This window comes from Mesorhizobium sp. P2_F5, assembly GCF_056403715.1.
The window spans coordinates 55,912-112,120 of sequence record NZ_JBFUEY010000020.1; the positions used below are offsets into that span (position 1 = coordinate 55,912).

A 56,209-nucleotide genomic window follows, 5' to 3' on the forward strand; every position below is an offset into this window, starting at 1 on the left:
CGTGATCCGGCGTTCGATCCATTCAACGCCATGGCGCAAGATCTCGACCATCACCAGATAGACAAGAGCGACCCAGATATAGGACTGGATGTCGAACGAATTGGCAAAGGCAAGCTTGGCCTGGCCCATCAAATCGTAAACGGTGATGATGGCGACGATGGCCGAAGCCTTGACCATCAGGATCAACTCGTTGCCATAGGGACGTAAGGCGACGATCAACGCCTGCGGCAGGATGATCTTTCGCAGCGTCTGCAATTTGTGGAGGCCGAGCGAGGCGGCGCCCTCCCACTGGCCTCTTGGCACGCTTTCGATGGCGCCGCGCAGGATCTCGGCCTGATAGGCGGCGGTGTTGAGTGCGAAGGCAAACACACCGCAATTGAAAGCGTCTTTGAAAAAATCCCAGAGGCCAACCGTTTGAAGCTCAGCCCTGAACGATCCCAGTCCGTAGTAGACCAGATAGGTCTGGACCAGCAGCGGCGTGCCGCGGAAGAAGTAGACATAGCAATAGGCGAGGCCGGACAGGAGCCGGTTGCTGGACATGCGCCCATAAGCGACCGGCACGGACAGGATCGCTCCGAGCACCATCGATATGCAGACCAGCAACAGCGTGGTTTGAAGGCCCTTCAGATAGGCCGGGGCATATTTGGCGAAGAAGTCGGCGTTCCAGGCAAAGATCAGATAAGCGACGATGCCGAGGCCGAACAGGATCCAGAAACCGACCATCGCATAGCCGATGACGCGGCTGCGCGGCCAGCCGCGCGCCCGTGGTGGCGGCCGTTCGACCAAGGTGGCGGTGACGCTCATCGTTGTGCCTCTCGCCGGCCGAGCGAGCGCAGGATCGCGCTGGTGGCAAAGGATGAAACGACGGCCAGACCAAGGAAGACCATGGCCGCGACACCATAAAACAGGAAAGCGTGCTTGGTAACGCGGGCAGCAGTGTAGGCATTGCGCAGTGTCTCGGCGAGGCCGACGACCGACACGAGCGACGTATCCTTGAGCAGGCTAAGCCAGCAGTTCTCTAGTCCGGGAAACGCAATGCGAAGGAGTTGTGGCAAGATCACCTTGCGCATGGTCAGCCAGTTCGACAGGCCGATGGCATAGCCGCCCTCATACTGACCTTTCGGAATGGCGCGAAAGGCCGAAAGAAACACCTCGCTGGCATAGGATGAAAAGATCAGCGACAGCACAATCATGCCGGCGACGAAGCTGTTGACGTCGATGGTCGCGTCGGGTCGGAAATATCGCACGAGATGCTGCAGCAGGATCGGTACGCCGAAGAAAAACAGGAACAGCGTCACCAGCTCCGGCAAGCCACGGAAAACCGTGGTGTAGATGTTGGCAGCCAGCCGCAGAGAAGGTTCTTCGGACTGCTTGGCCCAGGCGACGAAGAAGCCGATCGTCAGGCCGATGGGCAGTGTCGCCAGCGCAAGCGCGATGGTGACCAGTGCGCCATAGGCAATATCGTCAATCCAGCCATCGGGTCCCCAAGTGAGAAGTATCCATATGTTCTGGCTGGGCATTGACGGGTCTTGTCTCCACTTCTGTCAGCGATGGACCAAGGCGGCAGGAGGAATTTCCCCTGCTGCCGCCTTGTTTCAGACGATCAGGACTCGGCGCCGAAGACGTCGAACTTGAAGTATTTGTCGTTGATTTCCTTGTACTTTCCGTTGGCGCGGATGGCGTCGATGGCGCTGTTCAACTTGTTGACCAGATCCGTCTCGCCCTTGCGCACGGCGATGCCGGCGCCCGGTCCAAAGATTTCGACTGGCTGCGGCGAGGGCTGGCCGAGAATCTTGCAGCAGGCGCCATCAGGCGAATCCAGGAACTGCTGCAACACGACGATATCGTCCTCGATCGCGTCGAGACGGCCATTGGCCAGATCGGCCTGCTCTTCGGGGCTGCTCGGATAGCCCTTGACCGTGCTGTCCGTATAGGTCTTCGAGGCATAGTTGAAATGCGTCGTCGTGGTTGCGACGCCGATGGTCTTGCCGGCCAGGTCTTCCTTGGTCACGCCCTTAAGGGTTGAATCTTTTGGCACCGCCAGCGCCGAGGGGGTGTTGTAGTATTTATGCGAGAAGTCGACCTTTTCCTGACGCTCCGGCGTGATCGACATCGAGGCGACGATGGCGTCGAACTTGCCGGCCTGCAGCGCCGGGATGATGCCGTCCCAATCCTGGGCGACGAAGGTGCACTTGACCTTCATCTCGTCGCAGAGCGCCTTGGCGATGTCGATGTCGAAGCCGACGAGCTGGCCGTCGGAGGTCAAATTGTTGAATGGGGGGTAGGCGCCTTCGGTGCCGATTCTCAGGGTCGTTTCCTGAGCCTGGGCGACGCCGAGCGTCAGCAGCGCAGCCGATGCGGCGAGCGCGATACGCAGTGCAATACGCATGATAGTCCTCTCTTTATGGCTCCCGGCCGTCGTTCCGAAACGGCTCTGTGGGGCGGTGCTTTTGACCGCCCGCTGGCGCGATACTCCCACTGTTTTCGGGAGAAAAGCAACTGTAAAACCGTTGCTTGCGGGATTTGCGGGTCCAGCCGATGCTGACGCCGGGTTAGACAATGCAACCGCTGAAGAGAGCGGCTGAACCGGGCTCGGGCAGGGGCCTCAAGGTTTGAGGCCAGTGGCGCGCTCGATGAAGTCGGCTATCCCTCCGGCATCGTCGAGATCGAACACGGGCAGGCTTTCGCCGCTGACCGCGAAGTCGGCGGCAATCGCCACGATATGCCCGTCATTTGCCGACAGCGGTGACCGGTCCTTGGCCTCCAGCCGCCGGGTCTCGATCTTTTTGTGCGCCTCGCGCTTGTAGCCTTCGACCAGCACGATGTCGCATGGCGCCAGCCGCGACAGGATCGTCTCCAGCGTCGGCTCGTCCTCACCGCGCAATTCGTGCATCAGCGCCCAACGTGTGCCCGACACCACAGCGACTTCGGTGGCGCCCGCCTGGCGGTGGCGAAAGGAGTCGGCGCCCGGCTTGTCGATATCGAACTCATGATGGGCATGTTTTACCGTCGACACCGTCCAGCCGCGCCGCACCAATTCGGTGACCAGCTTCTCGGTCAGTGTGGTCTTGCCGGAATTCTTCCAGCCGGTGATGCCGAAGATGTTCATAGCCCGATGCTCTGCAACAGACGCTCGGCCACCGCAAGGTCGTCTGGGGTATTGATGTTGAAGAACGGGTCGATTTGAGCGCCGTCGGCGGCCAGCAACGAAAACTCCACCTCGACACAATCATGGCGCTCTATGAAGGCCGAGACGCGCCTGTTGTCCTCGTCGACCAGGAAATGGCGCAAGGCCTGACGCAGCCCGAGCGGCCACAGCGCGAAGGTCGGGTGCCGCCTGCCGCTGGAACTGGCAACCGCGATCGAGCCCGGCCGACCGGCTGCGGCTGCGGCCAGCCTCGCGACTAGATCGGCCGGCAGAAATGGCGTGTCGCCGGCGGCCGTCACCAATGCCTTGCAGGCGGTGTTTGCTGCCGCCCATTCGAGGCCGGTGAGGATCCCGGCCAGCGGTCCGGCATAGCCTTCCACCGTATCGGCGAGAACTGGAAGTTCGGTCGCCGCAAAGCGTGCAGGATCGCCATTGGCGCTCAGCACCAGCGATCCGACCTGCGGTGCCAGGCGGGCAACGACATGGTCGAGAAGCGGACGGCCGTCAAGGGCGAGCAAGGTCTTGTCACCGCCGCCCATGCGCCGTGACAAGCCTCCGGCCAGGATGATCCCTGCAATGTCTGGTCTCATGGCTGAACTATATGCCGTCCGGCGCCATGTCGGGTCCAGCGCTTTCGGCGGCGGGTTTTTGCCGGCCGACCACCCGTTCACGGTAGAGCGCGTAGAGGCCGGAACCGATGATGATGGCGGAGCCGACGATCATCGGCAGGTCTGGTACATCGCCGAAGATGGTGAGGCCAAGCAGCATCGACCACAACAGCGCGGTGTAGCGGAACGGCGCGATGAAGGAGATGTCGCCGGCCCGCATCGCCATGATGATGAACTGGTAGCCGATCAATACCAGCACCGCTGCCAGGGCCAGCAGCGCCGTGCCTTTGCCCGACATCGGCGTCCAGCCGCCCATCGGCGACAGCAGCACGGCGCCGACAATGGTCATGGCGATTGCGGTCGCCGTCGACACCAGCAAGGTCGGGATAGCCTGCGGGATGCGCTTGGTGGCGAGGTCGCGCACCGCGCAGCAGGCGACGCTGACGAGTGCGTATAGCGAATAGACGCTGAACCCTTCAAAGCCTGGCCGTACGATGATCAGCACGCCGCCGAAGCCGACGGCGATCGCCAGCCAGCGCCGCCAGCCGACACCTTCGCCAAACACGAGAGCCGCGCCCATCGTCACCGCCAGCGGCAGCGCCTGCAGCACCGCCGAGACATTAGCGATCGGCAAATGCGCAAGCGCAACGAGGAAGGCCACGGTGGCGCCGGCCTCGCCGACCACGCGGAGCGCCACCAGCGGCTGCAGCATCGAGGCTGGGCGAGCCAGCGCGCCTTGCTGCCAGGCAAGCAGGCCGACGAGCAGCGACGCAAAGGCGCCGCGCACCAGCATGACCTGCGCCATGTTCATCGATTCCGACGAGAACTTGGTGATGGCGTCGTTGAGGGTGAAGCCGATCATGGCCACCATCATGAACAGCGCACCGCGAATGTTTGGGGAAAGAGGCAAGGGCGTTACCGGTTTTGCAACAGAGCAATTCCAGGAAAAGTGTGAAACGGTTTTCCGTCCGGAATTGCGTGAAAACAAAGAAATAGAGCGGTTCGACGTTTCGGTGAAACGGTGAACCGCTCAAGCCTGTAGCAGCCGGCGGCAAGACAGCAACGTCAAAGAAATAGGCCACGGATTTTCACCCGTGGCCTGCAAAATCTGTCAGAGGGCCAATCCGATGACCGGTGGCCTCATTTCGGCGTCAGCACTTCGGTGCCGCTGCCGTTCTTGCCGGCGATCGTCCACAGACCGTGCAGCGAGCCGTCATCCTCCACCTTGTAGACGACGAGGCCGATTTCCTTGCCCATGACATAGCCGGCGGAGAAGGCATTGTCGTTGCGCATGCAGATGCCATCCGAAGACGACCCGCCCGTCTCCCAGTGGATGGTGCAGGTGGTTTCGCTGGTCAGCGTGATGGTGGCCTCGCCGCCATATTTCGAGCCGTCGAAATTGGTGCCGGCGACGGTGTAGGTACCGCCGATCGACTGTGCTGCCGCCGGCGCGGCGGCAAGGCCAAGCATTGCAAGCGAAAGTAGGAGTGTGCGCATGTCGTATTCCCCCAAATCGAGCGACGAGCCGCTATGTCTAGGAATCTAGGCCCGAACGCGCTTGCGGTAAATCCGCCAGCCGTTTGCGCATAAGACTTTTTCTGGGTTGTGTCCGAAAATGCTCAAGGGCCTTTGAGGCTGCCGGCGATGGCGCCGACAAGCGGATCATATTTCGCTTTCACGGCCGGCGGATAGTCGATCCAGACGGTGCGGATGACGCCGTCCTTGCCGAACAGGCGCCGCTCGTAAAAGATCTTGCCATCCTTCATGCCCGACAGCACCGCCCAGTTCTTGCCGGTCTTGCTGTAGCTGATTTCGTAGCCCGCCTCCTTGCTGGCCTTCTCATCAGTGACAAAGCTTTTGGGGGTGTCGTCACTGACGTTGAAGATGCCGGAGCAGATCAGGCTGGCGCCGTCGGCGCTGAGCCATTGCTGACCATCGCCATTGTCCGGCTCAGGCTGGCGGTCGGTGAAGACCTCGTCAGGAAAGGTGCAGACGGTGCCGAAGCGCGCATTGGTGTAGGTGAACGGCGCGGCGACAGCGCTGCCTGCCGCGATCAATACTACGGCCGCCAAACCAGGAAAAAGACGCTTCATTCGATGCCTCCAGCCAACAATGGGAGACACTTCTTGCACCAAATCGCGGAGAAAATCAGCCGCCAGTGACGCTCATATGCCTAGACACCGAGGGACGGCTGGTGCGGCGGTCGATGATGAAATCATGCCCCTTCGGCTTGCGGCCGATCGCTTCATCGATTGCGGCCGAGACCAGTTCGTTGCCTTCGGACGCACGCAGCGGCGCGCGCAGGTCGGCGGCATCCTCCTGGCCCAGGCACATATAGAGCGTGCCGGTGCAGGTCAGCCGCACGCGGTTGCAGCTTTCGCAGAAATTATGCGTCATCGGCGTGATGAAGCCGAGCCGGCCGCCGGTTTCGGCGACATGGACATAGCGGGCCGGGCCGCCAGTCTTGTAGGGGATGTCGCTCAGCGTGAACTGGCGCTCGAGCGAAGCGCGCAGCAGCGACAGCGGCAGATACTGATCGGTGCGATCGGCGTCGATCTCGCCCATCGGCATGGTTTCGATGACGGTGAGATCCATGCCGCGGCCATGTGCCCAGCGCATCATCTCGGGCAGTTCGGCGTCGTTGAAATCTCGCAGCGCTACCGCATTGAGCTTGACCTTCAGCCCCGCCGCCAGCGCGGCGTCGATGCCTTGCATGACCTTGCTGAGATGGCCCCAGCGGGTGATGGCGTGGAACTTGTCGGCGTCCAGCGTGTCCAGCGAGACGTTGATGCGCTTGACGCCGCAATCGGCGAGCTCGGCGGCAAAGCGCGACAGCTGCGAGCCGTTGGTGGTCAGCGTCAACTCTTCCAGCGCGCCGCTCTTCAGATGCCGCGACAGCTGGCGCACCAGGTGCATGATGTTCTTGCGCACCAGCGGCTCGCCGCCGGTGAGGCGCAGTTTGCGCACGCCCTTTTCGATGAAGACGGTGCAGAGCCGGTCGAGTTCCTCGAGCGACAGCAGATCCTTCTTGGGCAGGAACGCCATGTCCTCGGCCATGCAATAGGTGCAGCGGAAATCGCAGCGGTCGGTGACCGACACGCGCAAGTAGCTGATCGTGCGACCGAAGGGATCGATCATGTCCATGCGTCAAGCGTTTCCAATGGCTGCGAGTGGCGCCGTTATATACAGCTATGTGATACGAACCAACCCACCATTCAAGATAGCCGCTCTTGATCTTTGGTAACATTCCCTGGCCGACATCCGATGTCGGCAGGGTTCAAATGGCCTTTTCGGGCTGCGCGAAGCAGCGTAGGGAAGGGCGGATTGAAGCAGGATCAACGACAATGACGGCGCCGAAGGAACTCAGGGTCTCGAAGGACAGAAAACTGCTGTCCGTTACCTTTCCCGATCATAGCCCGTTCGAACTGCCGGCCGAACTGCTGCGCGTCGCGTCGCCCTCGGCCGAAGTGCAGGGCCATTCACCGGATCAGCGGGTGACCGTGCCCGGCAAGCGCAACGTCGCTATCCTCAAGATCGAACCGGTCGGCAATTATGCCGTGCGCATCACCTTCGACGATTTCCACGACACCGGTATATTCACCTGGAACTATCTGCACACGCTCGGCCACGAAAAGGACGAGCGCTGGAATGCCTATCTCGCGGAACTCCAGGAGAAGGGGCTGAGCCGCGACCGCTAGCGCGCCAGTGTCGTCAAACCGTCATTGATTGGGAGTAGCGCCGGCAAAGGTTCGGAGACGGAAAAATGTCTGAGATCACATCGGTTGAACAACTCGAAGCGCTGTACGGTCTGCCCGGCGAAGCGTCGACGGTCAAGGAACTCGACCATGTCATCCCCGAATATGCCGCCTTCATCGAAGCCTCACCCTTTGTCGCCTTGGCAACGAGCGGGCCGGAGGGGCTCGACTGTTCTCCGCGCGGCGATCTCGCCGGTTTCGTGCGCATCCATGATCCGAAGACGCTGATGATGCCGGACCGGCGCGGCAACAACCGCGCCGATTCGCTCAAAAACATCATCCGGGATCCGCGCGTCGGGCTGCTGTTTCTGGTGCCGGGCTCGGGCACCACGCTGCGCGTCAACGGCCGTGCCCGCATCACCACCGATGCCGCGCTTTGCGCCTCCTTCGCCGTCGAAGGCAAGCCGGCGCGCTCGGTCACCGTGGTCGATGTCGATTCGGTCTATTTCCAGTGCGCCCGCGCCATCGTCCGTTCGGAGCTGTGGAACCCGGCAAAGCACGTCGATCCGAAATCGCTGCCGACACCGGGAAAAATCCTGGAAGTCACCAGCCGCAAGAACATCGACGGCGAGACCTACGACAAGGAATGGCCGGAGCGGGCGAAAAAGTCGATGTGGTGAGCGGCTGCCGGGGCGCTATTGCCCCAACTTGACGAACAGCACCGTCCCCAGTTTGTCACCCACTTGCGCGATGCCAATTGAACCGACCTCGATCAAGGGGCAATCAGCGGGTATGAACGGGACCGCCACCCCGAAGAAGGTAGCGGTCCTTGTTCTCATGGCCGCGACAATCGGGGATAGCTTTGGTCAATGGCGCCCTTCCTGCGGGCGACACGGCATAGCTGCTCATACATGATCGTCGCCGCGTTAAGCGCGGTGATCCCGGCCACGTCGTAGGGAGGGGATACCTCGACGACATCGCAGCCGACGATATCAAGGTCGCCGAGGCAGCGCAGGACGCGCAGCAGCTTGAGCGGCGTTAGGCCGCCGCCGACAGGTGTTCCCGTTCCCGGCGCATAGGCGGGATCAAGGCAGTCTATATCCACTGTCAGATAGCAGGGGCCTTCACCCACAACCTGCCGAATGGTCGCCGCAATGCCCTCGGGAGTGGCGTCGTCGCAGGACACGTTGTCGAGGATGGCAATGCCCATTGGATCATCGACCCATGTGCGGATGCCGACCTGCATCGACCTCGCAGGGTCGATGATGCCCGTCTCCACCGCTGTGCGGAACATCGTGCCATGGTCCATGGCCAACTCGCCGGGAGCCACTTTGGGGTCCTGCCAAGTGTCGGGGTGCGCATCAAACTGAATCAAGGCCAGCTTTCCATGACGCTCAGCCGTCGCCTTCAGCAACGGAAAGGAGATGAAATGGTCCCCACCAAGGCCGAACAGGGTTGCCCCGGTGGCAATCACCTCTGCCGCTGCGGCTTCGATGGTTCCGGGGATTGACCGAGAGTCGCCGTAATGGAGATAGACGTCTCCAACATCGACGGCTTTCACATATTGAAGAGGGTCGAAACCACCGGGATAGCTCGGCAGTTCGGCAAGCTGCCCCGAGGCGCTACGTATAGCGCCCGGCCCCAATCTCGCTCCCGGCCGGTTGGACGTGGCCAGATCGAACGGAACGCCAAGAATGGCAACGTCAGCGCCTTCGGCACTTCCTGCATGGGGAATTCGAAGAAATGTTCGCGCCGTCGTGAAAGTCTGCTCAGACGCAATGATCGATGATGATGTGATACCGGACAAAGGACACCTCTCGCGGGTGTCGTCCGGCCGACACCGATGATGAGTGCCAGATTGGCAGCCTCCGTTTCTCGGCGGTGGAGAAATGGTAGAGAACAGGCTGCCTGTCAACTCAGCTTTGCCTGGTCGTCAATTCTGATCGGTCAACTCGGAGGAGGGAAACCCAATGGCCGCGAAGAAGCTGGGCCTAATGTCCCAACGTCTCCTACCCACCCTTTGCTTGCCTGCGCAATATCTAGCGTAATCCTGTGCGGCGTCAGGGCCGCACAGAGGCACAACGTTGCCAAGCAAAGCCGTGGAAAAATTGCGCAGGTAGGTCGCAACCTCAGACGATACGCAAGAGCATGATCTTGCCGGGACCATGCTCTGGCTCTGCTCAGGTATCCTTCAGCACGTCGTAGATCTTGCGCATCTGTTCGCCGATCATGTCGCACTGTTCCGGTGTCGACTGGCTCATCGCCTTTTCGATCAGCGCCATATGCACCTTCAGCGCCTTCATCAAAAGGTCCGTGCCGGCCTCGGTAAGCGTCAGCCGCAGCACGCGTTTGTCCTTCTCGTCGCCTTCGCGGCGGAGCAGCCCGCGCACCTCGAGCTGTGGCAACAGCATCGTGATGTTGGAGCGGCCGACCAGCAGTTTGCGGGCGAGATCGTGCTGCGACATGCCGGGATGGCGATAGAGGTTCATCAGCACGTCGAGCTGCGCCGGCTTGAGGTCCAGCGGCGCCAGCTTCACCGCCAGCGCGCGCTCTAGCACATGGCAGGCGCGCGCCACCGCGACCCAGTTGCGAAAGCGCGGGTTGTCCCAGGGCAGCTCTTGTTTAATGTTCATGTTTGAACTATTATGTTCATGCTTGAACGGAATGGATGGATCGCCAATATGGCATCATTTGGACTGAAGGTCATCCGGGGCGTGTTCGGCGCCGCCGAGCATGTAGCGCCACGCCTGAGCGGTCGCGCCGCGTTCGAACTGTTCTGCCGCACGCCTAGCGTCAAGGCGCTCAGCGACGGCGAGCGCCGCGCGGTCGACCGTGCCGCCGGCTTCATGGCCGAGGCGCGCCACCACCGGCTGAAGACCAAGACCGGCTGCGTCATGGTGCACGAATTCCGGCCGGAGCCGGGCAGGGCGTCCGCCGGCACGGTACTGGTCATCCATGGCTGGCGCTCGCGCACCGAATATATGCGCGCGCTGATCGAAGGCTTTCGCAATGCCGGCTACCGGGTCGCCTCGCTCGACCTGCCGGGCCACGGCCAGTCGCTGGGGCGTCATCTCAACATGGTCAATGCGGTCGAGGCGGCCAAAGTGGCCAGCGAGTGGTTCGGACCGTTCAAGGCGATCGTCGGCCATTCCTTCGGCGGCGCCGTTGCCGCCAATGCCATTGCCGGGTCTATCAAGGGTATCCAGCCGGTGGCGGCCGAACAGCTGGTGCTGATCGCCGCACCCAGCTCCTTGCCGGCAATCTTCGCCGACTTCAGTCGCATGCTCAATGTCGGCCCACGTTCGCAGGTCTCCATGGCTGATCAGGTGAAAAGACTGTCGGGCCGGCCGCTCAACGAATTCACTGGCGACCGCCAACTGGCCGAGGCGCCGGTGCCGACGCTGGTCATTCACGCGCCCGATGACCGCGAGGTTCCTGCCGACCATGCCAGGCGCTACGCCGGTGCCGGCAGCCATGTGCGGCTGCACTGGGCCGATGGGCTCGGCCATCGCCGCATCCTCGCCGACAAGGGCGTCGTCGAACGAGCCGTGACTTTTGTCGGAAGTGAGCGCGAACCGATCCTGCATTGATCGCGATACTGGCGAAGTGAGCTAGCCCTTCTTCTTGCCGCCAGGCTCGACCGGCAGTCCGGCCGCCTTCCAGGCGGTGTAGCCGCCAAGGATGTGCTTGACCGGCGACAGCCCCATATCCTGCGCTGTCTTGGTGGCCAGCGCGGAGCGCCAGCCGCCGGCGCAGAAGAAGACAAAGCTCTTGCCCGAGGCGAAGAACGGCTTGTGGTAGGGGCTTTCGGGATCGATCCAGAATTCCAGCATGCCGCGGGTGACATGTTTGGCGCCGGGGATCTGGCCGTCCCGTTCCACTTCGCGAGGGTCGCGCAGGTCGACGAAGATTGTACCCTCGTCGTCGAGCAGCCCTGCCGCTTCCTCCGGCGAGACCACCTCGATCTCGGCATTGGCCTCGTCGAGCAACTCGTGATACCCTTTTTTCACGAACAATCCCTCCCGGCCGCGCGGTTTCGCCGCCGACCCGATTTCCAGCACAACATCAGCACTTTGTCACGCCGTTCCGGAAAGCCCCTGCCACGCCGCCATTGCCCCGGCGACGGTCGCCAGAAGTGCTGCGCGCGAGGCGCCGTCGCGGGCCTGGATCGACATGCCGTGCTGGACCGTCGCATAGAAGGTCGCTGCCGCGTCACTGTCGAAGCTAGTCGGTAATTCGCCTTCCGCCACACCGCGTTCCAGCCGTCTCAGCAAGGCTGTGTGGTTTTCGGCGCGGCGGCGGCGCAAATCATCGCAGATCGCGCCGCTGCTTGAATCCTGGTGCAACGCGCCAAGCGCGATGAGACAGCCCCGCGGACGGTCGTTCTGCGAATAGGCTTTTGCCGTCTGGCGCAGGAAATTCTCGATCGCCTGGCATGCCGTCGGCGCCTCGTCCAAGGCGGTCCAGATCTCGGTGCCTTCGTTGCGGGTATAATAATCGGTCGCTTCGAGGAACAGCGCCTCCTTGCTGCCGAAGGCGGCGTAGAGGCTGGGCGAACTGATCGCCATCGCCGCGGTCAGGTCGGTGATCGAGGTGCCTTCATAGCCCTTGGCCCAAAACAGCTCCATCGCCTGCCGCAAGGCGGCGGTTCGATCGAAGGTGCGGGGACGGCCTCTTTCCGGCATGGTGCTCTTTTCTGTGTTGATCGATACATAATTCAGTTGACCGCGCCGGGCAAGGCTGCCAGATATTTATATATCGATCGTTACATAAAAGGAGAATGACATGTCATCGAACGGATTGAACGGCAAAGCAGCGCTCGTCACCGGCGGCAGCCGCGGCATAGGTGCTGCGATTGCCAAGCGGCTTGCGGCCGATGGCGCCGATGTCGCCATCACCTATGTCAACAGCGAGGCGCCGGCGCGCGCGGTCGTTGCCGAGATCATTGCTGCGGGCGGTCGCGCCATCGCCATCCAGGCCGACAATCGCGACGCGGCCGCCATCGAAGGCTCGGTCACCGAGGCCGTGAACGCCTTCGGCCGGCTCGACATCCTCGTCAATAGCGCCGGCATCTGGCGCGCCGCGCCGATCGAGGACCTGTCGCTGGCCGATTTCGATGAGACCATGGAGGTCAATATCAGGGCGCCATTCGTCGCCTCGAAGGCGGCAGCCGCTCACATGGGCGAGGGCGGCCGCATCATTTCGATCGGCAGCAATCTGGCGGAGCGCGTCACCGACACCAGCCTCAGCGCTTATTCGACCAGCAAGGCGGCCCTGGTCGGCCTGACCAAGGCGCTGGCGCGCGACCTCGGTTCACGCGGCATCACCGCCAATGTCGTTCACCCAGGTTCGACCGACACCGATATGAACCCGGCCGGCGGCCCGCACGCCGAACACCAGCGGCAGAAGATGGCGACGCCTCGCTTCGGCAAGGCCGACGAGATCGCCGGCATGGTTGCCTGGCTGGCCGGTCCGGAAGGGCGATTCGTCACCGGTGCGGCGCTGACAATCGACGGTGGCGCCAACGCCTGAAGCAACAGCCCGCTTTGATGATCTGGGGGCGGCGGCGACGCCGCTCCTGGTGTCACGGTGTTGTGAAACCGTTCTGCAACAGGCCCGTCGAAATTTATGGAAGCTTAACGAAATCCGTATGAATCAGTATAGTAGCGCCTTACATCCGCCACGCGGTTGGCACGATCGTCTAGCGGCGCGGAACGGGAGCCGGCTTGCAGCCGGAGCGGGTGATCCATGAAATTCCTAGGAAATAAAGCCACTGTGATGCCGCTTGCGGTTGTGGCAACGCTGGCCTTCGGTGTACCGCAGGCAGGCGCGCAGGGGCTGTTCGATATGCTGTTCGGCGGCGGCGTCAGGCACAATCCGCAGGGCGAGTTCCCGCCGCCGCCAAAGCGCAAGCCGAAGCCCGCCGTATCGGGCGGTGGCACCAAAATCAGCAGCCCGAGCTACTACACCTACAAGGCCGACCGGCTGGTGCGAGTCGATTTCACGGCATTGGTGGCAGCATCCCCTCAGGTGGCAACTGCCGAAGACGCCGCCTTTGTGCCGTCGGCGACAAGCACCGCCTTCCGCGAAGCGGTTGCAGGCCTCAGCGACTACGAACTCTATGCCGAGCCCGACATTGCCAAGGCGCTGATTGCCTATTACTCGGCCAATCCGGACTTCATCTGGGTGAACGAACGCAACCCCAATGCCCGTGCCCAGGATGCGGTGCGGGTGCTTGGCGAAGCGGCAAGCTATGGCCTCGCACCAGCCGACTACTCGGTCGAGGTGCCGGCAGCCAACGCATCGGCGGTCGATGCCGACGCGCATCTGAAGGAACTCGTGCGCTTCGAGATGGCGCTGTCGGCGCGCGTGCTGCGCTATGCCCATGATGCCCAGAGCGGCCGCGTCGATCCCAACCGCATCACCGGCTACTATGAATTCCCGCCGAAGCCGGTCGACATGGAAGGCGTGCTGAAGACGCTGGCCCACACCCAGCAAGTGCGCACCTATCTCGAATCGCGGCATCCGCAGAACGCCGAATATCAGGCGCTGCGCGTCGAGCTGGAATCGCTGCAGGCCAGCGCCGAAAACGAAATCGTCGTCGATCCCAAGCTGTTGCTGAAGCCCGGCGAGACCAGCGCCGAACTGCCGAAATTGCTGACGCTGATTTCGCGCAATCTCGATGACGAGATGGGCGGCGCCTATGGCGAAATCCTGGCCCGGCTCGGTACCAGCGACGTCTATGTTCCCGAGCTGGTTCCGATCATCAAGGCCGTGCAGGTCAAGGCCGGCATGAAGGGCGATGGCGTCATCGGCCCGCGCACCGTCGCCTCGCTCGCCGGCGCGTCCAAGGCCGACAGGCTGCAGAAAGTGCAGGTAGCACTGGAAGAGCTGCGCTGGATGCCGTCCGATCTCGGCAGCCCGCGCGTCTTCATTAACCAGCCCGCCTTCACCGCCAGCTATATCGACAATGGTGAGGAGAAGCTGAAGACCCGCGTCGTCATCGGCCGGACCACCAACCAGACCGCCTTCTTCTTCAAGGAGATCAAGCAGGTCGATTTCCATCCCTATTGGGGCGTGCCGCAGTCGATCATCGTCAATGAGATGCTGCCCAGGCTGCGCGGCGATCCCGGCTATCTCGACCGTGCCGGCTACGAGGTGACCGATTCGCGCGGCAGGCGGGTTCCTTCATCCGCGGTCAATTGGGGCGCCTACGGCGCCAACATTCCCTACAGCGTGCGCCAGCAGCCGAGCGAAGCCAATGCGCTCGGTGAGTTGAAGATCCTGTTCCCCAACAAGCACGCCATCTACATGCACGACACGCCGCAAAAATCGTTCTTCCAGCGCGATATGCGCGCGCTGAGTCACGGCTGTATTCGCCTGCAGGATCCGCGCGGCATGGCGGCGGCGGTGCTCGGCACCTCGGTCGACGACATCGCCGAAAAGCTGAAGCACGGCCATGCGACCGAAGACGTGACACGCAAGATTCCCGTCTACGTCGCGTACTTCACCGCTTGGCCGGACCTGTCCGGCAACGTCGAATATTTCAACGACATCTACGACCGCGACACGCGGCTGATGCAGGCGCTGGACGCGACCGAGGCGGTGCGTTCGCCGTCGAGCTGATCCCACAATGGTTCCTCGCTCATCGAAACGAGGAACCATTCTTATCTCTTTGGTTTCTTTATATTTTAGACGGTCGCGTGTTTCGTGCGATCAGCGTTGGATGAGCGGACGCCGGAAGCCGGCGTCGCGGCCGGCGATCAACCAATAGACCAGGCCCGCGACCAGGCCGGCGGCGGCGATGATGCCGATATCGGCCCAGCGTTGCGTGTCTTCTTCCGCGCCCGGCCAGATCAGGAAAAAGCCGGCCGCGGCGGCGGCAGCACCAAACAGCATGTGGACGAGGAAATTGCGCAGCGCGAAGAACTCGGCGATCAGCGCGAAGATCAGCGTCTGCAGGCCGGTCAGTATGATCGTTAGGAAATAGACGAACATGCCAAGCGGCGGCCACAAAAGCACCACCAGCGGTGTCATTCCCATGGCGCCGAAATAGTCCGGAGCGTTCGGCAAAGCGGCCAGCGCGCAGTAGATCACCACCACTGCGATCAACCCGACCAGAACTGAAACGAAGAAGCCGGCAAGCATCATCAGGATGCGCTTCAAAACGTGCTTTACCATCGCCAATGCACCCCCGTGCCCTGCAACTGTCGCGCGTACTCAGCCATCAAAGGCGTATTGGCGCAAGAGTGCACCCGGCAACGCTTTGCGCTCTTCAGGCGCCGCCGCACATATGTTGCGAATCGGGCAGCACCCATGTGCCCTTTATCGTGAGGTCGACGCCGTAATAGACACGGCCGCGTTCATCGCCCTCCGGGCAATCCCGCGGGATCGATATCAGGCACATCGCGACGGGGTCGCCGACTTTCGAGCTGGCAAGGCCGGGCTCCCGGTCATAGGAGACCCCAGCGCCGCCATTGCTGAACCGCGCCAGACTGCCGGCTTCCGGGCTTGCGGTTTCCAGTGGGTCGTCGCCGAGCCGCGTCGTCAGCGCCGCGATGTGGGTAAAGGCGCATTGCCCGATCGACGAGGGCAGGGGCTGGTCAGCACCGTTGGGATGGCGCGTGGCGATGTCGAGCGCCTTCTTGCCGATCAGCGCGACATTGTAGTCCTGCACCCAGGACGGCGCATTGCCGTAGGTCTGCAGGGCGTTGTTCTGGGCGCTGACGATGCAGGCGGCATCCTGCCCGCAGGCGTTCCTGTCGGCAATCAGCACGCGGGCGATCTTGCGCTTGTCGCCGCCAAAGGCGGGTTCGAAGCCGACAAAAGCCTTGGCCGCCAGTGCATCGATGGCGGATAGTTGCGGATCGGCGCAGATCGCCTTTTCCACCGGCAGGCTGGCTTTGCGGCAGTCGAAGGAAGGTTCGTCGGCACGCGCCGCGTTACCGCAGACCATCGCGCAAGCCAAGGCAATGGCGAGCACGAGCCCGTTGGAAACCCGGCTGGAAGAAAGCATGACCGCCCCCACTTGGCGCACCAGTTTGCCCATCATTCTAGGCAGAAAGTCCGCCGTAAGGAATTGCCGAGGGGGCAGCAGCGTTATTTCGGTTCGGCAGTCACCGGATCGAAGGTGATTTCGACCTTCGCCTTGTCGGCCGTGTAATAGGTGACGGTGTAACCGTCCTTGTCCCAGTCGACCTCCTTCACATAGCGAAAGCCGTCACGCTGCTCGACCTTGGCGATGATTGCCGACAGTTTCTGGGCGTTCGTCGGCGGCAGCGGCCTGTCATCGGCGGCAAAGGCCGTTGAGCCGGCTAGAAGAACAGCAACCCCGGTCGACAAAACAAGTTTTCGCATGATCACCCTCATTTCACGTTGGCATGAACCGCACGTGAAACTCGCTGGAAGGCCAGTTTGTTCCGCCAAGGTTAGCGTCGGGCAGGTTCCGCAAAGCTTTAGATTGGAACGACCATACCCGTGATATTGGCGCTAACCGCTGGCTAACCATGTGCGTTACCACGACCTGCGCCTGGCAGATCGATGGTGGTAGAGCTTTCGCCAAGACCCTGCTAAAGTTCTCGTCCTGGCGGGGTGGCATGGCGCGCCAAACCCGCCGGGATTTCTTCTCTCAGTGCGCGGCGGAATGTTTCAGGAACGGGTCGTCGCCTGTGCTGGACCAGAACCAGAAGGGACCGGGGCTCGAACATGGCTGTACGGAACTACACCCGTCAGCTGGCGACAATCATTTCTATCGATGCCGTCGGGTTTTCACGGCTGATGGGCATCGACGATGAGTCTGCTGTCGCGGCATTTGAGGAGCGGCGCGACATCATCGCCGACAGCTGTGGCACGTTTGGTGGCCGCACGTTTGGCGACGCCGGCGACAGCATCATGGCCGAATTCGGCAACCCGATCGAGGCCCTGCGCGCCGCCTTCGATTTCCAGGGCCGCATCGTCGCCCTCAACGCATCGGCTTCCGACGATATGCGTATGCCGTTTCGCGCCGGCATCAACACAGGCGACGTCATCGTGCGTGGCGGCCGCCTCTACGGCGACGACGTCAACATCGCCGCCCGCATCCAGGAGTTTGCGCCGGGCGACGGTCTCGCCGTTTCGGAGACGACCTGGCACCACGTGAAGGACAAGACGGCGGCCGAATTCACCGATCTCGGCGAATTCATGCTGAAGAACATTGCCCTGCCGGTGCGCGTCCTGATCGCCGGCCGCGGCAGTAACGGATCCTCGCCGGCGGCATCGTTCGCAGCCATCCCCCAGGCCAATGCCCAGCAGAAGCTTTCGTCCAAGGGGCCGCCGGCGATCGCCGTGCTGCCCTTCCATGGCGATGGCGGCGAGCACGACATCGGCTATATGGCTGATGGCATCGCCGAGGACATTATCTACGGTCTTTCCAACACCAAATGGCTTTCGGTCATCGCCAAGGGCTCCAGCTTCCAGTTTCGCGACGATACGCTGGGCACGCGGGTGATCGGCAACGCGCTCGGCGCGCGCTACATCGTCAGCGGCACGCTGATGCGCAATGGCAACCAGATCCGCCTCAACACCTCGCTGGCGGACGCGTCCAACGGACGACAGGTCTGGTCGCAGCGCTTCGATCGCGAGCTGGTCGATATCTTCAACCTGCGCGACCAGATCGGCGCCGAGATCGTTTCGATCCTCGACAAGGAGGTCGATCGGGCGGAACAGGCGCGCACCTTCCAGGTGCCCTGGGAAAGCCTGGAGACCTGGCAGCTGGTGCGGCGCGGACGCTGGCACATGAACCGGCGCACCCGCGGCGACACTGAAACCGCGCTGGAATTCTTCCAGAAGGCCTACCGCGAGGATGCCAATTCAAGCGCTGTGCTCAACGAAATGGCGTGGTGGTATTTCTGGCGTGCATGGCTGCGTTTCGGCGACAGCGACGATTTGAACAAGGTCGAGCAATTCGCCCGCAAGGCGCTGCTGATGGACAGCCTGGATGCGCGCCCGCACGCCCATCTCGGCGCCGTCGATATCATGCGCGGCGAACCGCGATCGGCGGTCGACCATCTCGAGGAAGCGATCCACATCAATCCAAGCTTTGCCTTCGCGCGCTCGGCCATGGGCAGCGCCCAGTTGCTGCTCGGCAATGCCGCGTCAGCGATACCGTTCTTTCTCGACACTGAGCGATTGAGCCCGTTCGACCTCTACCGCTTCCACAATCTGGGGGAATTGACGGCGGCCTACAGTTTCGTCGAGGACTGGCCGGGGGCGATCGCCGCCGCCGACCGCTCGCTCAACCTGTCTCCCGGATATTTCTATGCCAGGTTCCTGAAAATCGGCGCGCTGATGCGAAGCGGCCGGCCGGAACAGGCGCGACGCGAGATGGCGATTTTCGCCACAAGGCATCCCGATTTTTCCGAACAGCGTGTGCGCTGGATACCCTTCACCGACAAGGCCGCGAACGAATTCCTTGTCGCCAATTTCCAACTGGCCAAATGAGCATGGCGCCCAATGCTGGCCGAACACCTGACAACTGTGAAAAAATTCACATACGTGCAACCGATGCAAACCTAGGCGTTGACAGGCCGGCATCGCAATAACGTGGACAGCCGGGGGGCTTGAACGCGCATGACCGAACTGAAGTATTTTGACGCCATTCGCGCGGCCCAGAAAAACCAGCGCCCGCTGTCGGAAATGCCGCCCTTCGATCTCGGCCGGATCCGCAAGACAGGGCTGATTGCGCGCATCGTCGGGTCTCTGTTCGAAGATCCGCGCTGGGCGCTTTCCTTGTTGCGGCGCTTCCGCCCGACCGGAAAACTATTCGGCGTTCTCCTGGTCACCAAGAACGCCGATGTCCGCGACATATTGGAGCGCGGCGACGAATTCCAGACCCCTTACGGCCCGGAAATGACCGAAATGGCTCGGGGTTCCAACTTCATCCTCGGCATGCAGGACGGCGCCGACTACCGGCGCATGAAATCGTCGGTGCTCAGCGCCTTCCCGCCGGCCGAGGTCGAGGCCGCCGTCAGGCCGATCGCGGCGCGTCACTCGCAAGAGATAATGATGCACGCCAGCCCCGGCTTCGATGCGATCTCCAGATTGATGAAGACCGTCCCGGTGCACATCTGCCGTGACTATTTCGGCGTCGAGATCGACGATGAATCCGAATTCGCCGACTGGGCGATCGCGTTGAGTGCGCTGTTCTTTTCCGACCCGGGGGCGAGCCCTGTCATGCGTGAGCTCGCGGTGGTGGCGGGCGACCGTATCCTCAAAGTCATCGACCGCTCCATCCAGTCAGTTAGGGACCAGGGCTTGAAGACCGAGCAACCGCTGGCGAGGCTGGTTGCCCAGATGGATCAGGGTCGCCTGTCGCGGGACGACCTCAACTCGATCATGCTGGGCATGATCGCCGGCTTTGTCCCGACCAACGTGTTGGCCGGCGGCAATTGCCTCGATGTGATCCTGTCGCGGCCCGATGCACGGCAGGCTATCGACGCAGCACTTGCAGAAAACGACACCGGTAAGCTCGACCGGGCCGTCCTCGAAGCCATGCGCTTCAAGCCTATCTGGGTCGGCCCCTGGCGCTACACCGCCCGCGACGCGATCATCGGCAAGGGCACGCGGCGCGAGCGCCTGGTGAAAGCCGGCACCGTGGTCATGCCGGCCACCTTGTCGGCGATGTTCGACGCGGACGCCGTGCAGAACCCGGACCAGTTCGATACATCGCGCCCGCATCGCGATTACATGGTCTTCGGCCACGGTATCCATCAGTGCATCGGCGCCGAGATCGCCAGGATCCAGATCGGCGAAAGCCTGCGCGCTCTGTTCCAGAAGCAGGGCCTGCGCCGCCTGCCCGGCAAAGCCGGGCGGATGACGCGCATCGGCGCATATCCGGAAACCCTCAAGGTCGATTTCGAACCGGCCGCACTCTGCCGCACGGTCACGCAGTCGATGGTGACCGTGGTCTGTCCGGTCACTCGATCCGGATCGCTGGACGCTGTCCGCGACAAGGTTGCCGGCCTTGGCAACCCGGCCAACGAAGAGGTCCGCACCGCGCTCGACATTGTCGGCACCATCCATTTCACCAGCCTGGCCGTTGTCGGCACTGGCGAGATCAAAGCTGATTCCGGTCAGGAAAAAGGAGCTCTGGTTCTCGAGATTTCCGGCGACGGCAGTATCGATGACGTCATCAATGCCGTGACGCACGCCATCGGGCACCGGCTGCGGCCGATCTTCAAGGACGTCTGCGACCTGCGTGATGGCGGCGCCTTGAACGACTTCCTGCGCAAGCACAATGTCGACATATCGCCGTCCTTCGGCAGCAATGCCGGACTGGTGTTTTCCGGAACTCCGGGGCACTCGGTCCAGCGTATCAAAGCCGAGCAGCAGCTTTTCGAAGCCGTGCGCGACATCGTGGAGCGGCCACGCAAGGGCACCGGCAACGCTCCCGCCGTGCTCGCTGAAGCTCGCCAGCATCTTCAGTCATTGGGGACGTTTGCCTGGGCGTTCGAGCCGGCCGAAAGCCTGCTGGAAAAGCCGCCGGGCCATTGGGGCCGTGCCCTGATGACGACCTTGCTGGTACCGCCGGTCTTCGTCACGGTGGCGATCATCTGGGCTGCTTGCTGGTACATGACCTACAGTGTGGTGTTCGGCAGATCTATCGACATCAGTTCCCAGGAAATCTCCTTCACCGCCATAGCCGTAGCAATCACTTCACTTCTGTTGTCGGGACTTGGAGTGTTGGTGGCAGCGGCGCTGCTGGTGTTTTGGTGCTTGCTGGCGCTGCGACGCCGCGAGGACCGGGATCAGCCGGAAAGCACATCGATCAGCATATCTGAATTGAACGCGATACTCGTCAAGGAGGACCACGCGGCGCAGAACCATCTGACCGCGATTTCGACGATGAAGGCTGGCATCTTGCGGCGGCTGGCGCTCAGGTTTTCCTTCTACCTGATCTCGATAGCTGCCCAGAAGGTGTTCAAGCCAGGCCTCCTCAACACCATCAACACCATCCATTTTGCCCGCTGGATACTGCTGCCCGGCTCCAACCGATTGATGTTCTTCTCCAACTACGGTGGCAGCTGGGAAAGCTATCTTGAGGACTTTATCGCCAAGGCATCCGCTGGCCTGACCGGAGTGTGGAGCAACACCGTGGGCTATCCACGTACACGATGGCTGTTCCTTGACGGCGCGCGCGACGGCGATCGCTTCAAGCGCTGGGCGCGGCGCCAGCAGGTGCCGACACTGTTCTGGTACTCCGCCTATCCCCAAATCAACACAACGCGCATCCGGATCAATTCCCGGGTCAGGCGCGGCATTGCTTCCGCCGTCGGCAACGAGGCGCGCGACTGGCTGAGCTTGTTCGGTTCGCTACGACGCCCGGCGAGCGAAACAACCACCGTTCAAAAAACCACCTCGCTGCTGGCCAATATCAGCTCTGCCTTTCCGGCACCTCTCGAGCAGCAGCTGGAATCCGGCGAGATTCAGTCCATCTTCTTCGGCCCGCTCGGCCCTCTCGGTTATTCGCATATGCTTGCGATCCGCGTGCCGGACAAGTTGCCGGCGCCCAAGCGCAGAGCCTGGCTCGATTTCGTTGTCGAGCAGACGAGTTTCGGCGAAGGCAGGCCCGCCGGGCGAGCCATGATAGTAGCATTTGGTCCCGGTGGCCTGCGGCAGCTTGGGCTCGACGAGAGCGTAGGGGACGATCCACTGGAAACATTTCCGATCGCCTTTCGCCATGGCATGGGCAATCCCGAGCGTGGGCGCATACTGGACGACCGAGGCCGCGACGGCCCGGACGAATGGGAGTGGGGGTCGTTGGAGAACCCCGTGGACCTGGTCATCGTCTGCTATGCTGAAGACCCGGGAAGGTTGAAGACCGAGATTGCCACCGTCAAACGAAAGACGACCGGTGCAGGCATGAAGGTCGTCGCCGAACTGCCGCTCGCCGTAAATCGGGGTCCGACCGACACGAATACGAAATCGCCTGACGGGGCAAAGCGTGACGATAGGTCGGAACGTGGGCCTGCCTACGAGCATTTCGGTTTCGCGGACGGGATTTCGCAGCCGATTGTCCGGGGCACGACCCGCGCCAGCAGGGGCGCCGCGCCCATGCATCTGGTCGCGCCCGGCGAGTTCCTGTTCGGTTATCGTGACGAGCATGGGTTCTATCCAGCCTCGCCCTCGGTAAGCGCATCACACGATCGTACCGGGATCCTTTCGCAGGTGCGCCGTAGCCGGCTGATTCCGGGCCTGCCGCCACCGCCGCGCGATTTCGGCCGCAACGGCTCATTCCTCGTTATTCGCCAGTTCGAGCAGCATGTCGACGTCTTCAACGACTACTGCAAAAAGGCTGTAGCCTTGGTTGCGAGCCAACTCGGCAACCAAGCCATCACGCAAGATTGGATTGCCGCCAAGATGCTCGGCCGCTGGCAGAACGGTAGCTCGCTGGTGCGCAACCCCGATCATCCTGGACGCGTCATCGACAACAGCTTCGCCACTGGCGCCGAGGATCCGCAAGGCCATCGCTGCCCGCTTGGTGCCCACATACGCCGTTCCAACCCACGCGATTCACTGGGCGAGGACCGCGATACGCAGATCAATATCGGCAAGCGCCATCGTATCCTGCGGGTCGGCCGCACCTATGAGAAGCAGGACGGCAAGAATGGCAAGGTCGAAAAGGGACTGCTCTTCATGTGCCTTAACGCCGACATCGAGCGCCAGTACGAATTCATCCAGCAGACCTGGGTTTCGTCGGCCACGTTCCAAGGCCTCGTCGCTGAGAAGGACCCGACGATTGGTTCGCGCGACGGCGATGGCAGGTTCACCATTCCGTCATGGGAAAAGGTCACGACGCTCCGTGACATGCCGCAATTCGTCACCACCAAGGGGGGCGGGTATTTCTTCATGCCCAGCCGCTCGGCGTTGCGCTATCTGATTTCGCGGCTCTGATTCGGCGTCAGTCGTCGTCTTGCGACTCGGCGATATGACGCAATGCGCCAGCGTCGGTGATGCGCAGGCCGCCGCGCTTGATGGCGATGAACGAGCGGGCGCGCCAGTCGTTGAGCGTCTTGTTGACGGACTCACGCGTGGCGCCGAGGAATTCTCCGAGCTCCGATTGCGAGATCGGGATCCAGCCGGCGGCGTCGGCCATCACCTCGGCCAGGAAGACCAGGCGCTTGGCGAGCCTGGCCTCGATGCCGAAGAAGGCCTGGTCACCGAGCTCGCCGCTCACCCAGCGCAGCCTGGCGCACAGAAGTTCGATCATCGCGCGTGCCAATGGCGGATTTTTTTCAATGCGATCAAAGAGTTGTGTCCTGCTGACCGACACCAGCTCGCAAGCGGTCAGGCAGATGGCGGTGGCGGTGCGGGGCCGTCCGTCAAGCGCGCCGATCTCACCGACCAGGCTGCGCGAAAGCTCGATATTGGCCACCAGCTTCTGGCCGCCGGGCGAATAGATCGAGATCTCCACCGTGCCGCTCATCACCCCGTAAATGCGGTCGGCGGCATCTTCCTGAACGAACAGATGCTGGCCGGCAGTGCAGCGCTCGACCTTGCAGCCGCTGAACAGAATATCGAACAGCTTTGGATCGATGCGTGCCAGGCGCGGCAGATCGTTTCTGTCGTTCGCGCCGCCAAAAGCCATGTTGAACTTCCCAATTGCCGCAATCAGCAAAGTTTACGGCAAGAGTGCACCGCATCAAAGCCCGGTGTTCATCCCTTTGCCATTACGCCTTCTAAAGGCGTGGAGCAGTGGTTGCGCCCAGTGCTGACTTGCGCCCGGCGGAAAGCCGTCTGCACGCGCGGCGGGAGGAGCCGGGCGTGCAGACCGCAACTGATAAAAATGGTTAGGTGATCAAAATTTTCGCAAACCGAGCGGATACGCAATGCTCATTTCCGCCCGCTGCAATAGGTCGGCGCAAACGGCATCACCGTCTGTGATCGAGATCACATACGGCGGCGCTAAAATAATGCGACCGTGACACATCGCGCGAGCGACCGCGGGCGAAGAGACATGCCAACGTCACGCCCTGGTCATATTCGACGCGCGTTGATTTGTTTCCTTGCGTGCCAGCCACAATTGCGCCAGTCTAAAATGGGGCAATACAGTTCTTTACTTTAACAGAACCTTTGGGGGAGGGGCGACCATGCCGGTCAGCAGAGAGCAGCGAATCCGTCAATATCTTGATCTCGTCACTGGCGGCGAGGGGACTGAATCGGTCCTCGCCAACATGGAGACGATGGCCGGTGACGCCCTGGAGTCCCTTGCGCCCACGGACGGCGGCAAGACGGAGGCTGCGTTTGAATCAGCGCGCACCGGCGCGGAAAATCTGGCGCGAGGGGCTGAAGTCACGCCAGAGCAGCTTTCCGATCTGGAAGCCATTATCATCCCTGAGTTGCGGCCGGTCTACGACATCAAGGACGGCAGCTTCACTACATTGACCTTCGATGGTCGGCCCACGCCCGGCCATTCGTTGTGGACCAAGCTCACCAGTGACGCCGCGTTGAAGCAGCGGATCGAATCGGCCCTACCGGCGATCGGGCGCATCGAACTGCTGTGGAACACCAACATCCCCTATGGCGGTACCGGCTTCGTTGTCGGCCGCAACCTGTTGATGACCAACCGCCATGTCGCGCAGATCTTTGCCGAAGGGCTCGGCGACCGCAATGTGCAGTTCATCAACGGCCGTGCCGCCGGCATCGACTTCAAGCGCGATGCGGCAGCCGGACATGTCTTCAACATCCTCAAGGTCCGGATGATCCATCCCTATTGGGACATGGCGATCCTCGAGGTCGAGGGCCTGCCGGGCAGTATCACGCCACTGCCGCTCGCCGTCGCCGACGCACGCGAATTGCGGCAGCAGGAGGTCGTCGCCATAGGCTATCCGGCATTCGACAATCGTAATCCGGACGATGTCCAGACCGACCTTTTGCGCAACCGCTTCCAGATCAAGCGCCTGCAGCCGGGCATGCTGCAAGGCGGCTCCGAGACCGAGAGTTTCGGCAAGATCGTCAGTGCGGCGACACATGATTGCTCGACGCTGGGCGGCAACTCCGGCACGGCTCTGCTCAATCTCGCCACCGGCGAGGTTGTTGGGCTGCATTTCGCCGGCCGCTATCTCGAGCGCAACTATGCCGTACCCACCGGCGTGCTGGCCAGGGACCAGCGCGTTGTCGATCTCGACCTCAACTTCGCCGGCGCTACCGGTGGGTCCAACGATTGGGGCGCGTGGTGGAACAAGGCGGACAGCGCGTCGCCGGCCGAAGGCGTGAACCTCGTCGAAGTCGGCGGCGTCAAGAAAATTCCGGGCGTCATCACCCAGGCACCGCCACCCACCGGCGGAGGCGTCGTCGTTTCGCCCGGCGGCAGCGTCACCTTCGAAGTGCCGTTGCGCATCACCGTCTCGCTGGGCTCCGCTCCTGCCCATGAAGCGGTCACGGAATCGGTCGAGCTCGAAGCGGCCAAACCGACGCCCCCCGGCGGCGCATTCGTTCCCAAATCGGTCGCCGACTATGCCGGCTATGAGGGCTATGACGAAAAATTCTTGTCTGGCGGCACCAAGCTCGCGCCCGTCGTGGTGCCGATGCCGGATGCCACCGACCCGTCCGTGCTGGCGCCGCTCAAGGCCGGCGGCACAAGGCTCGACTACCAGAACTTCTCGCTCAAGATGCACGCCAAGCGGCGGCTGGCCCTGTTCACCGCCTCCAACGTCACCGAAGAGAGCAATCTGCGCGAGCCGGAAAAGGGCCGCAACTATTCGCGCGGCGGCCTGTTCAGCGAGCGCTGGTTCCCGGATCTGCGGCTCGACGACAAGTACCAGATCCCCGACGTCTTCTACACCCAGGATCAGGGCGCTTTCGACAAGGGCCATATCGTCAGGCGCGATGACGTTGCATGGGGCAAAACCTTCGAGCTCCTGCTCAAGGGCAATGTCTGCTCCTTCCATGTCACCAACTGCTCACCCCAGGTCGAAGGCTATAATCGCTCCGACAGCGGCGAGAAGAACTGGGGCGATCTCGAGAACCATGTTCTCTCCGAGGCGGCGAGCGAACGGCTTTGCGTCTTCGCCGGCCCAATTCTCGCCGATGACGACCGCACATTCGCCGGCAAGGGTCCCAAGGGCAGCAGTCTTCGCGCACTCGTGCCGCGCCGCTTTTGGAAAGTGGTGGTGGCCCGCGTCAATGACGGCCTCGCCAGCTATGGTTTCGTGCTCGAACAGGACCTCACCGACACGGAACTGGAGTTCACGGTCTCCGAGGAATTCATCGGCGCCATGTATCCGCTCTCCGAAATCTCCGAAATGACCGGCGTCAGCTTCGACAGATCGATTATCGAGGCCGATCAATATGACACGGTGCGCGGCACGGAGATTGCCATGCGGGCCGGGTCACGGAAGCGAAAGAAGAAGAGCTAGACGGCGCCCACAACGGCTGCGCCGCGCAACGGGCTGGCAAATACCCGCCCTGCACTATGCCTTGCAGTTGGAGGGAACCCCGTGCCCGTGATCGAATGGCAACAATCCGAGCTGACAAACCTTAACCGGATTCTGTCTAATCTCTACCCGATGATCGGCGACGGTATGCGTGTCGCCAAAAGTATCGGTCTGTCGGCGCCGCAAATCACCTTTGACGGCAAGGCAATCAACAACTGGTTCTCGATCATCGAGCGCGCAAGGCAGGAAACCAAGGTCGACGATCTCATCGCCCTGGCGCTGGACGAAAATCCCGGCGATCAGGCACTCCTCCAGGCAAAGCAGCATGCTCCGCCCCCGCCAGTCGAGGGTCCCGCCACTGCTAATTGGGGCGGCGTGACGGCGCCAGCACAGCTTGAAAAAATCCTCGGTAACAAGAGCACGCTGGTGCCGATCAGCTATCTCGAGCTCGGTCTTGTCAGGGCAAAATCGGTGGTGCGCATCAAGCGTGCGGATGGCAGTTCCGGCACAGGGTTCATGACCACCGGCGGGATCCTGATCACCAACAACCATGTGTTGCCCGACGACGCTTCATTGGCGGGTACGGTGGTCCAGTTCAATTATCAGCGCACCGTTGCCGGGCTCGACGCGCCGCTCGACCAGTTCGACATAGACACTACCGTGCCTCTTCGTACCTCCAAGGACAATGATTGGTCGGCTGTCCGCATCAAGGGTGATGCCTCCAAATGGGGCGAGTTGGAATTGAAACCCATGGCCGTGAAGGTCGGCGATCACGTCAACATCATCCAGCACCCGGGCGGCGCGCAAAAGCAGATTTCATTCGTCGCCAATGTCGTGACCTTCGTCGGCGGTGGCCGCGTCCAGTATCTGACCGACACGCTGCCAGGTTCGTCAGGCTCGCCGGTCTTCGACACTGGCTGGAACCTGATCGCGCTTCACCACAGCGGAGGCTGGCTCACCGAGCCCAACGCGGCCACCAAAAGCACGTATTATCGCAACGAGGGCATCGCGATCGACACCATCATTCAGGGCCTCGCGGCCAAGCCTGTATAGAAAACCCGTGGGCCGACGGGCATAGCCGGCTTGCACCGCGGTGCGCATGCGTTTGAGATGTATGAATTCGTTCGGACCTAGCGGATTTTAGGACCACGCTGAAAGCCAAAGGAGTGCTACCGATCCGTGCCTATTTCGACCTCAGGCTTCAACTGGCTGATCTCTACCCATTGCCTCCTGACTGGTTGAAGGTAACCAAACAGGCCGGCATCATCGCTGGCGCAGTCAACCTGCAGGGCGCGGCGCTTACCGTCTGGTTCAACATCCTTGATTATGCGTTGACCAATAAGCTGTCGCAGTCACTCATGAATATCGTCGTGGCGGAAAATCCGCAGTGCGCGGTTTCGTTTGCGGCGTACCTTGAGGAACTCGCCAAGGGCGAGAAACCGACGTCTGAACTGCCTGGCCTGACGACCGACGACCGCGTCAACACCGCGCTTGCGGGGTTCAATGCCGTCACCCAGCAACCCAGGGATGTTCAGGCAGCACTCGCCGCCGGCGACGGGCTCACTACGGTCACCAACCAGATCGATATCCTCAAGACCTACAAGAATTTGCATGACGGCTTGCAGAGCTTCCAATACGGCATCGTCAGCTTCCAGGCCCTTCTGATCGCCGCTCGCGACATGGGCGTAGACCTGGAGCAGGCCCGCGTCCTGCTGCGCTTCCTCAAAGCTCTGAAGGATTTCTGTCTTAAGATCGGCCCGATTATCGAAGATTTGCCGGCAGGTCCGGCGTTTCGCGATATCGAGCAGGCCTGGCTCGACGACCTTGTCTCAGCGGCAGAGAAATTGCAGGTCGCTATCAATGGCAAGTCGCCTGACGCCTACGACGCCCTGTTCAACGTGCGCACCGTACTGCGCGTCGTTCCCTCGCGGCTCAACCAGCAGATTTTCGTAACGGCAAAGAAGCTGCCCTTTGGGCTTCTGGCAACCGGTCTCGACACCATAGCCGGCAAACTTCCTTCCGAAGAGCCGTCCATGCCTTTGATCAAGGCAGCACATGACGCGATTATGGTGCTCTCTTCGACCATCTATGCGCGCGTGGTCGAGCACAAGCTCTGGCAGGAGGTCGATAGCAAGCTGGCCGACCTCACCGATATGATTGAGCCGATGGAAGGTGGCGGCGCGGCCGACAAATCTCTTCCGTTCCAGTTCTCGCCGGTGTGGCGAAATCTGGAAATGAAGGTCAAGGTTCTCACCGATCTCGACCCCACCGGCAAATGGCGAACCAACGTCGCCGACTACTCCAGCAACGTCAACGACCAGCTGTCGCGTGAAGCCGTCGACACCGCCTTCATTCTTGCCTTCGAAGCCTATCGGGACGAGGCTCAGCAGCGCTTCGTCCAGGTCGATCTGGCGCTGAAAGCGGAATGTGCCTCGATCGTCCGCGTCAGTATGCCTTTGCACAGGATCATTGAGGACCTAGGGCCATGATCGATGAAACAGCGACTAGCGCCGAACCCCTGACGTCGGCTGAAACAGATTTCGTCTCGTTGAGCGACATCCGGATCGCGCATCTCGAGCTGATGCGGATCGCCAGCAGCAGTGAGGCCGCTGATCCATCCATGAAGCGCAGCGACCGGCCAGGCACTGAGCCAGCAGACGTTAATGCCGACAATACGGTTCCGGATGCGCAAACCATCCGCGACTTCCTGGCCAGGGCACGGCGCGCGGGCAGCACCATTGAGCGGGAATCCGACCGCCGCGCGGCGCAGCGCATCCTCGACTACTGGTCTGCTGAACTGGTTACGCGGCCCGGTATCACCTCCGTCGATGTCAGCCCGGCGCGTCTCGCGGCCTTCGCAGGCGGCCTCGAAACAGCCGAGTCAGTCGCCGTTGCAGCCGGGGAGGAGGCGGCGTCGCGTGAAATCACCGATCTCGGAGCGGTCGCTATTGCCGTTCCTGAATCGGCCACCGTCACAACCAAAGATGGTTCCGAATCCGGCGACGGCTTCGCATCCGACGACGAACTGAGTTCGGACGAGCTGACCGAACGCTTTCGCATCCGCGTGGCCGCCCAGGCGCGGCAATGGAAGAACACCGGCTATCCGGGCTATCTCCTGCGCGGCGAAGCGCTGAAGGAGGCGGCGGAGCTTCCGCAGGGGCCTGACATTGCCGAGTTCGTAGAGGCGAGCGCCAAGGCGGAGACCGACAGCCAGAGGCAGCGCGATCGCAGCAAGAACGTATTGATCGCGCTGTTTGCCATCCTGGCGGCAATCCTCGGGGCAACGACCTATTTCGCCGTCCTCCAGAGTAAGGAAGCCGTCCTCCAGAGTAATGAAGCTGATCGTGCACGCGAGCAGGCCTTGCAGAAGGCGGACGAGATCAGGGGGCTCAACGATGATCTTAGCGCTGCCCTCAAAGAGGCAACGAGCGCACGCGACCAAGCCGTGCAAGCCCGCGACGCTGCCCTGGACAACGCGAAGGACGCTGCCAAAAGGCTAGCCGAGCAGCAGGCCACGCAGGTCACTTTGCGATCCGCGATCCTGGTTGTGGTCGAACAGCTCAAGCTCGGCAACACATCCCTGGATACGTTGACGCCCGATTTACGACAGGGGGTGCTCGTCGAATTGGCCGATCAGGTCAAGAGCGGCCAGGTCACGCTCAGCCAGTTGCCGGAGGCGCTGCGGAGCGCGCTTACGCCGCTCCTAGGCATAGATACCGACAAGCTGCAGCCCAGCGATGTTGCGGGATACAAGATCGATTTTCTTACCGATGCCACGATTCGCTTGCCCAGGCTGACCGGCGATCTGGCCAACGACGCCAGTGCAAAACCGCTCGACTACATCAACTACTCGCTCGTCATGGGTCGAACTCACCGCATGGCTATCTATTCGGCCGTCAACCTTGATCGATCGCAAAGGATGACCCTGCAGGTCACCGGCGGCGGATTGAGGTATGACAATCGGCTCCTGCACGATTTGCAGCCGGATCGTGCCTGGTACCTCAGGCCGGACCGGCGCTGGCTGCCAGCTCGATTGGCAAACGCCAGCGACATCGCCTGGGGCCCCGAATTCGCGGTCGATCCGGCAACGGCGGCGCTCAGACTGGCTCAGTATACTTATGTCCTGCCCAACACGATGCCGCAGTCCAGCACGTTTTACGAAACAAGGTGGGCGCCACTCGAAAACTGGGTGCGCACGCAGCACAACCCGCTGGCTAACAAGGTAACAATCTTCAGCGGCACCATCTTCAAGCCCACCAGCCATCCGATTGATGGCGTGCCGGTCCCCAATGCCTATTGGAAACTTGCCGTCTCTTCGGTGCCCGCTGCCGTGAAGGGAGAGGCGAGGGAGCCGGAATTCGTCGTCGATGGGTTCCTCATTCCAGGCGACGCTGCCGGCGCGTTTAACGTTGAGCAGTATCGGCTTCCGGTCGCCGAGCTTGAAAAACAAACAGGCCTCAATTTTGATCCTCTCATCGAATGGACGGATTCGCTGAAGAACCCCGGCCCGAATGGAACCGCGGCCGACGAACTGGCGGCGCGCGTCAAGCTGCTCGACGGCGCAAACGATGCGCTGCGTGCTGATCTGATTGCCGTCCTCGACAATCCAAACCTTCCGGTGTCCGAACGGCGCAAGATCGTGGCGGCTCTTGTCGAGATGGCCGGCCTCCAAAGCATGACCAAGCTTACATCGGCGGGGCGCAGCAACGTGCTCGAGACGCTTCTCGGTGTTCCGCCTGACCTGTGGAGCCGCCCGGACTGGCTGCCTGTGTTCGCCGGCGCCCGCCGAGCGATTGCCGATCTCGGATTGTCAGCAGCCGAGGGCCAGGCGATCATCGGCGACCAGGATCGCGACGCGGTCAACAAATTGAAGGACCGGCTGCATATCCAGCAGAGCCCGCAGACGGTTTACGTCCAGTTCGCCGGCATGACGCGCGAGGACGCTCAGGCGCTCTCCGCCAAAATGCGCGCCTTGGGCTGGGGCATACCGAAGCCCGGTGAAGAACGGGTCGCCGCCGCCGCCGGCAAGAACGAGGTGCGCTACAATCCGGATGTCGACGCCGACCGCCGCGCCGCCGAACTTCTGGCCGCCGACCTCACTGCTGCCGGCCAGAAAGTGACCGCCCAGGCAGTACCGGTTATCGGCGCCAACACACTGGAGATCTGGATCAGCATATAGGCATGGCCGAAGCCCGGGCTGCCTGATACTTCCTGCGCCAAATCGCTTCGCCAGAGTAAGCTGCACACGCGGCGGCTATTAGCGCTCGCAAGGCAGCATCATTCCTATTAGTCATCTATCCCCTAATCGCCTTGGTCGGCGAAGGCCTCGGCATCTGGCCTGTACTCCACCGGCCTTACGCCGGTCGGCAGTAGAGCAATAACCGACATCTGGTCACTCCACGGCACATCAGTGGGAGCGAGCTGATCGGGCGTACGCGCTTCAAACATTGACACAAACTCTTCATCGCTAACGTCGACGTTCGGGTCGACTACGCGATCGAAGACAAGCCAAACACCCGTGACAATTTTCATACTGTAATAGGGCGAGACGTGGGGAGATTGACGGATATAGTAGTGACGGATGAACGGATCGGCCTCCGCATCCTTTCGCAAAAAGAAGGCACCTTTCGAGCCTGGAATCGTTCGCCGCAACTGAAAACCAAACTGCTTTTCAATGACTGTTGCGAGGCTACTAAGTGCCGCCAGGGCATCGTCTCTCAAGGTAGCAACCGTTGAAGCGCGAAAATGTAGTGAACGGTTTCGCAACTCTTTAAGCTGTTCGAATGTCGTCTTGATATCAGGAGCTTGGAATACTTCCCATGCGCTTAAGGTCTCGATAACTTTCGGCCAGTCGTCGATAGACTGACGAGTGTGCGATTTTCGGTCGAATGGCGATTGTGAAAAATTGTGTCGCAGATCCAGAAGTAGATGATTGAGCATCCGTTCACCAAGCGCACAGGCAGCCATCAGAGCTGGATAATACAGGCCATGAATAAAGGCATATCGAGCCTGACGGAATAAATCATTATGGTGAGAAACAATCGAAAACGGCGACGATCCGAGATCCTTAAAGTTCTTTAGCTTCTGCTCGAAACCACGTTCCCCTAACTCGTCCTTCAAGTTCGCTATTAACTTTTCCTGATTTTGAGCATGCAGTTCTTTGACCTGCGTCTCCCAATGTTCTTCCGTTTCAGCCAGCATATGGGCACGCGTGTCGAATTGTAGTGGATACACAAGATATCGTTTCATTTGGCGGCCCGGGCGCGAGACAGCGGAGTTAGTTGATATAGACGGGTCGGAGTAAAAACGCATCATCCGATCACGGAACAGTCAGCCTCTAGCTGTAGACGGGTTCGGGTAGCGCCTAGCGCAGCTTCTTCCCGTGGGGGACACCGCCGCTCAATGGCTCGCGGGCTAAGACGGCGATGCTGCGGACGAGGTTTTTGGGGCACGCAGACGCCCCGGCGGAAGCCGATAGTTGTGCGAAAGGGAAAACGATGACTGCTAAGTGCTTGAAAAGATGGTGGGCGATGCAGGGATTGAACCTGCGACCCCACCCGTGTGAAGGGTGTGCTCTCCCGCTGAGCTAATCGCCCGCTCGTTGCCCGAAGGCCAAGCGAGCCGCGATATAAGGGAGGCAGGGTTGTGAAGTCAAGGCGATGTGCCTGCCTTCCATGCCTGAAATAGGCGAGGGCAGGCGCTGCCGCGCAACCGGCCGTTTCGCTCAGCCGCTTGCTGCTGCAATCAGCCGTTCCGCCAGGTCGAGCGTCAGCGCGTCGAAATGCGAAATGACGGCCGATGGCTCGAATTCTCTGACATGGCGGTCTGTATAGCCGAAATCGACGGCGACCACCGGAATGCCGGCGGCCTTGGCGGTGTCGATATCGGTCTGCGAATCGCCGACCATCAGCGCATGGTGCGGGTCGCCGCCGGCCAGCTTGATCGTTTCGACCAGATGGCGCGGATCGGGCTTGCGGAAAGCGAACGTGTCCTGGCCGGCGATCGCGGCGAAATGCTTTGTCAGGCCGAGCGCCTCGATCAGCGCCACCGAATTCGCCTCATATTTGTTGGTGCAGATGGCGAGCAGATAGCCCGCCTTCTCGAAGCGGGCGATCGCTTCGACCGCGCCGGGGTAGGGGCGCGACTTGCCGGGAATGTTGAGCGTGTAGTGGTCAAGGAACAGTTTTAGCAGCCGGTCATGCTCCTCGACGCCAAGCGATTTCTGCTGCGCCGTGTGCGCGCGTTCGATCATCACCCTGCCGCCCTGGCCGACAAAGCGCCGGAAGCCGGCCTCGTCGATAGCGGCGAGCTTGCTGGCGGCGAGGCTGTGGTTGAGGCTGTCGAGCAGGTCCGGCGCCGTGTCGACCAGCGTTCCGTCGAGGTCGAACACGATGATCGGTCTGGTCATGATCTGTCCTGTGGCTGATGCATTGCAGGCAGGCGATAGCGGCTGCGCTTCTTTCAGGCAAGCAGGAGGAACGCCAAAGTCTTTGACCCGGCGGGCAAAAGTGCTAGGAGCGCGCAGTCAAGAAAACTCCCCGGGGCGAGCATGGATGCGAGGCAGTTGAAGGTCGAGGCCGCGCGGGCAGCGCTTGCCCATGTCAGCGATGGCATGCGGCTCGGCATCGGCACCGGCACGACGGCCGACGAGTTCGTGCGGCTGCTGGCCGAGAAGGTCGCCACGGGCCTGACCGTCATCGGGGTGCCGACGTCGGAGCGCACCGCAGCCCTTTGCCGCGAACTCGGCGTGCCGCTGTCGACGCTGGAGGAAACGCCCGAGCTCGATCTCACCATCGACGGCGCCGACGAGATCGACCCGGCGCTGACGTTGATCAAGGGCGGCGGCGGCGCATTGCTGCGCGAGAAGATCGTTGCGGCGGCATCGCAGCGCATGATCGTCATTGCCGACCGGTCGAAGATGGTCGAGACGCTTGGCCAGTTTCCACTGCCGATCGAAGTCAATCAATTCGGTCTGCGCGCCACCGAAATCGCGGTTGGAGCAGCGGCCAAAAGTCTCGGCCTTTCCGGCCCGGTTACATTGAGGATGACGGGGAGCCAGCCTTTTGTTACAGACGGCGGCCATTTTATCCTCGATGCATCTTTTGGCCGCATTCCGGATACAAGAGCGCTTTCGAATGCTCTCCATGCCATTCCCGGCGTGGTCGAGCATGGTCTTTTCATCGGGCTGGCGTCAGCGGCCATCATCGCCGGCGGCGACGGCATCCAAACCGTCCATGCCGCCCGAAAACCAGGGAGTTCTACCGATCATGATGTTGCATAACCGGGTTCGCCAATTCTCCGCCATCGTGGCGGCTTCGGCTGTCTTGGCGTTTTCCGCGCCGGCGTTTGCGCAGGATGTCACCGAATCGCATCTGAAGGCGGCGCGCGCCSCCGTCGCCGCCATCCACGCGACCGACCCGTTCGACAACATCCTGCCGCAGGCAGCTGCCGCGCTCGAGCAGCAGCTTATCCAGAAGAATCCCGACATGCAGGAGCTGATCGGCAAGACCGTCAGCGAGAAGGCTCTGGCGCTGGCCGCGCGCCGTGCCGACCTGGAGAAGGAAGCGGCACTCGCCTATGCCAAGGTGTTCTCCGAAAAGGACCTCAACGACATCGCCGCCTTCTACAATTCCGAGGCCGGCAAGAAGCTGCTCGACAGCGGCCCAGCGGTGACGCGCGATTTGGTCAAGGCAGCCGACATCTGGCAGAACGGCCTGGCGCGCGATCTCGCCCAGCAGGTTGGCGAGACGCTGGCAGCCGCAGCGAAGGCCGCTGCTCCGGCCGCACCCGCGCCAGATAACGCAACTGCCCCCGCCGACGGCGCGGCACCTGCCGATGGTGATGCGCCGGCAGACGACACGCAGCCGGAAGCACCGAAGAATTAAAACGTCTCTATTCGCCGCCGGCCCTTGTGCCGCTGGACCAAGAAAGCCCGGTGCAAACCGGGCTTTTCTTTTGGCCTCATGCAGCCTACCTGTCTCAAACATTTCTGAGGCAAGGAGCGGTGGCATGGCCGGTTACGACTACGATCTCTTCGTCATCGGCGGCGGCTCCGGTGGAGTGAGAGCGGCGCGCGTGGCGGCAGCGCTCGGCAAACGCGTCGGCATCGCCGAGGAATACCGCTATGGTGGCACCTGCGTCATCCGTGGCTGCGTGCCAAAAAAGCTCTACGTCTATGCCTCGCAATTTCCCGAGCATTTCGCCGATGCCGCCGGCTATGGCTGGACGGTGCCGGAGGCGAGCTTCGACTGGCCGACGCTGGTCGCCAACAAGGATCGCGAGATCGCCCGGCTGGAAGCGATTTACGAAAAGAACGTCAAAGGCGCCGGCGGCGAGACGTTCCACTCGCGCGCCATGCTGGTCGACCCGCATGTCGTGCATCTCTTAGGCGACGACCGCACCGTCACCGCCGACCAGATCCTGATCGCCACCGGCGGACGGCCGGCGCCGCATCCCGCGCTCCCCGGCCATGAGCATTGCATCTTTTCCAACGAGGTCTTCGACCTCAAGCGACTGCCGAAGGCGATCATGATCGAGGGCGGCGGCTACATCGCCGTCGAATTCGCCAACATCTTCCATGGCTTGGGCGTCGACACCACGCTGGTCTACCGCGGCAAGGAAATCCTGTCGCGCTTCGACATGGATCTGCGGCGCATGCTGCACGAAACCATGGAAAAGAAGGGGATCAAGATCCTCTGCCATGCCGTGTCGGAATGGGTCCGCAAGCGGCCGGACGGCAGGCTGGACGCGCTGGTCACCGGCGGCAAGGTGTTGACGGTCGATCAGGTCATGCTCGCCATCGGCCGCATCCCAAACACCGAGAATATGGGCCTGGAAGGCGTCGGTATCGAGCTCGGCAAGACCGGCGCCATCGTTGTCGATGAGTATTCCCGCACCAACATCGACAACATCTGGGCGATCGGCGACGTCACCAACCGTGTGCAGTTGACGCCGGTGGCGATCCACGAGGCGATGTGCTTCATCGAGACCGCCTTCAAGGGAAATCCGACCGCGCCCGACCACGACACCATCCCGACCGCCGTCTTCTCACAGCCGGAGATCGGCACCGTCGGCCTGTCCGAAGACGATGCCATCAAGCGCTACTCCGACATCGAGATCTACCGCGCCACCTTCCGGCCGATGCGGCATACGCTGTCCGGCCGCGACGAAAAGATGCTGACCAAGCTGGTGGTCGATGGCGCCACGCGAAAAGTGCTTGGCGCGCACATTCTTGGACCGGACGCCGGCGAGATGGCGCAGCTTCTCGGCATTCCGCTGAAGGCAGGCGTCACCAAGGACGAATTCGACCGCACCATGGCCGTCCACCCGACGGCGGCGGAAGAACTGGTCACCATGTACAAGCCGACCTACCGCGTGAAGGACGGCGTGCGGGTCGATTGACGCATGCCGGAACAGCGCTCCACCGCGGCAAGGTTTCTTGCCGCGGTGGAAACAGGGCTACGCTGCTACAGCAGCGTGCCGCGCAGGATGACCAGCGCCACCGAGAAATAGATCACCAGGCCGGTGACATCGACCAGCGTGGCGACGAAGGGTGCTGAGGCACTCGCCGGATCGAAGCCGATCCGTTTCAGCGCGAAGGGCAGCATCGATCCCGACAGCGAACCGAAGGTGACGATGCCAACGAGTGCCGCGCCCACCGTCGTAGCGATCAGCGGCCAATGCGGCCCATAGTCGTAGAAGCCCATATATTGCCAGAGCGCGATGCGGCAGATGCCGACCACGCCAAGCATGGCGCCGAGCACGAGGCCGGTAGGCAGTTCGCGCAGCGCCACCCGCCACCAATCGCGAAGACCGATCTCACGCAATGCCAGCGCGCGAATGACGAGGGAGGTTGCCTGCGATCCGGAATTGCCGCCCGAGCTCATGATCAGCGGGATGAACAAGGTGAGCACGATCGCCTTTTCCAGTTCACCCTCATAGCTTTGCATGGCGTTGGCCGTCAGCATCTCTGAGATGAACAGCGCGCATAGCCAGCCGCCACGCTTCTTGATCATGGCGAGAAAACTCATCTTCATGTAGGGCTCGTCCAGCGCCTCCATGCCGCCGAAACGGTGCACGTCCTCGGTCGTCTCCTCGATCATGGTGTCGATGATGTCGTCGATGGTGACGATGCCGAGGATCTTGCCGTGGTCGACGACGGGAACCGCGAGCAGATCGTACTTGGAGATCGTCTGCGCCAGGGTCTCGCGATCGGTGAGCGGCGTCACCGTCACCGGCGCGCGGTCCGGCGCCACCGACAGGATCGGATCGTCCGGCTCGCCGGTAATCAGCCGGCGCAGGCCGGTCGAGCGCACCAGCACATGCGTGTCCGGATCGACGATGTAGATGGCGTAGACGGTCTCGCGCGTCCGCTCGACCTTGCGGATGTAATCCAGCGTGCGGCCGACGGTCCAATCGGAAGGCACGCTGACGAACTCGGTCGTCATGATCGAGGCGGCACTGCCTTCAGGATAGCCCAGAATGGAAAGCAGCGTTGCCCGCAGCGGCGGCGCCAGACCGCCGAGCAGCTCGGAACGCGCCGGCTCGTCCAGCTCGCGCAAGATATCGGCGGCACGGTCGACCGACATGGCGGTCAGCAGTTTGCATGCCTTGGTGCGCGGCAACGCCTCGGCGAGTTCGGAGGCGCCGTCGAGTTCGGGCTGGTCGAAGATCTCGACCAGCCGCTCGAACGGCACTTCGCAAAGCAGCTCGATCGCGGTCTCGCGAGGTTCCCGGTTCAGGGCCTCGACGACATCGGCGACATGATCATTGGCAAGGATACGGGCGATTGCGACGGCATCGTCGCCCGCTACGACGGGGGAAAATTCGTTCATGGCTCACTCCTTGCCGTCCGGCAGGACGTGAACCGTTCAGGTCACGTCTAGGCGGACGGCGGTTGCGTTCGACTACTGTCGCCAGGCATGGCGCGGTGACCTTTCTGCTCGCGGGTTAGCGCATAATCCTTTCCGAAAATCGGTTTCGATTTTCGGAAAGGATTATGCGCGAGTCAATCGCAGGAACGGCGCAAAACAGCCGGGAACGGGCCCAATCGCGAGACTGTGATCGACCGCCGCCGTTGCCGCACTGTTGCGGCCCGGCAAGAGCTTGGTGTGATTGCTATTTCTGCTTCAGCCGGCGCGAAAAACGCATCCATTTGTCTTCGACCGGTCGCGGCTGCGTAAGGATCGTGGTGAGCTCGCGCGGCAGGTTCGGAACAAGCGGCTTCTTGGTGGCGACACCGTCGGCGATCGCGACCACGCTGTGGTAGAATTCCTCGCCCGAGAGCGAACGTGGCGCCACGGCCTCGTGCATGATGCTGATCACCGTGACGTCGGGACAATTGTCCTTGATCGCCTGGTGGAAAGCGATCTTGCCATCCGGATCGAGCGCGCCGGTCGCTTCGTCGAGGAACAGCAGCCCAGGCTGCTGCAGCACGATGCGGGCCACCACCAGCTTCTGCTTCTGGCCGCCGGAAAGCATCTGATCCCAGATCTTTCCCTCGCGGCTTTCGTCGGCCATGTGTTCGATGAAGTCGCCAAGGCCGGCCTTGTGCAGGGCAGACGCCACCTGCGCATCGCCAAAGTCCTGCTCGGAGCCGGGCAGGCATACCAGCTGCTTCAGCGACACCTGCTGCAACTTGACCTCCTGGGCGGCATAGAAACTCTTCACACCGTCGGGGAAGACGATGGTGCCGCGGCCATAGGGCCACAGGCCATTGATCGCCTTGATCAGTGAAGTCTTGCCGCAGCCGGACTCTCCTTTGAGGAATGTCCACTCGCCGCGCCGGAAGCGTAGATTGGCCGCGCTCAGGAACGGCGTGGCATCTTCGCCCTGATGCGCCAGTTCGAGCTTCTGGATGGTGAGGCCAAAGACCGGGTTCTGGCTGGCGTAATGGAAGTCGGACTGACCGGACTGGCTGTAGAATTCTTGCGGCTGCTGGACATTCTCGATGGCGTTCGCCAATTCGGTGACGCGCTGGCTGTTGGCTCTGAGCGTTGCGATATCGGGCATCACGTGGATGAGCCAGGAACACTGGCCGATCAGCTGATTGATCATCTCGGCGCCGGTCACATAGCCTTTGAGGTCAAGCTTGTTGTGAATAAAGGAGACCAGACCGGGTGCATAAGCGATGATGCGATAGCCTAGGAAATTGTGGACCGCTTCGAAGGCGTTGTAACCGACGGTGACGACGATCAACCGCGCCCAGGTCCGGTCGATGTCGCCGTAGAGCCGGTTGTGCATGGTCTTTTGAACATCTTCCGCACGCGAGGCTGCGACATGAAAACTGCGGCGCAGAAAGGTCGTCAACTCGCTACGATAGCTGCCCTCGGCCTGCTGCAGCCGCACATTCAGTCGTTCCATGGCTTTTCCAAGCCTCACCGCGATCCACGTGTTGATCGGCACGTAGGTGGCGACCGCCAGCAAGGCCAGAACCGAGCTGCCATAGCTGCCGAGGAACTCCAGCCCTTTGACCTCCACCGAGGTTTGAAGCAGGTTCTCGCCGACAAAATAGAGCGAGGTGGCGACGCCGAGCAGGCCCATGGCAAGGCCGATCGCTCCGCCCGTCATGCCTTTGATCGATTCCTGGATACGCTGGTCGATATTGTCCGGCGCGGCGGCTCCGCTGTCTGCCGAACCATGCTGGGCGTGGAAATGGGTATGGTTGCCGTCGAGCAGCGCTTCGTTGAACTGGCCGTTCAGCCAACCACGCCACTTGCGGTGCAAGGTCGCCGATACAAGGCTTCTTGTGCCTGCGATGACGGCATCCTTGAGCACAAAGAGGACGATGACGAGCACCCCGCTGGTCAGCGTCGTCCTGAGCGGCGAAGTGTTGGCGGCGTCATGGTAGAAATTGATCGAGTAGGTCAGTTCTCCGATCATCAGAGCCAACCAGACCCCGGCTTTGCTGAGCAGCGTCGTGAGAACAGCGATGACGATGGTGAGGGTCCAGGCTTCCTTCCACCGGTCCGAGAACCAGTAGGCCCGCATCAGTCCCCAGAAGGTCCGCATCGACGATACTGGCGTCAGGGGCGACGGGCCAGCGGCTGCGTCGCGGTTCCAAAGTGCCGATATTGAACGTCGCGGTCTGTCGACCCGAATCACAATCCCGCCCAAACCTTTTTTAGTTTTGTTACGGATAGTAACACCAATTGATCATTTTCTATTAATTTTATCGCGGCGAATGTGAGGCAGCCCACCTGCCGTTGCTATGAGGCAACAGGTGGTGCGTGGAGATCGCCGTCTCCAGGCCAAATATCCCGTTTTGTTTCAATGTTTTGTGAGAATGTTGAGATGTGCGAAAAGCTTCCCTTGGGGAAGCCGTGGTCACGGTTTCGTGAACCGATCGACCTTGCCGATCAGCCGATTTTCCGACTGCGGGCTGACGGGAACACCGGAAATTTCCCGTCTGTGATCACTTCGGGTTTGCCTGAACCATCCTTTCCCGAAGCCGAGAAGCGCACGGAAATGGTCTTGGCGGCGGCGTCATAGCTGTCGATCATCGCTTCGCCGCTGGTGAGCGGACATGCTCGACCAGGCGCGCTTTTTAGCTCCCGCTCAACAAGATTTGACAATTCATACGCCGCCGGTTGAACCTTGCACGACACTGCCGGCACCCATGCATACCCGGTTCTCCAACGAGGAAGCTCCCCAATGCTTGCACGTGCAGCCGCCCCTGCAATCCTGTCGCTCTTTGCCTTTCTGCCTCTGGCGCATGCTGGCAATCAGACTATTCCCGCGAGCGCCGAGGGCCAAATCGAGTTTAACACTCCCTCGGGCAATATCGGCTGCATCTACACACCCAAGGGTGGCACCAGCACCTACGAGCCGCAGGATGGCGGTCCGGAACTGAGCTGCTCGCGCGTCGAGCCCAGCTACTTCACTGTGATCCTCGGGCCGAACGGGCCGGCGACGTTGATCAAGAATCCGGGCGAGCAGGGTTGCTGCAGCGATGTCGCCAAGCTGGCCTATGGCAACAGCTGGAGCAAAGGGCCGTTTACCTGCCAGTCGTCAACCAAGGGGCTGACCTGCACGGGCAGCAATGGCCATGGCTTCTTTATCAGCAAGGCCAAGGTGACGGTTAAGTAATCAACCAGTCTTTTCCAGTTCGCCCTTGGCCTTGGCGGCGGCGACCTGGCGGATGGCGTCGGCCAAAGTGTCGGCGTCCTGCGCGCCCATGACGGCGTATTTGCCCTCAAGCAGGAAGCACGGCACGCCGGTGATCCCCATCCGCGATGCCGTGGCGATTTCTGTACGCACCGCCTCGACGTCGGCGTCGGTCGGCAACAGTGTTTCGACCACGGCGGCGTCCATGCCGGCCTCGCCGGCGGCTTCGATCAGCACCGCGTGATCGCCGATATTGGCGCCTTCCTCGAAATACAATTGGAACAGCCGGCGCACCAAGCGGTTCTGCACGGCTTCGCCGGCTGCCCCCGCCCAGCGGATAACGCGATGCGCGTCCAGCGTGTTGGCGGCGACCTTGATGGCATCGAAGGCAAAATCGATGCCTTCGGCCTCACCGAGCGGCTCGATGCGCGCATGCATCTGGCGGATACGCTCCTCGCTGCCGAACTTGGCCATCATGTATTCACGCCGGTCTTTGCCCCCGGGTGGAATGGTCGGATCAAGCTGGAACGGCCGCCAGCGCACATGCACCTCGACGTCGCCGGCAGCGGCGATCGCCTTGTCGAGCCGCTTCTGACCGATGAAGCACCAGGGGCAAACGGCGTCCGAGACCACGTCGACGGTAATGGAATTATCTTCGCTCATCTCGATCTCCTGCCGCGAACACTTGCTTGAGCATGATCTCTAGACAAAACGGTTTTCCGTTTGTCCGAGAAAACCGGCAACCACTTTTCGGGATCATGCTCAGTTCGCTTTGCGCCACCAGGTAGGCCATTGATAACCGAATATGGGCGTCTTTTTCGGATGGTCCAGATAATTCCAGTAAGCGAGCCATTGCTGCGCGTTGTACTGCATCGGCACCATGTAGTTGCCGGAGATGAGCAATCGGTCGAGGATGCGCACCGCGGCGACATAGTCTTCCTTGGTCCGCGCCCTCAGCATCGCATCGATCGCAGCGTCCACCGCCGGATCGGCGACGCCGGCGAGATTGAAGGAGCCTTCCCTCTTGGCTTCTGAAGAACCCCAGCGAAAGCTCTGCTCGATACCGGGCGACAGCGAGTTGCTGAAACCGCTCGACCCGATCAGTACCTCGAAATCGAAACGCTGCTTGCGCGATTGGATCTGGTCGGCTTCAAGGCTGCGGATGCTCACCGTGATGCCGATCTTCTCCAGCGTGCGCTGATAAATGGCGGCAAAGCGCTCCTCCTCCTGCGAGGCCGTCAGGATCTCGAAACCGAAGGGGCTTCCCTTGGGGTCCTGCAGCACCCCATCCTTCACGGCATAGCCCTGGCTCTTCAGCAGGTCGAAAGCCACCTTCAGCACCTTGCGGTCCTGGCCCGTGCCATCATTGACCGGCGGTCGCCATGTGCCGTCCATGACATCGGCCGGCACGCGGCCGGGGTAGGGTGCAAGCAGCGCTTTCTCCCTGTCGTCGGCGGGATGGCCGAGCGCGGACAGTTCGGAATTCTGCCAATAGCTCATCGTGCGTGTGTATTTGCCGCCGAACAGGTTCTTGTTGGCCCATTCGAAGTCGTAGAGCATGCCGAGAGCGCGCCGCACCGCCGGATTGGAAAACTTCTCCAGCCTGGTGTTGAACAGGAACCCGGTCACCACAGGTGGGATTCCTGTGTCGAAGGTTTCTGCGATCACTTCGCCCCGGTGGTAGGCGGGAAAATCGATGTCCCGCTCGCGCTTGACCGGATCGCCCTCATCGTAAATAGCGCAGATGCCTTTCTTGAACGCTTCCGTCTTCGCATTGGCGTTGAGGAAATATTCGATGGTGATCTGGTCGTAATTGTCAAAGCCGCGCTTGGAAGGGATGTCCTTGCCCCAGTAATTCGGATTGCGCTTGAACACGATGCGCTGTCCCGGCTGTACTTTTTCGACGATGTAGGGACCGCTGCCGATCACCGGCTTCAGCGTCGTCTTGTCGAAGGTGTCCTTGTCGAAGGCATGCTTCGGGATGATCGGCGTCAGCGCGATGATCAGAGGCGTCTCGCGATTGGCCTTGTCGTTGAAGGTAAAACGCACGCTGTGATCGCCGGTCTTTTCGAGCTTGGCGATCAGGCTCATGCGATCCCTGTAGGGCGGGCGGCCCTTGTCGGTGAAGACATCGTAGGTAAACAGCACGTCCTCCGGCGTCACCGGCTCGCCATCGGACCACTTTGCATTTGGGTTGAGATGGAATTCGATCGACTTGCGCTCGGGATCCATGTCGGCGCTGTCGGCAAGCAGGCCATAGAGGCTGAAGGCCTCATCGTAGTTGCGCATCATCAGCGGCTCGAAGACGAGGTTGCCGTAGTTGAGATCCATCATGCCGCGCGCCGTGGTGCGCAGGCTCTTCAGAATGAACGGGTTCAGATTGTCGAAACTGCCGACGACGCAATAGGTGATGTTGCCGCCCTTTGGCGCGTCGGGATTGACGTAGTCGAAATGGGTGTAGTCGGCCGGCAGTGCCGGATCACCCTGCATGGCGATTGCATGTTTCGGCTCCGACATCGCGGGCTGAAGCGAAAAGGCGAGAAACGAGATCGCGGCGATCAGCCAAACAAGAACGCGGCCCATGACCGTCTCCTTACTGGGCGGCTTGATGATTCGGAGTGCACCCTAGCATGGCGCCGCCGCGCCCCGGCCAGATACGTCGGCCCAAATCGCACGACCCAAATTGCACGGCCAAGAATCGCAGGCGCCGGGCTGGATTCGGCTGCGCATGCGGTGTAACACGCGCTCCGAAGTCATCCTGTTGCCTCAATTCGGCAACAGGTAGCTGGACCACACGGCGCGAGGAAGCCGGTCCCGGGATCATTTGAGAGGAAGTGCACGACATGACGAGCCTGAACAGCAACGCATACCGCCTTTCGGTCATGGCCGCGGGCGTGGTCGGCTTTCTGGGCGCCGGACTTCCCACCGCTTCGGCACAGCAGCAACAGATTCCGCAGGGCTGGTTCAAGGCCTGCACCAAGCAGGAAGATGTCGACATCTGCAATGTCCAGAACATCGTCACCGCCGGCAACGGCCAACTGGTCACCGGCGTCAGCCTGATCGAGCTGAAGGGCAAGGTGAACCGCAAGGTGTTCCAGGTAACGGTCCCGACCGGACGTCTGGTGCCTCCCGGAATCGGCCTGCAGATCGACGCCGGCAAGGCGCAGAAGCTCGACTATGTCATCTGCTTCCCCGACCGGTGTGTGGCTGAAGTGCCGCTGACCGACGCGCTTGTCGCTTCCTTCAAGAAGGGCCAGGCGATCACGCTGACCTCGATCAATTTCCAGAACCAGGCGAACCCGATCAAGGTTGCCCTGACCGGCTTCAGCGGCGCCTATGACGGCCCGGCGCTGCAGCAGTCCGATATCGAAGACCGGCAGAAGAAGCTTCAGGACTTCGTTGCCAAGAACAACCAGGATTTTGCCAAGAAGCTCAAGGACGAGCAGGACAAGGCCAAGGCCGCCAACTGATCTCGAGCGAATTCAAAAATACAAAAAGCGGGGCAATGCCCCGCTTTTTTGTTGACCGCTCAGAACGCGGTCAATGCCTCGACTGGCGTTTCGGCTCGTAGCGTCCATCCGGCCGCTTGTCGAACATCTCGCCGATCTGCGGATGCCGAACCGGCTCGCCCGACTGGTCCTCAAGCAGGTTCTGCTCGGACACGTAAGCAATGTATTCGGTTTCTGAATTCTCGGCGAGCAGATGATAGAACGGCTGGTCCTTGCGCGGCCGTACATCGGCCGGGATCGCCTCGTACCATTCGTCGGTGTTGGCAAATTGCGGATCGACATCGAAAATGATGCCGCGAAATGGAAACAGCCGGTGGCGAACCACCTGTCCGATCGAGAATTTGGCTGTTTTCATCATACTCACCACTAAGCCTGAAGCGCCCGGCGTCCCTTGGAATGCACGGCACGCGCTCTAAGGCTTTGAATTTACACACGCCGTCACCAAAAATCGAGCCCGACTTTAGGGTTGGTATCCGACCCTATTTGGCGCAGACGGTGGTTCAATTCAATGCCGAAGCGCTTGACGCCCGAGGAAGCTACGGGCTAGCCCGGTCTAGAGCATGATGCTGAAAAGTGTGAAGCGGTTTCGGCCGACGCCCCCGGCCAGCGTGCTGATCTGCTTGTCTGTGATCACGGTAACCGGGCTGCTCTACATGATCCAGCATGGCATACTACCGCCGGATTTGTTTTCCTAGGCCAGTAAGCGCCGCAAAGCCGCTGCCCGGCCGCAGCCCCTCGCGCATAAAGAAGGCGCGCAAGGGCGCGAAGCTGCCGAGCACGTTGAGGCCTGCGCTGCGCGCCATCTGCGCCGGCAGCATGTCCGACAGCAGCGACATGTTGAGCAGGTTGACCGCGCCACTGCGCGCCAGAATGTCGGGCCGGCGTCTGAAATCATAGGCGGCGAGCGCCTTGGCCGCACCAGGATCATCGCGATTTTCGCTAGCGATTCCAATCAAATCATCGATATCCCTGATGCCGAGGTTGAGACCTTGGGCGCCGATCGGCGGAAACACATGCGCGGCCTCGCCGACCAGCGCCACACGGTTTTGCGCGAAGCGCCCGGGCGATGCCGCCGACAGCGGGTAGATCTGGCGGCCGGGCTCGACCGACACCCGGCCCAGCATCGACTGTATCTGCTGTTCGATGCGCTCGGAAAGTGTCACGTCGTCGAGTGCGGCAAGGTCTTTTGCCGTTTCCGGTTTCACCACCCAGACAAGGCTGGAGCGGTTGCCGGGCAGCGGCACCTGGGTGAACGGCCCGGTTTCGGTGTGGAATTCGGTCGAGGTGAAGCCGTGTTCGCTGCGATGGCTGAAGTTCAGCACCAGCGCCGCCTGCGGATAGGATCGCACGGAGGCCGCGATGCCCGCCGCCTCACGCGCCGGCGACAGGCGCCCATCCGCGGCAACCGCAAGCGAAGCGGACACTTCGCGGCCATCCGCCAGAACGGCACGCGCCTCGTCGGCGTCCAGACGCCAGCTCTCGACCATCACCTTCAGCCATTCGATATCGGGATTCGCAGCGACGGCCCTGGCCAGCGCCGGGTTGAGCGCGCTGTTGGGCAAATTGAGCCCGAACTGCTCTTCGCCGATCTCCGTCGCGCGAAAAGTGACCACCGGGCTGCGGATCAGCCGGCTGGTGGCGTCGACAATGCGCATGACCTTCAGCGGTGCAGCCTTCGGCGCGAGTTCAGCCAGCACGCCCAGCCGATCGAGAATCCTGAGGGCAGGGTTCATCAGCGCCGTGGTCCGGCCATCGGGGCCGCCAGCCTCGGGTCCGACGAGCGTTACGGGAAACCCCGCCTCGGCAAAACCGAGCGCCGCGATCAGCCCGGCAGGGCCGCTGCCGGCAACCAGTATCCGTGCTGTCTCGCGATGATCCAAATTGGACTTCCAGTTTGCGATGCAGGTCCATCCTGTCTATCCATGGATATAGGTCAGACCATGCGGCTTGATCAACGCGGCGATTAGGCTCATTCGATTGCCATGACCGGTGAGCCGGACGACTTCAGCCATCTCGACCGCGCCGGCCGCGCCACGGCAAGCCTTGTCCGCAATCCTCGCCTAGCGGTCAACATCGCCACCGCCGGCAGCATTCTGCTCGCCTGGTTCATTCTCGGCGCCATGGCAATCCGAGGCGCTGAAAGCCGGCTTCCCGGCGCCGGCGTCCCGGGCGATGTGGTCCTGCGATACCTGCCGCAGCTGCCGCTGCCGGATTTTCTCGACCGATTCTTCGGCTTGTGCCTGACACCCGCACCGCTCGACGCCGGCAGCGGCGCACAATTTCTGGCGCTGATCGCGATGTGGTTCCTGATGGCCGTGGCGACGATGCTGCCGTCGGCAGCGCCGATGATCCGCACCTATTGCGAGATCGCAGACACGGCCCGCATCAAGGGCGAACCGGTGGCCCACCCGCTCATCCTGGCGGCAGGCTACCTCTGCACATGGCTCGTCGCCTCGGCCGGTTTCGCAACGCTTACGCTGGCCGTCCGCACATTTGCATCGTCGGGGCGATTGCTTGATCCGGTGACCGGCTTTGCCGCGGCTGTCGCTTTGCTGGTGGCCGGCCTCTACCAGTTCAGCAGCCTCAAACAGGCCTGCCTGACAAAATGCAGGAATCCCTTCGCTACCCTGTTTTCCAACCGGAGCGCCGAGCCCAGTCGCATTTTCCGGCTCGGGCTGGAGCAAGGGCTGTGGTGCCTCGGCTGTTGCTGGGCGCTGATGCTTGTGATGTTTGCCGTCGGCACAATGAATGTGTTCTGGATGGCGCTGATCGGCCTGTTCACCCTGATCGAAAAACAGACCACCGGCAGGGTTCCTACCCGGGTGGCCGGTGCGATACTGCTTGTCTGGGCAGTCGCCCTGCTAGTAGTCTCGGCATGACAGGGGAGAATTCAATGGCAGAGCAAGGCTGGGCAATGAAAGGAGAGCTCGCACTCTCCTGCAATTGCACGGTTTTTTGCCCTTGCGTGCTGTCGCTTGGCAGCCATCCGCCAACCGAGGGTTATTGCCAGACCTGGGCAGGGTTCCGCATCGATGCCGGCCATTTCGGTGAGGTCGACCTGTCTGGCCTCAACCTCGGGCTGGTCATGGAAATCCCTGGCTATATGAGCCGCGGCAACTGGACCGCCGGCTTGTTCATCGACAAGCGCGCCTCCGTTTATGCGGTGAAGGCGTTGACCAGGATCTTCACCGGCAAGGCCGGTGGAACCACATCGTTGCTCTCCATCCTTGTCGGCAAGTTCCTTGGCGTCGAACAGGTGCCGATCACCTACGAGACGCGTGACAAGACCCGCATTTTCCAGATACCGAAGATCATCGACGGGGCGGTGACACCGATTCCCGGCAAGGATCGCGAGAAGGATACCGTGATCAGCAACTCGGAATACTGGATCGCGCCGGAGATCATCGTGGCCAGGTCCGACAAGAGCAAAATGCGGGCTTTCGGCCGCAACTGGAATTTCGCCGGCCGCTCGGCCGAAATCTGCAAGCTGGATTGGCGGGGCCCGTGAGCAAGAACACAAGGGCCAGGCAAATCGCCGAGAAGATCACCGATCGGATTCCGCGCCCGAAGAAGAAGGTCACCTGGCCGCAGGCGCGTGCGTTCTCGGTCCACCTGTTGACCGCGTCGGGTTCGTTCCTGGCCTTCCTGTCGCTGGTGGCGGCAAGCGAGGAACGCTGGACGGCAATGTTCTGGTGGCTGGGCCTGGCGCTGTTCGTCGACGGCATCGACGGCCCGATCGCCCGAAAGCTCGAGGTCAAGGAGATCCTGCCGACCTGGTCGGGCGAACTCCTCGACAACATCATCGACTATGTCACCTACGTGCTGATCCCCGCCTTCGCGCTCTACCAGCGCGGCTTCATGGGCGAGCGCCTGTCGTTCCTGTCGGCGGCCATCATCGTTGTCTCCAGCGCCATCTACTATGCCGACACCGGCATGAAGACGAAGGAGAACTTCTTCAAAGGGTTTCCGGTGGTCTGGAACATGGTGGTGTTCACGCTGTTCGTCATTGAGCCGGGACAGTGGGTGTCCTTTGGCGTCGTCGTCGCGGCAGGCATCCTCACTTTCGTGCCGATCAACTTCATCCACCCCGTGCGGGTGGTGCGGCTGCGACCGCTCAATCTCGGCATGACGCTGCTTTGGTGCGCTTTCGGTGCGCTCGCCTTGGCACAGGCGGCGCTTGCCGCTTTCTACGACCAGATCGGCGTTCTCGGCGAACAGGTCAGCATCTTCACCAAGGTCGGGATCACCGTCACCGGGCTTTACCTCGCCTGCATCGGCGGTATCATGCAGTTCTTCCCCAAGCTCGGCGCCAAGCCGCCGACTGACAGCAAGAAAGCCTGACCGCAGGAAAGCCCAGAAATGTCCAAAGCGATCCGTATCCACGCCCATGGCGGTCCGGAAGTCCTGACCTATGAGGATGCCGATCCGGGGCAACCCGGCGCAGGGCAGATCCTGGTCAGGCACACGGCGATCGGCCTCAATTTCATCGATGTCTATCATCGCACCGGCCTCTATCCGCCGCCCGGCGGTTTCCCGTTGATCCCCGGCGGCGAAGCGGCTGGCGTCGTGATGGCGGTCGGCACTGGTGTCGACTGGCTGAAGCCGGGTGACCGCATCGCCTATGCGGTCAATGTCGGCGCCTATGCCGAACAACGCGTCGTCGCCGCCGACCGCGTGGTCAAGGTGCCGAACGGCATCAGCGACGAGCAGGCCGCCGGCATGATGCTGAAAGGCATGACGGCGGAGTATCTCCTGCGTCGTACCTTCAAGGTGAAAGCGGGAGACACCATCCTGTTCCACGCCGCCGCCGGTGGCGTCGGGCTGATCCTGGGACAATGGGCGAAACATCTCGGCGCGACCGTCATCGGCACGGCCAGCTCAACCGACAAGATCGAACTCGCCAAGGCGCATGGCTTCGACCACGTCATCAACTACAGGGAGCAGGACTTCGTCGCCGGCGTCGCCGCCATCACCGGCGGCAAAAAATGCGACGTCGTCTACGATTCGGTCGGCAACGACACATTCCCGGCCTCGCTCGACTGCCTGAAGCCGCTCGGCATGTTCGTCTCCTTCGGTCAGTCTTCTGGGCCGATCCCGCCATTTTCGATGTCGCTCCTGGCGCAGAAGGGCTCGCTGTTCGTCACCCGGCCGACGCTGTTCGTCTACAACGCAAAACGCGAGGACCTCGAAATTTCGGCCGCGGCACTCTTTGACCTGGTGCTGAGCGGCGCGGTCGAGATCAAGATCAACCAGCGCTATGCGCTGAAGGACGCCGGCAAGGCGCAAGCCGATCTCGAAGGGCGCAAGACGACGGGCACGACCATACTGGTTCCCTGACTTGCCTTGCTTTTCAGCGCTTTGCCGTGGCGGCAAGCACAGTCTGCATGAAAAATCGGCCGGCTACTTTCTTGCGCGAAACAGGCTTATCTTTAGCCCTTGAGTTTCCGCTGAAATTCTTGAAGCTCTTTCAAGGTGGGTGCTGCTTTCGCACGAGAGCAGCCAGCGCATACCATGCTGGCGGGAACACAGAACATGTCCGGAAACCGGATGGGAGGCACTGTGAGTGCAGATCATGATGGAGCGAACCTGCTTGAGGTTCGTGGCCTGACCAAGATATTCGGCACGTTGACTGCGTGCGATCATATCGACCTTAACATCGCCAAAGGCGAGATCCACGCGCTGCTCGGCGAAAACGGCGCCGGCAAGTCGACGCTGGTCAAGATGCTGTTCGGCTCGCTGGAGCCCAATTCCGGCGAGATATTCTGGAACGGCGAGGCGGTGCGCATCACCAGTCCTGGCATGGCGAAGAAGCTCGGCATCGGCATGGTGTTCCAGCACTTCTCGCTGTTCGAGGCGCTGACCGCGGCCGAGAACATTGCTCTGTCGCTGGATGACGGCTCGCCGATCAGCTCGATCGCCGCCAAGGCGAGGGCGCTCTCCTTCAGCTACGGCCTGCCGCTCGATCCGGACTCGCTGGTTGGCGATCTCTCGGTCGGCGAACGCCAGCGCATCGAGATCATCCGCTGCCTCTTACAGACGCCGCAGCTCATCATCCTTGACGAGCCGACCTCGGTGCTGACGCCGCAGGAAGCCGACAAGCTGTTCGAGACGCTGGAGCGCCTGCGTTCGGAGGGGAAATCCATCCTCTACATTTCGCACCGGCTGGAAGAGGTCAAACGCATCTGCGACCGCGCCACCGTACTGCGCCATGGCAAGGTGGTCGGCCACTGTAATCCTCGCGAGGAAACCGCTTCGTCGCTGGCCCGCATGATGGTCGGCAACGAGGTGAAGGCCGTGGTGCGCGCTCCCGCCGAAGGCATCGAGAGCGCCGCGCCGCTGCTTGACATCCGCGCGCTCAGCCGCAAGCCGGCAACGCCGTTCTCGATCCCGCTGAAGAACATCAACCTCACTGTGCGCGCCGGCGAGGTGATCGGCATTGCCGGTGTCGCCGGCAACGGCCAGGGTGAGTTCTTCGAATCTGTCTCCGGCGAGGTGCTGCAGCAGGACGCTGCGTCCGTGCGCATCCGCGGCAAGGATGCCGGCGCGCTCTCAATCACCGGCCGGCGGCTGATGGGTGCTGCCTTCGTGCCGGAAGAACGTCTCGGCCACGGTGCGGCGCCACGCATGAAGTTGTCGGAAAATCTGCTCCTGTCGCGCCATGCCACTGACGGCAAGGTTTTTGTCGGCACCGGCGGCGCAGTCAAAAGCGCTGCGGTCTATGCCGCCGCCCAACGCATCATTGTGGCGATGGATGTGCGCAAGAGCGCGCCCGATCCGGAGGCCGCAGCCCTGTCCGGCGGCAATCTGCAGAAATTCATCGTCGGCCGTGAGCTCGACCGCAGCCCAGCTGTCATGGTCGTCAACCAGCCGACCTGGGGCGTCGATGCCGGTGCCGCCGCCCATATCCGCCAGGCCCTGATCGAGCTGGCGCGCAGCGGCTCGGCGGTTCTGGTCATCAGCCAGGACCTCGACGAACTGTTCGAAATCTCGGACGCGATCGCGGTCATGCACAATGGCGAATTGTCGAAACCGCTGCCGATCGCCGACGCCACCTTCGAAAAGATCGGCCTGTTGATGGGCGGCGCCGAGCCCGGCCACGCCGAACACGTTCTGGAGACCGCATGATGCGCCTCGAACTCGTCAAACGCCCGCAGCGCTCAATGCTGTTTTCAGCGCTGTCGCCCTTCATCGCCTTCGCCCTGACGATCATCGCCGGCGCGGTTCTGTTCGCGCTGCTCGGCGTCAACCCGTTGAATGCATTCGAAATCTACTTCATCGAGCCCATCAGCCAGGTTTGGCAGCTGCATGAGCTGGCGATTAAGGCCGCGCCCTTGATCCTGATCGCAGTTGGCCTGTCGGTCTGTTACAAGGCCAACATCTGGAACATCGGTGCCGAAGGTCAGTTCATTCTCGGTGGCATTTTCGGCTCGGCCATTCCGGTGCTGTTCCCTGGGTTCGAAGGCCCGCTGGTGCTGCCGCTGATGCTTTTGTTCGGCATGGTTGGCGGCGCCGCCTACGCAGCAATCCCGGCCTTGCTGAAGACACGCTTCGGCACCAACGAGATCCTGACCAGCCTGATGCTGGTCTATGTCGCCCAGCTCTTCCTCGACTGGCTGGTGCGCGGCCCCTGGCGCGATCCGCAGGGCCACGGTTTCCCGCAGACCATCCAATTCAACGACTCGGCCGTTCTGCCAGAACTGATGCCGGATGCCGGCCGCGCCAACTGGGGTTTTGTCTTCGCGCTGATTGCCGCCGTGCTGATCTGGGTGCTGATGAGCCGCCTGCTCAAGGGTTTTGAGGTTCGCGTGCTCGGCTCCAGCCCAAGGGCAGGGCGCTTCGCCGGCTTCGGCCTCAACCGTATGGTGTTTTTCGCCTTCTTGCTGTCAGGCGCACTGGCCGGGCTTGCCGGCATCTCGGAGGTCTCCGGCGCCATCGGCCAGCTGCAGCCGGTCATTTCGCCCGGCTACGGCTTCACCGCCATCATCGTCGCCTTCCTCGGCCGGCTTAATCCGCTCGGCATCGTTGCCGCCGGCCTGGTGCTGGCGCTGACCTATCTCGGCGGCGAGGCGGTGCAGAGCGCGCTCGGCATCTCCGACAAGGTAGCGCGTGTGTTCCAGGGCATGCTTTTGTTCTTCGTGCTCGGCTGCGACACCCTCATCCACTATCGCATTCGCCTGGTCGGCGTTGCGCTGGCAAACGGCGCGGCGAAACTCAACGCTGCGCCAAAGCTGAAGGAAGCCCGCTGATGGACATCACCGTCAACATCCTTTTGACCATCGCCACGGCGGCGACGCCGCTACTGATCGCGGCCATCGGCGAACTGGTCGTCGAACGCTCCGGCGTGCTCAATCTCGGCGTCGAAGGCATGATGATCATGGGCGCCGTCGGCGGTTTCGGCGCCGGCTATCTCACGGGATCGCCCTGGATCGGCCTGCTCGCGGCAATCGCCATGGGCGCGGTGTTCTCGCTGCTGTTTGCTGTCATGACGCTGTCGCTCGCCACCAACCAGGTGGCGACCGGCCTGTCGCTGACACTGCTTGGCCTCGGCCTGTCCGGCATGATGGGCACCAGCTTTGTCGGCCAGCCCGGCGAAAGGCTGCCAAATCTCTACATTCCAGTGCTGACCGATATTCCGGTGGTTGGCCGGCTGCTGTTCGGCCAGGATCCGATCTTCTACATCTCGATCGCGCTCACCGCGGCGGTCATGTGGTTCCTGTTCAAGACCCGAACCGGGCTCACGCTGCGCTCGATCGGCGACAGCCACACATCGGCGCACGCGCTTGGCATCAAGGTCATCCGCTACCGCTATCTCTCGGTCATTTTTGGGGGCGCCTGCGCGGGACTTGCTGGCGGCCACCTGTCGCTAGTCTATACCCCGCAATGGGTGGAGAACATGAGTGCCGGGCGCGGCTGGATCGCGCTGGCGCTGGTGGTCTTCGCCTCTTGGCGGCCATGGCGGGTGCTGGCCGGCGCCTACATTTTCGGCGCGGTCTGGATCGGCCAGCTTCATGCACAGGCTTTTGGCATTCCGGTGCCTTCGCAACTGCTTTCTTCTCTGCCCTATCTGGCAACCGTCGTGGTTCTCGTTCTAATCTCGCGCAACAAGCGTCTGACGATGATGAACACGCCGGCTTCCTTGGGGCAGCCATTCGTTCCGGATCGTTGACAACAAAAACAAACGGGAAGCTCCAAGGCTAAACTCAGAGAGGTAACACAATGAAAAAACTGCTTATTGCGTTGATGACCACGACCGCCGCCATGTCACTGGCGGCGTCGGCGCAGGCCGCCGACAAGCTGAAGGCGTGTTGGGTCTACACCGGCCCGATCGGCGATTTCGGCTATTCCTATCAGCACGACCAGGGCCGTCTCGAGGTGGAGAAGGCGCTCGGCGACAAGGTCGAGACCGCTTATCTCGAAAACGTCTCGGAAGGCCCCGACGCCGACCGCGCTTTCGAGCGCTTGGCGCGCGAAGGCTGCAAGATCATCTTCGGCACCTCTTTCGGCTTCATGGATCCGGAAGTGAAGGTCGCCAAGAAATTCCCGAAGGTGATGTTCGAGCACGCCACCGGCTACAAGACCGGTGACAATCTCGGCATCTACAATGCGCGCTTCTACGAAGGCCGCTATGTACTCGGCCAGATCGCCGCCAAGGAATCGAAGGCAGGGGTCGCCGGCTACATCGTTTCCTTCCCGATCCCCGAAGTGGTGATGGGCATCAACTCCTTCATGCTAGGCGCGCAGTCGGTCAACCCGAACTTCAAGGCCAAGATCGTCTGGGTGAATTCCTGGTTCGACCCCGGCAAGGAAGCCGACGCCGCCAAGGCGCTGTTCGACCAGGGCGCCGACATCGTCGTCCAGCACACGGATTCCACCGCAGCGCTGCAGGTGGCCGAGGAGCGCAAGCTGCACGGCTTCGGCCAGTCCTCGGACATGATCAAGTTCGCGCCGAACGCGCAGTTGACCTCGCTCACCGACGAATGGGGTCCGTATTACATCAGCCGCGTCCAGGCGGCGCTGGACGGCACCTGGAAGCCGGACAATGTCTGGCTGGGCATCAAGGACGGCGCCGTCAAGCTGGCGCCCTTCACCAACATGCCGGACGATGTGAAGGCGATGGCCGAGGCAACCGCCAAGAAGATCGCCGATGGCTGGAACCCCTTCACCGGTCCGGTCGCCAAGCAGGACGGTACGCCGTGGCTTAAGGACGGCGAAGTCGCCGACGACGGCACGCTGCTCGGCATGAATTTTTATGTGAAGGGCGTCGACGACAAGTTGCCGCAATAAGCAACGGAAAACGCGAAACAAAAAGGGCGCCTCATGGCGCCCTTTTCATTCTGCGACTTGCGCCCCGGAGGTACCACGAAACCGCGCGAGTGCGGCATCAATGGCGCGGCCGATCCATGCCTTGGCCCAGCGCTGGGTTGGCCGTTCGAAATACCGCCAGATCGCCCAGGAAATCAGAACCATGAGAGCAACGCAGCCCAGGGCTGCAACCCATTTACCGGCCAACGGTGCGGCGGCATTGATGGCGATATAGCCGATTTTCTGGTGCAGGAGATAAAGCGGGTAGGTCAATCCGCCCAGCGCCAGCGTCAGTGCGGACGGCACGACATAGCTGCGCAGCAGGATCGCGCCGATCAGCAGGGAATGCATGACGATGTTGGCAACGACCAGATGCGGTTGCGAAACGGCAGTGCCGTATTCGTTCAACATCCACAGCTGGGTCACCGAC

Annotated in this window: 52 protein-coding genes and 1 tRNA gene (2 of these 53 running past the window's edge); 25 read left to right on the forward strand and 28 right to left on the reverse strand. The window is 61.7% G+C overall.

The window, feature by feature from the left end; all coding sequences use genetic code 11:
• The 6 genes from AC1DYO_RS24200 to AC1DYO_RS24225 all read right to left on the reverse strand — a co-directional run.
• Positions 1-804, reverse strand: the 5' portion of a protein-coding gene (locus AC1DYO_RS24200; protein WP_477266981.1) for an ABC transporter permease. Its footprint begins 18 nt before the window's first position; 804 of the gene's 822 nt are visible here — the first part of the coding sequence; it begins with the start codon at positions 802-804; the stop codon falls past the left edge of the window.
• Positions 801-1,520, reverse strand: a complete 720-nt coding sequence (locus AC1DYO_RS24205; RefSeq protein WP_477232568.1) for an ABC transporter permease — start codon at positions 1,518-1,520, stop codon at positions 801-803. Before AC1DYO_RS24205 ends, AC1DYO_RS24200 begins: the two co-directional genes overlap by 4 nt.
• A gap of 83 nt (positions 1,521-1,603) precedes the next feature.
• Positions 1,604-2,389, reverse strand: coding sequence for an ABC transporter substrate-binding protein (locus AC1DYO_RS24210; RefSeq protein WP_181057000.1), 786 nt, complete (start codon positions 2,387-2,389; stop codon positions 1,604-1,606).
• A gap of 216 nt (positions 2,390-2,605) precedes the next feature.
• A complete protein-coding gene (gene mobB, locus AC1DYO_RS24215; RefSeq protein WP_477266982.1) occupies positions 2,606-3,109 on the reverse strand; it encodes a molybdopterin-guanine dinucleotide biosynthesis protein B in 504 nt (167 codons plus the stop codon).
• Positions 3,106-3,738, reverse strand: a complete 633-nt coding sequence (gene mobA, locus AC1DYO_RS24220; protein ID WP_477266983.1) for a molybdenum cofactor guanylyltransferase MobA — start codon at positions 3,736-3,738, stop codon at positions 3,106-3,108. Before mobA ends, mobB begins: the two co-directional genes overlap by 4 nt.
• A 7-nt stretch (positions 3,739-3,745) precedes the next feature.
• Positions 3,746-4,666: a DMT family transporter gene (locus tag AC1DYO_RS24225; RefSeq protein ID WP_477266984.1), complete on the reverse strand. Its 921-nt coding sequence runs from the start codon at positions 4,664-4,666 to the stop codon at positions 3,746-3,748.
• On the opposite strand from AC1DYO_RS24225, the gene AC1DYO_RS24230 reads away from it, so the two are divergent.
• On the forward strand, positions 4,617-4,781 hold the full coding sequence (locus AC1DYO_RS24230) for a hypothetical protein (protein ID WP_477267139.1): 165 nt from the start codon (positions 4,617-4,619) through the stop codon (positions 4,779-4,781). The two genes, AC1DYO_RS24225 and AC1DYO_RS24230, sit on opposite strands and share 50 nt — an antisense overlap.
• 115 nt (positions 4,782-4,896) lie before the next feature.
• Here the strand turns inward: AC1DYO_RS24230 and AC1DYO_RS24235 are convergent, their stop codons facing one another.
• The 3 genes from AC1DYO_RS24235 to moaA all read right to left on the reverse strand — a co-directional run bounded on the left by AC1DYO_RS24235 (position 4,897) and on the right by moaA (position 6,900).
• Positions 4,897-5,253 carry a hypothetical protein gene (locus AC1DYO_RS24235; RefSeq protein WP_477266985.1) on the reverse strand — a complete coding sequence of 119 codons (357 nt, stop codon included), beginning with the start codon at positions 5,251-5,253 and terminating at the stop codon, positions 4,897-4,899.
• Positions 5,254-5,375: 122 nt separating this feature from the next.
• Entirely contained in the window at positions 5,376-5,849 is a 474-nt protein-coding gene (locus AC1DYO_RS24240; protein ID WP_477266986.1) for a hypothetical protein, read from the reverse strand.
• Positions 5,850-5,904: 55 nt separating this feature from the next.
• Positions 5,905-6,900, reverse strand: a complete 996-nt coding sequence (moaA, locus tag AC1DYO_RS24245) for a GTP 3',8-cyclase MoaA (protein ID WP_477266987.1) — start codon at positions 6,898-6,900, stop codon at positions 5,905-5,907.
• Positions 6,901-7,100: 200 nt separating this feature from the next.
• Between moaA and AC1DYO_RS24250 the strand changes: the two genes are divergently transcribed.
• Both AC1DYO_RS24250 and AC1DYO_RS24255 read left to right on the forward strand, forming a co-directional pair.
• Positions 7,101-7,454 (forward strand): gamma-butyrobetaine hydroxylase family protein, encoded by a 354-nt coding sequence (locus AC1DYO_RS24250; protein WP_181056992.1) that lies wholly within the window; start codon positions 7,101-7,103, stop codon positions 7,452-7,454.
• 65 nt (positions 7,455-7,519) lie between these two features.
• Positions 7,520-8,131, forward strand: a complete 612-nt coding sequence (locus AC1DYO_RS24255) for a pyridoxamine 5'-phosphate oxidase family protein (protein ID WP_477266988.1) — start codon at positions 7,520-7,522, stop codon at positions 8,129-8,131.
• Positions 8,132-8,286: 155 nt separating this feature from the next.
• Here the strand turns inward: AC1DYO_RS24255 and speB are convergent, their stop codons facing one another.
• Both speB and AC1DYO_RS24265 read right to left on the reverse strand, forming a co-directional pair.
• Positions 8,287-9,258 (reverse strand): agmatinase, encoded by a 972-nt coding sequence (gene speB / locus AC1DYO_RS24260; protein ID WP_477266989.1) that lies wholly within the window; start codon positions 9,256-9,258, stop codon positions 8,287-8,289.
• A 373-nt stretch (positions 9,259-9,631) separates the two neighbouring features.
• Positions 9,632-10,084: a MarR family winged helix-turn-helix transcriptional regulator gene (locus tag AC1DYO_RS24265; protein ID WP_477266990.1), complete on the reverse strand. Its 453-nt coding sequence runs from the start codon at positions 10,082-10,084 to the stop codon at positions 9,632-9,634.
• 48 nt (positions 10,085-10,132) lie between these two features.
• On the opposite strand from AC1DYO_RS24265, the gene AC1DYO_RS24270 reads away from it, so the two are divergent.
• Positions 10,133-11,041, forward strand: a complete 909-nt coding sequence (locus AC1DYO_RS24270) for an alpha/beta hydrolase (protein ID WP_477266991.1) — start codon at positions 10,133-10,135, stop codon at positions 11,039-11,041.
• Positions 11,042-11,062: 21 nt separating this feature from the next.
• Here AC1DYO_RS24270 and AC1DYO_RS24275 read toward each other — a convergent pair whose 3' ends face one another.
• Together AC1DYO_RS24275 and AC1DYO_RS24280 are read right to left on the reverse strand one after the other, a co-directional pair.
• Complete coding sequence (locus tag AC1DYO_RS24275; RefSeq protein WP_477266992.1) at positions 11,063-11,461, reverse strand: rhodanese-like domain-containing protein; 399 nt, start codon at positions 11,459-11,461, stop codon at positions 11,063-11,065.
• 66 nt (positions 11,462-11,527) lie between these two features.
• The gene (locus AC1DYO_RS24280; protein WP_477266993.1) at positions 11,528-12,136 is read right to left on the reverse strand and encodes a TetR/AcrR family transcriptional regulator; all 609 of its coding nucleotides are present in this window, start codon (positions 12,134-12,136) and stop codon (positions 11,528-11,530) included.
• A gap of 100 nt (positions 12,137-12,236) precedes the next feature.
• Between AC1DYO_RS24280 and AC1DYO_RS24285 the strand changes: the two genes are divergently transcribed.
• A complete protein-coding gene (locus AC1DYO_RS24285; RefSeq protein WP_477266994.1) occupies positions 12,237-12,983 on the forward strand; it encodes a 3-oxoacyl-ACP reductase family protein in 747 nt (248 codons plus the stop codon).
• 216 nt (positions 12,984-13,199) lie between these two features.
• The gene (locus tag AC1DYO_RS24290; protein ID WP_477266995.1) at positions 13,200-15,077 is read left to right on the forward strand and encodes a L,D-transpeptidase family protein; all 1,878 of its coding nucleotides are present in this window, start codon (positions 13,200-13,202) and stop codon (positions 15,075-15,077) included.
• 90 nt (positions 15,078-15,167) lie between these two features.
• Here AC1DYO_RS24290 and AC1DYO_RS24295 read toward each other — a convergent pair whose 3' ends face one another.
• The 3 genes from AC1DYO_RS24295 to AC1DYO_RS24305 form a co-directional block, all read right to left on the reverse strand.
• Entirely contained in the window at positions 15,168-15,632 is a 465-nt protein-coding gene (locus AC1DYO_RS24295; RefSeq protein WP_477266996.1) for a hypothetical protein, read from the reverse strand.
• A 94-nt stretch (positions 15,633-15,726) separates the two neighbouring features.
• Complete coding sequence (locus AC1DYO_RS24300) at positions 15,727-16,467, reverse strand: lysozyme inhibitor LprI family protein (protein WP_477266997.1); 741 nt, start codon at positions 16,465-16,467, stop codon at positions 15,727-15,729.
• A gap of 83 nt (positions 16,468-16,550) precedes the next feature.
• Positions 16,551-16,808 (reverse strand): PepSY domain-containing protein, encoded by a 258-nt coding sequence (locus AC1DYO_RS24305; RefSeq protein WP_477266998.1) that lies wholly within the window; start codon positions 16,806-16,808, stop codon positions 16,551-16,553.
• A gap of 348 nt (positions 16,809-17,156) precedes the next feature.
• On the opposite strand from AC1DYO_RS24305, the gene AC1DYO_RS24310 reads away from it, so the two are divergent.
• Both AC1DYO_RS24310 and AC1DYO_RS24315 read left to right on the forward strand, forming a co-directional pair.
• Positions 17,157-18,929, forward strand: coding sequence for an adenylate/guanylate cyclase domain-containing protein (locus AC1DYO_RS24310; protein ID WP_477266999.1), 1,773 nt, complete (start codon positions 17,157-17,159; stop codon positions 18,927-18,929).
• 129 nt (positions 18,930-19,058) lie between these two features.
• Positions 19,059-23,381 carry a cytochrome P450 gene (locus AC1DYO_RS24315; protein WP_477267000.1) on the forward strand — a complete coding sequence of 1,441 codons (4,323 nt, stop codon included), beginning with the start codon at positions 19,059-19,061 and terminating at the stop codon, positions 23,379-23,381.
• 7 nt (positions 23,382-23,388) lie between these two features.
• Here AC1DYO_RS24315 and AC1DYO_RS24320 read toward each other — a convergent pair whose 3' ends face one another.
• Positions 23,389-24,075: a Crp/Fnr family transcriptional regulator gene (locus AC1DYO_RS24320; protein WP_477267001.1), complete on the reverse strand. Its 687-nt coding sequence runs from the start codon at positions 24,073-24,075 to the stop codon at positions 23,389-23,391.
• A 502-nt stretch (positions 24,076-24,577) separates the two neighbouring features.
• Here AC1DYO_RS24320 and AC1DYO_RS24325 point away from each other — a divergent pair.
• From AC1DYO_RS24325 to AC1DYO_RS24340, 4 genes are all read left to right on the forward strand, one after another.
• Positions 24,578-26,845, forward strand: a complete 2,268-nt coding sequence (locus AC1DYO_RS24325; protein WP_477267002.1) for a DNA/RNA non-specific endonuclease — start codon at positions 24,578-24,580, stop codon at positions 26,843-26,845.
• 81 nt (positions 26,846-26,926) lie between these two features.
• Positions 26,927-27,916 (forward strand): trypsin-like peptidase domain-containing protein, encoded by a 990-nt coding sequence (locus AC1DYO_RS24330; RefSeq protein ID WP_477267003.1) that lies wholly within the window; start codon positions 26,927-26,929, stop codon positions 27,914-27,916.
• 113 nt (positions 27,917-28,029) lie between these two features.
• Positions 28,030-29,352 (forward strand): hypothetical protein, encoded by a 1,323-nt coding sequence (locus AC1DYO_RS24335; RefSeq protein ID WP_477267004.1) that lies wholly within the window; start codon positions 28,030-28,032, stop codon positions 29,350-29,352.
• Complete coding sequence (locus AC1DYO_RS24340) at positions 29,349-32,042, forward strand: DNA/RNA non-specific endonuclease (protein ID WP_477267005.1); 2,694 nt, start codon at positions 29,349-29,351, stop codon at positions 32,040-32,042. Before AC1DYO_RS24335 ends, AC1DYO_RS24340 begins: the two co-directional genes overlap by 4 nt.
• 122 nt (positions 32,043-32,164) lie before the next feature.
• Here the strand turns inward: AC1DYO_RS24340 and AC1DYO_RS24345 are convergent, their stop codons facing one another.
• The 3 genes from AC1DYO_RS24345 to AC1DYO_RS24355 form a co-directional block, all read right to left on the reverse strand.
• A complete protein-coding gene (locus AC1DYO_RS24345; protein WP_477267006.1) occupies positions 32,165-33,112 on the reverse strand; it encodes a hypothetical protein in 948 nt (315 codons plus the stop codon).
• 272 nt (positions 33,113-33,384) lie between these two features.
• Positions 33,385-33,459: transfer RNA gene (locus AC1DYO_RS24350), tRNA-Val, on the reverse strand.
• A 128-nt stretch (positions 33,460-33,587) separates the two neighbouring features.
• Positions 33,588-34,271, reverse strand: a complete 684-nt coding sequence (locus AC1DYO_RS24355; RefSeq protein WP_477267007.1) for a phosphoglycolate phosphatase — start codon at positions 34,269-34,271, stop codon at positions 33,588-33,590.
• 141 nt (positions 34,272-34,412) lie between these two features.
• Between AC1DYO_RS24355 and rpiA the strand changes: the two genes are divergently transcribed.
• The 3 genes from rpiA to gor all read left to right on the forward strand — a co-directional run bounded on the left by rpiA (position 34,413) and on the right by gor (position 37,264).
• Entirely contained in the window at positions 34,413-35,144 is a 732-nt protein-coding gene (gene rpiA, locus AC1DYO_RS24360; RefSeq protein ID WP_477267008.1) for a ribose-5-phosphate isomerase RpiA, read from the forward strand.
• On the forward strand, positions 35,131-35,748 hold the full coding sequence (locus AC1DYO_RS24365) for a DUF2059 domain-containing protein (protein WP_477267009.1): 618 nt from the start codon (positions 35,131-35,133) through the stop codon (positions 35,746-35,748). Before rpiA ends, AC1DYO_RS24365 begins: the two co-directional genes overlap by 14 nt.
• A gap of 124 nt (positions 35,749-35,872) precedes the next feature.
• Positions 35,873-37,264, forward strand: coding sequence for a glutathione-disulfide reductase (gor, locus tag AC1DYO_RS24370; RefSeq protein ID WP_477267010.1), 1,392 nt, complete (start codon positions 35,873-35,875; stop codon positions 37,262-37,264).
• A 65-nt stretch (positions 37,265-37,329) separates the two neighbouring features.
• Here the strand turns inward: gor and mgtE are convergent, their stop codons facing one another.
• The 3 genes from mgtE to AC1DYO_RS24385 form a co-directional block, all read right to left on the reverse strand.
• Positions 37,330-38,697 (reverse strand): magnesium transporter, encoded by a 1,368-nt coding sequence (mgtE, locus tag AC1DYO_RS24375; protein WP_477267011.1) that lies wholly within the window; start codon positions 38,695-38,697, stop codon positions 37,330-37,332.
• A gap of 283 nt (positions 38,698-38,980) precedes the next feature.
• Entirely contained in the window at positions 38,981-40,873 is a 1,893-nt protein-coding gene (locus AC1DYO_RS24380; RefSeq protein WP_477267012.1) for an ABC transporter ATP-binding protein/permease, read from the reverse strand.
• A gap of 347 nt (positions 40,874-41,220) precedes the next feature.
• Positions 41,221-41,364: a hypothetical protein gene (locus AC1DYO_RS24385; protein ID WP_477267013.1), complete on the reverse strand. Its 144-nt coding sequence runs from the start codon at positions 41,362-41,364 to the stop codon at positions 41,221-41,223.
• A gap of 151 nt (positions 41,365-41,515) precedes the next feature.
• On the opposite strand from AC1DYO_RS24385, the gene AC1DYO_RS24390 reads away from it, so the two are divergent.
• Positions 41,516-41,950, forward strand: a complete 435-nt coding sequence (locus AC1DYO_RS24390; protein WP_477267014.1) for a hypothetical protein — start codon at positions 41,516-41,518, stop codon at positions 41,948-41,950.
• On the opposite strand, the gene AC1DYO_RS24395 is transcribed toward AC1DYO_RS24390, so the two are convergent.
• Positions 41,951-42,631, reverse strand: a complete 681-nt coding sequence (locus AC1DYO_RS24395) for a DsbA family oxidoreductase (RefSeq protein WP_477267015.1) — start codon at positions 42,629-42,631, stop codon at positions 41,951-41,953.
• Positions 42,632-42,730: 99 nt separating this feature from the next.
• On the reverse strand, positions 42,731-44,551 hold the full coding sequence (locus tag AC1DYO_RS24400; RefSeq protein WP_477267016.1) for an extracellular solute-binding protein: 1,821 nt from the start codon (positions 44,549-44,551) through the stop codon (positions 42,731-42,733).
• A gap of 260 nt (positions 44,552-44,811) precedes the next feature.
• Here AC1DYO_RS24400 and AC1DYO_RS24405 point away from each other — a divergent pair, with 260 nt between their 5' ends.
• A complete protein-coding gene (locus tag AC1DYO_RS24405; protein WP_181056961.1) occupies positions 44,812-45,438 on the forward strand; it encodes an invasion associated locus B family protein in 627 nt (208 codons plus the stop codon).
• A gap of 70 nt (positions 45,439-45,508) precedes the next feature.
• Here the strand turns inward: AC1DYO_RS24405 and hspQ are convergent, their stop codons facing one another.
• Complete coding sequence (gene hspQ, locus AC1DYO_RS24410; protein WP_023668971.1) at positions 45,509-45,832, reverse strand: heat shock protein HspQ; 324 nt, start codon at positions 45,830-45,832, stop codon at positions 45,509-45,511.
• A gap of 316 nt (positions 45,833-46,148) precedes the next feature.
• The gene (locus AC1DYO_RS24415; RefSeq protein ID WP_477267017.1) at positions 46,149-47,357 is read right to left on the reverse strand and encodes a UbiH/UbiF family hydroxylase; all 1,209 of its coding nucleotides are present in this window, start codon (positions 47,355-47,357) and stop codon (positions 46,149-46,151) included.
• 102 nt (positions 47,358-47,459) lie between these two features.
• Here AC1DYO_RS24415 and AC1DYO_RS24420 point away from each other — a divergent pair, with 102 nt between their 5' ends.
• The 8 genes from AC1DYO_RS24420 (at position 47,460) to AC1DYO_RS24455 (ending at position 55,761) form a co-directional block, all read left to right on the forward strand.
• Positions 47,460-48,356, forward strand: coding sequence for a DUF2182 domain-containing protein (locus AC1DYO_RS24420; protein ID WP_477267018.1), 897 nt, complete (start codon positions 47,460-47,462; stop codon positions 48,354-48,356).
• 14 nt (positions 48,357-48,370) lie between these two features.
• Positions 48,371-48,985: a DUF1326 domain-containing protein gene (locus AC1DYO_RS24425; RefSeq protein WP_477267019.1), complete on the forward strand. Its 615-nt coding sequence runs from the start codon at positions 48,371-48,373 to the stop codon at positions 48,983-48,985.
• The gene (gene pcsA / locus AC1DYO_RS24430) at positions 48,982-49,818 is read left to right on the forward strand and encodes a phosphatidylcholine synthase (protein WP_477267020.1); all 837 of its coding nucleotides are present in this window, start codon (positions 48,982-48,984) and stop codon (positions 49,816-49,818) included. The genes AC1DYO_RS24425 and pcsA overlap by 4 nt, the downstream gene beginning before the upstream one ends.
• Before the next feature lie 18 nt (positions 49,819-49,836).
• Positions 49,837-50,814: a quinone oxidoreductase family protein gene (locus AC1DYO_RS24435; protein WP_477267021.1), complete on the forward strand. Its 978-nt coding sequence runs from the start codon at positions 49,837-49,839 to the stop codon at positions 50,812-50,814.
• 210 nt (positions 50,815-51,024) lie between these two features.
• The gene (locus AC1DYO_RS24440) at positions 51,025-52,602 is read left to right on the forward strand and encodes an ABC transporter ATP-binding protein (protein ID WP_477267022.1); all 1,578 of its coding nucleotides are present in this window, start codon (positions 51,025-51,027) and stop codon (positions 52,600-52,602) included.
• Positions 52,599-53,723, forward strand: coding sequence for an ABC transporter permease (locus tag AC1DYO_RS24445; RefSeq protein ID WP_477267023.1), 1,125 nt, complete (start codon positions 52,599-52,601; stop codon positions 53,721-53,723). Before AC1DYO_RS24440 ends, AC1DYO_RS24445 begins: the two co-directional genes overlap by 4 nt.
• Positions 53,723-54,643: an ABC transporter permease gene (locus AC1DYO_RS24450; RefSeq protein WP_181056953.1), complete on the forward strand. Its 921-nt coding sequence runs from the start codon at positions 53,723-53,725 to the stop codon at positions 54,641-54,643. The genes AC1DYO_RS24445 and AC1DYO_RS24450 overlap by 1 nt, the downstream gene beginning before the upstream one ends.
• Before the next feature lie 50 nt (positions 54,644-54,693).
• Positions 54,694-55,761 (forward strand): BMP family ABC transporter substrate-binding protein, encoded by a 1,068-nt coding sequence (locus AC1DYO_RS24455; RefSeq protein WP_477267024.1) that lies wholly within the window; start codon positions 54,694-54,696, stop codon positions 55,759-55,761.
• 45 nt (positions 55,762-55,806) lie between these two features.
• Here the strand turns inward: AC1DYO_RS24455 and AC1DYO_RS24460 are convergent, their stop codons facing one another.
• Positions 55,807-56,209, reverse strand: partial view of an acyltransferase family protein gene (locus tag AC1DYO_RS24460; protein WP_477267025.1) — the 3' end only. The gene runs 701 nt beyond the window's last position; only the last 403 of its 1,104 coding nucleotides appear in the window; its start codon lies off the right edge, out of view — the gene reads right to left on this strand; it ends in the stop codon at positions 55,807-55,809.

Bases quoted from the DNA above. Each gene is read 5' to 3' on its own strand.
- AC1DYO_RS24440 (WP_477267022.1), top strand. From the start codon at position 51,025: ATGGGAGGCACTGTGAGTGCAGATCATGATGGAGCGAACCTGCTTGAG.
- gor (WP_477267010.1), top strand. From the start codon at position 35,873: ATGGCCGGTTACGACTACGATCTCTTCGTCATCGGCGGCGGCTCCGGT.
- AC1DYO_RS24300 (WP_477266997.1), bottom strand. From the start codon at position 16,467: ATGCTTTCTTCCAGCCGGGTTTCCAACGGGCTCGTGCTCGCCATTGCC.
- moaA (WP_477266987.1), bottom strand. From the start codon at position 6,900: ATGGACATGATCGATCCCTTCGGTCGCACGATCAGCTACTTGCGCGTG.
- hspQ (WP_023668971.1), bottom strand. From the start codon at position 45,832: ATGAAAACAGCCAAATTCTCGATCGGACAGGTGGTTCGCCACCGGCTG.
- AC1DYO_RS24315 (WP_477267000.1), top strand. From the start codon at position 19,059: ATGACCGAACTGAAGTATTTTGACGCCATTCGCGCGGCCCAGAAAAAC.
- AC1DYO_RS24420 (WP_477267018.1), top strand. From the start codon at position 47,460: ATGACCGGTGAGCCGGACGACTTCAGCCATCTCGACCGCGCCGGCCGC.
- mgtE (WP_477267011.1), bottom strand. From the start codon at position 38,697: ATGAACGAATTTTCCCCCGTCGTAGCGGGCGACGATGCCGTCGCAATC.
- AC1DYO_RS24255 (WP_477266988.1), top strand. From the start codon at position 7,520: ATGTCTGAGATCACATCGGTTGAACAACTCGAAGCGCTGTACGGTCTG.
- AC1DYO_RS24285 (WP_477266994.1), top strand. From the start codon at position 12,237: ATGTCATCGAACGGATTGAACGGCAAAGCAGCGCTCGTCACCGGCGGC.
- AC1DYO_RS24265 (WP_477266990.1), bottom strand. From the start codon at position 10,084: ATGAACATTAAACAAGAGCTGCCCTGGGACAACCCGCGCTTTCGCAAC.
- AC1DYO_RS24235 (WP_477266985.1), bottom strand. From the start codon at position 5,253: ATGCGCACACTCCTACTTTCGCTTGCAATGCTTGGCCTTGCCGCCGCG.
- AC1DYO_RS24210 (WP_181057000.1), bottom strand. From the start codon at position 2,389: ATGCGTATTGCACTGCGTATCGCGCTCGCCGCATCGGCTGCGCTGCTG.
- AC1DYO_RS24380 (WP_477267012.1), bottom strand. From the start codon at position 40,873: ATGCGGACCTTCTGGGGACTGATGCGGGCCTACTGGTTCTCGGACCGG.
- AC1DYO_RS24395 (WP_477267015.1), bottom strand. From the start codon at position 42,631: ATGAGCGAAGATAATTCCATTACCGTCGACGTGGTCTCGGACGCCGTT.
- mobB (WP_477266982.1), bottom strand. From the start codon at position 3,109: ATGAACATCTTCGGCATCACCGGCTGGAAGAATTCCGGCAAGACCACA.
- AC1DYO_RS24205 (WP_477232568.1), bottom strand. From the start codon at position 1,520: ATGCCCAGCCAGAACATATGGATACTTCTCACTTGGGGACCCGATGGC.
- AC1DYO_RS24390 (WP_477267014.1), top strand. From the start codon at position 41,516: ATGCTTGCACGTGCAGCCGCCCCTGCAATCCTGTCGCTCTTTGCCTTT.
- rpiA (WP_477267008.1), top strand. From the start codon at position 34,413: ATGGATGCGAGGCAGTTGAAGGTCGAGGCCGCGCGGGCAGCGCTTGCC.
- AC1DYO_RS24325 (WP_477267002.1), top strand. From the start codon at position 24,578: ATGCCGGTCAGCAGAGAGCAGCGAATCCGTCAATATCTTGATCTCGTC.
- AC1DYO_RS24290 (WP_477266995.1), top strand. From the start codon at position 13,200: ATGAAATTCCTAGGAAATAAAGCCACTGTGATGCCGCTTGCGGTTGTG.
- AC1DYO_RS24355 (WP_477267007.1), bottom strand. From the start codon at position 34,271: ATGACCAGACCGATCATCGTGTTCGACCTCGACGGAACGCTGGTCGAC.
- AC1DYO_RS24400 (WP_477267016.1), bottom strand. From the start codon at position 44,551: ATGGGCCGCGTTCTTGTTTGGCTGATCGCCGCGATCTCGTTTCTCGCC.
- mobA (WP_477266983.1), bottom strand. From the start codon at position 3,738: ATGAGACCAGACATTGCAGGGATCATCCTGGCCGGAGGCTTGTCACGG.
- AC1DYO_RS24270 (WP_477266991.1), top strand. From the start codon at position 10,133: ATGGCATCATTTGGACTGAAGGTCATCCGGGGCGTGTTCGGCGCCGCC.
- AC1DYO_RS24340 (WP_477267005.1), top strand. From the start codon at position 29,349: ATGATCGATGAAACAGCGACTAGCGCCGAACCCCTGACGTCGGCTGAA.
- AC1DYO_RS24295 (WP_477266996.1), bottom strand. From the start codon at position 15,632: ATGGTAAAGCACGTTTTGAAGCGCATCCTGATGATGCTTGCCGGCTTC.
- AC1DYO_RS24455 (WP_477267024.1), top strand. From the start codon at position 54,694: ATGAAAAAACTGCTTATTGCGTTGATGACCACGACCGCCGCCATGTCA.
- AC1DYO_RS24425 (WP_477267019.1), top strand. From the start codon at position 48,371: ATGGCAGAGCAAGGCTGGGCAATGAAAGGAGAGCTCGCACTCTCCTGC.
- AC1DYO_RS24345 (WP_477267006.1), bottom strand. From the start codon at position 33,112: ATGAAACGATATCTTGTGTATCCACTACAATTCGACACGCGTGCCCAT.
- AC1DYO_RS24435 (WP_477267021.1), top strand. From the start codon at position 49,837: ATGTCCAAAGCGATCCGTATCCACGCCCATGGCGGTCCGGAAGTCCTG.
- AC1DYO_RS24305 (WP_477266998.1), bottom strand. From the start codon at position 16,808: ATGCGAAAACTTGTTTTGTCGACCGGGGTTGCTGTTCTTCTAGCCGGC.
- AC1DYO_RS24310 (WP_477266999.1), top strand. From the start codon at position 17,157: ATGGCTGTACGGAACTACACCCGTCAGCTGGCGACAATCATTTCTATC.
- AC1DYO_RS24405 (WP_181056961.1), top strand. From the start codon at position 44,812: ATGACGAGCCTGAACAGCAACGCATACCGCCTTTCGGTCATGGCCGCG.
- AC1DYO_RS24445 (WP_477267023.1), top strand. From the start codon at position 52,599: ATGATGCGCCTCGAACTCGTCAAACGCCCGCAGCGCTCAATGCTGTTT.
- AC1DYO_RS24320 (WP_477267001.1), bottom strand. From the start codon at position 24,075: ATGGCTTTTGGCGGCGCGAACGACAGAAACGATCTGCCGCGCCTGGCA.
- AC1DYO_RS24385 (WP_477267013.1), bottom strand. From the start codon at position 41,364: ATGATCGACAGCTATGACGCCGCCGCCAAGACCATTTCCGTGCGCTTC.
- AC1DYO_RS24450 (WP_181056953.1), top strand. From the start codon at position 53,723: ATGGACATCACCGTCAACATCCTTTTGACCATCGCCACGGCGGCGACG.
- AC1DYO_RS24240 (WP_477266986.1), bottom strand. From the start codon at position 5,849: ATGAAGCGTCTTTTTCCTGGTTTGGCGGCCGTAGTATTGATCGCGGCA.
- AC1DYO_RS24250 (WP_181056992.1), top strand. From the start codon at position 7,101: ATGACGGCGCCGAAGGAACTCAGGGTCTCGAAGGACAGAAAACTGCTG.
- AC1DYO_RS24230 (WP_477267139.1), top strand. From the start codon at position 4,617: ATGGCCACCATCATGAACAGCGCACCGCGAATGTTTGGGGAAAGAGGC.
- AC1DYO_RS24280 (WP_477266993.1), bottom strand. From the start codon at position 12,136: ATGCCGGAAAGAGGCCGTCCCCGCACCTTCGATCGAACCGCCGCCTTG.